At 42.2% G+C, this 57,671-nt stretch carries 56 protein-coding genes and 1 riboswitch (2 of these 57 cut by a window edge); of the genes, 28 read left to right on the forward strand and 28 right to left on the reverse strand.

The features are described 5' to 3' along the window. Window positions 1–763, forward strand: the 3' portion of a protein-coding gene (locus E0H89_RS16845; RefSeq protein ID WP_131216044.1) for a prepilin peptidase. It extends 98 nt beyond the left edge of the window; only the last 763 of its 861 coding nucleotides appear in the window; the start codon falls outside the window, past its left edge; its stop codon occupies window positions 761–763. 15 nt (window positions 764–778) lie between these two features. Beyond that, window positions 779–1,393, forward strand: a complete 615-nt coding sequence (gene coaE, locus E0H89_RS07600) for a dephospho-CoA kinase (RefSeq protein ID WP_131216045.1) — start codon at window positions 779–781, stop codon at window positions 1,391–1,393. Here the strand turns inward: coaE and E0H89_RS07605 are convergent. The 3 genes from E0H89_RS07605 to ppnP form a co-directional block, all read right to left on the reverse strand. Next, window positions 1,390–2,307, reverse strand: a complete 918-nt coding sequence (locus tag E0H89_RS07605) for a DMT family transporter (RefSeq protein WP_131216046.1) — start codon at window positions 2,305–2,307, stop codon at window positions 1,390–1,392. The two genes, coaE and E0H89_RS07605, sit on opposite strands and share 4 nt — an antisense overlap. A gap of 31 nt (window positions 2,308–2,338) precedes the next feature. Beyond that, window positions 2,339–3,088 carry a 23S rRNA (guanosine(2251)-2'-O)-methyltransferase RlmB gene (gene rlmB, locus E0H89_RS07610; protein ID WP_131216047.1) on the reverse strand — a complete coding sequence of 250 codons (750 nt, stop codon included), beginning with the start codon at window positions 3,086–3,088 and terminating at the stop codon, window positions 2,339–2,341. 130 nt (window positions 3,089–3,218) lie between these two features. After that, window positions 3,219–3,542 carry a pyrimidine/purine nucleoside phosphorylase gene (gene ppnP, locus E0H89_RS07615; protein ID WP_067866108.1) on the reverse strand — a complete coding sequence of 108 codons (324 nt, stop codon included), beginning with the start codon at window positions 3,540–3,542 and terminating at the stop codon, window positions 3,219–3,221. Window positions 3,543–4,290: 748 nt separating this feature from the next. On the opposite strand from ppnP, the gene recN reads away from it, so the two are divergent. From recN to ruvX, 3 genes are all read left to right on the forward strand, one after another. Beyond that, on the forward strand, window positions 4,291–5,952 hold the full coding sequence (gene recN / locus E0H89_RS07620) for a DNA repair protein RecN (protein WP_131216048.1): 1,662 nt from the start codon (window positions 4,291–4,293) through the stop codon (window positions 5,950–5,952). A 118-nt stretch (window positions 5,953–6,070) separates the two neighbouring features. Then, on the forward strand, window positions 6,071–6,625 hold the full coding sequence (locus tag E0H89_RS07625) for a YqgE/AlgH family protein (protein WP_131216049.1): 555 nt from the start codon (window positions 6,071–6,073) through the stop codon (window positions 6,623–6,625). After that, a complete protein-coding gene (ruvX, locus tag E0H89_RS07630) occupies window positions 6,618–7,061 on the forward strand; it encodes a Holliday junction resolvase RuvX (RefSeq protein ID WP_131216050.1) in 444 nt (147 codons plus the stop codon). Before E0H89_RS07625 ends, ruvX begins: the two co-directional genes overlap by 8 nt. A gap of 363 nt (window positions 7,062–7,424) precedes the next feature. Here the strand turns inward: ruvX and E0H89_RS07635 are convergent, their stop codons facing one another. From E0H89_RS07635 to E0H89_RS07645, 3 genes are read right to left on the reverse strand one after another with little or no spacing between them, the layout of a single operon-like run. After that, the gene (locus tag E0H89_RS07635; protein ID WP_131216051.1) at window positions 7,425–8,432 is read right to left on the reverse strand and encodes an HlyD family secretion protein; all 1,008 of its coding nucleotides are present in this window, start codon (window positions 8,430–8,432) and stop codon (window positions 7,425–7,427) included. A gap of 46 nt (window positions 8,433–8,478) precedes the next feature. After that, on the reverse strand, window positions 8,479–8,685 hold the full coding sequence (locus tag E0H89_RS07640) for a DUF1656 domain-containing protein (protein ID WP_131216052.1): 207 nt from the start codon (window positions 8,683–8,685) through the stop codon (window positions 8,479–8,481). A gap of 2 nt (window positions 8,686–8,687) precedes the next feature. Then, window positions 8,688–10,775 carry an FUSC family protein gene (locus tag E0H89_RS07645; protein WP_131216053.1) on the reverse strand — a complete coding sequence of 696 codons (2,088 nt, stop codon included), beginning with the start codon at window positions 10,773–10,775 and terminating at the stop codon, window positions 8,688–8,690. A 479-nt stretch (window positions 10,776–11,254) separates the two neighbouring features. On the opposite strand from E0H89_RS07645, the gene E0H89_RS07650 reads away from it, so the two are divergent. After that, the gene (locus E0H89_RS07650) at window positions 11,255–12,028 is read left to right on the forward strand and encodes an IclR family transcriptional regulator (RefSeq protein WP_131216054.1); all 774 of its coding nucleotides are present in this window, start codon (window positions 11,255–11,257) and stop codon (window positions 12,026–12,028) included. A gap of 215 nt (window positions 12,029–12,243) precedes the next feature. Here the strand turns inward: E0H89_RS07650 and E0H89_RS07655 are convergent, their stop codons facing one another. Further along, window positions 12,244–12,861: an alpha-ketoglutarate-dependent dioxygenase AlkB family protein gene (locus E0H89_RS07655; protein WP_131216055.1), complete on the reverse strand. Its 618-nt coding sequence runs from the start codon at window positions 12,859–12,861 to the stop codon at window positions 12,244–12,246. Between the two features lie 147 nt (window positions 12,862–13,008). On the opposite strand from E0H89_RS07655, the gene E0H89_RS07660 reads away from it, so the two are divergent. Then, entirely contained in the window at window positions 13,009–14,811 is a 1,803-nt protein-coding gene (locus tag E0H89_RS07660) for an ABC transporter ATP-binding protein (protein ID WP_131216056.1), read from the forward strand. A 106-nt stretch (window positions 14,812–14,917) separates the two neighbouring features. On the opposite strand, the gene phoU is transcribed toward E0H89_RS07660, so the two are convergent. Beyond that, entirely contained in the window at window positions 14,918–15,637 is a 720-nt protein-coding gene (phoU, locus tag E0H89_RS07665; protein WP_131216112.1) for a phosphate signaling complex protein PhoU, read from the reverse strand. A gap of 96 nt (window positions 15,638–15,733) precedes the next feature. After that, window positions 15,734–17,086 carry a multidrug efflux outer membrane protein AbuO gene (abuO, locus tag E0H89_RS07670; protein WP_131216057.1) on the reverse strand — a complete coding sequence of 451 codons (1,353 nt, stop codon included), beginning with the start codon at window positions 17,084–17,086 and terminating at the stop codon, window positions 15,734–15,736. A gap of 335 nt (window positions 17,087–17,421) precedes the next feature. On the opposite strand from abuO, the gene E0H89_RS07675 reads away from it, so the two are divergent. From E0H89_RS07675 to E0H89_RS07705, 7 genes are all read left to right on the forward strand, one after another. Beyond that, window positions 17,422–18,429, forward strand: coding sequence for a hypothetical protein (locus E0H89_RS07675; RefSeq protein WP_131216058.1), 1,008 nt, complete (start codon window positions 17,422–17,424; stop codon window positions 18,427–18,429). Window positions 18,430–18,519: 90 nt separating this feature from the next. Beyond that, a riboswitch (TPP riboswitch) is annotated at window positions 18,520–18,648 on the forward strand. A gap of 110 nt (window positions 18,649–18,758) precedes the next feature. Then, entirely contained in the window at window positions 18,759–20,654 is a 1,896-nt protein-coding gene (gene thiC / locus E0H89_RS07680) for a phosphomethylpyrimidine synthase ThiC (RefSeq protein WP_131216059.1), read from the forward strand. A gap of 77 nt (window positions 20,655–20,731) precedes the next feature. Further along, the gene (locus tag E0H89_RS07685; RefSeq protein WP_131216060.1) at window positions 20,732–21,352 is read left to right on the forward strand and encodes an NUDIX domain-containing protein; all 621 of its coding nucleotides are present in this window, start codon (window positions 20,732–20,734) and stop codon (window positions 21,350–21,352) included. Window positions 21,353–21,362: 10 nt separating this feature from the next. Then, window positions 21,363–22,172, forward strand: a complete 810-nt coding sequence (cpdA, locus tag E0H89_RS07690; protein ID WP_131216061.1) for a 3',5'-cyclic-AMP phosphodiesterase — start codon at window positions 21,363–21,365, stop codon at window positions 22,170–22,172. Between the two features lie 209 nt (window positions 22,173–22,381). Continuing rightward, window positions 22,382–22,909, forward strand: a complete 528-nt coding sequence (gene dksA, locus E0H89_RS07695) for an RNA polymerase-binding protein DksA (RefSeq protein ID WP_067722416.1) — start codon at window positions 22,382–22,384, stop codon at window positions 22,907–22,909. A 2-nt stretch (window positions 22,910–22,911) separates the two neighbouring features. Next, window positions 22,912–23,844, forward strand: coding sequence for a tRNA glutamyl-Q(34) synthetase GluQRS (gluQRS, locus tag E0H89_RS07700; RefSeq protein ID WP_131216062.1), 933 nt, complete (start codon window positions 22,912–22,914; stop codon window positions 23,842–23,844). 50 nt (window positions 23,845–23,894) lie between these two features. After that, window positions 23,895–24,128 (forward strand): zinc-ribbon domain-containing protein, encoded by a 234-nt coding sequence (locus E0H89_RS07705; RefSeq protein WP_131216063.1) that lies wholly within the window; start codon window positions 23,895–23,897, stop codon window positions 24,126–24,128. Between the two features lie 14 nt (window positions 24,129–24,142). Here the strand turns inward: E0H89_RS07705 and ftsW are convergent, their stop codons facing one another. The 5 genes from ftsW to E0H89_RS07730 all read right to left on the reverse strand — a co-directional run bounded on the left by ftsW (window position 24,143) and on the right by E0H89_RS07730 (window position 29,282). Continuing rightward, window positions 24,143–25,339: a putative lipid II flippase FtsW gene (gene ftsW, locus E0H89_RS07710; protein ID WP_131216064.1), complete on the reverse strand. Its 1,197-nt coding sequence runs from the start codon at window positions 25,337–25,339 to the stop codon at window positions 24,143–24,145. A gap of 21 nt (window positions 25,340–25,360) precedes the next feature. After that, complete coding sequence (gene murD / locus E0H89_RS07715) at window positions 25,361–26,707, reverse strand: UDP-N-acetylmuramoyl-L-alanine--D-glutamate ligase (RefSeq protein ID WP_131216065.1); 1,347 nt, start codon at window positions 26,705–26,707, stop codon at window positions 25,361–25,363. Between the two features lie 161 nt (window positions 26,708–26,868). Then, on the reverse strand, window positions 26,869–27,117 hold the full coding sequence (locus E0H89_RS07720) for a DUF6587 family protein (protein ID WP_131216066.1): 249 nt from the start codon (window positions 27,115–27,117) through the stop codon (window positions 26,869–26,871). 48 nt (window positions 27,118–27,165) lie between these two features. After that, window positions 27,166–29,022 (reverse strand): ferrous iron transporter B, encoded by a 1,857-nt coding sequence (gene feoB / locus E0H89_RS07725; RefSeq protein WP_131216067.1) that lies wholly within the window; start codon window positions 29,020–29,022, stop codon window positions 27,166–27,168. After that, the gene (locus tag E0H89_RS07730) at window positions 29,019–29,282 is read right to left on the reverse strand and encodes a FeoA family protein (RefSeq protein ID WP_131216113.1); all 264 of its coding nucleotides are present in this window, start codon (window positions 29,280–29,282) and stop codon (window positions 29,019–29,021) included. Before E0H89_RS07730 ends, feoB begins: the two co-directional genes overlap by 4 nt. A 171-nt stretch (window positions 29,283–29,453) precedes the next feature. Between E0H89_RS07730 and xerD the strand changes: the two genes are divergently transcribed. The 4 genes from xerD (at window position 29,454) to thrC (ending at window position 33,920) form a co-directional block, all read left to right on the forward strand. Further along, complete coding sequence (xerD, locus tag E0H89_RS07735) at window positions 29,454–30,371, forward strand: site-specific tyrosine recombinase XerD (protein WP_131216068.1); 918 nt, start codon at window positions 29,454–29,456, stop codon at window positions 30,369–30,371. A gap of 108 nt (window positions 30,372–30,479) precedes the next feature. Continuing rightward, complete coding sequence (locus E0H89_RS07740; RefSeq protein WP_131216069.1) at window positions 30,480–31,295, forward strand: DsbC family protein; 816 nt, start codon at window positions 30,480–30,482, stop codon at window positions 31,293–31,295. A gap of 123 nt (window positions 31,296–31,418) precedes the next feature. Next, entirely contained in the window at window positions 31,419–32,723 is a 1,305-nt protein-coding gene (locus E0H89_RS07745) for a homoserine dehydrogenase (RefSeq protein ID WP_131216070.1), read from the forward strand. 57 nt (window positions 32,724–32,780) lie between these two features. Beyond that, window positions 32,781–33,920 carry a threonine synthase gene (thrC, locus tag E0H89_RS07750; RefSeq protein WP_131216071.1) on the forward strand — a complete coding sequence of 380 codons (1,140 nt, stop codon included), beginning with the start codon at window positions 32,781–32,783 and terminating at the stop codon, window positions 33,918–33,920. 99 nt (window positions 33,921–34,019) lie between these two features. On the opposite strand, the gene pbpG is transcribed toward thrC, so the two are convergent. Then, entirely contained in the window at window positions 34,020–35,072 is a 1,053-nt protein-coding gene (pbpG, locus tag E0H89_RS07755; protein WP_131216072.1) for a D-alanyl-D-alanine endopeptidase PBP7/8, read from the reverse strand. Window positions 35,073–35,292: 220 nt separating this feature from the next. Between pbpG and gacA the strand changes: the two genes are divergently transcribed. From gacA to E0H89_RS07770, 3 genes are read left to right on the forward strand one after another with little or no spacing between them, the layout of a single operon-like run. After that, entirely contained in the window at window positions 35,293–35,928 is a 636-nt protein-coding gene (gene gacA / locus E0H89_RS07760) for a response regulator transcription factor GacA (RefSeq protein WP_067722434.1), read from the forward strand. A gap of 30 nt (window positions 35,929–35,958) precedes the next feature. Continuing rightward, entirely contained in the window at window positions 35,959–37,527 is a 1,569-nt protein-coding gene (locus E0H89_RS07765) for a sensor histidine kinase (protein ID WP_131216073.1), read from the forward strand. A 15-nt stretch (window positions 37,528–37,542) separates the two neighbouring features. Then, window positions 37,543–38,958 carry a sigma-54-dependent transcriptional regulator gene (locus E0H89_RS07770; RefSeq protein ID WP_171459145.1) on the forward strand — a complete coding sequence of 472 codons (1,416 nt, stop codon included), beginning with the start codon at window positions 37,543–37,545 and terminating at the stop codon, window positions 38,956–38,958. A gap of 4 nt (window positions 38,959–38,962) precedes the next feature. Here E0H89_RS07770 and E0H89_RS07775 read toward each other — a convergent pair whose 3' ends face one another. The 4 genes from E0H89_RS07775 to lptF form a co-directional block, all read right to left on the reverse strand. Beyond that, window positions 38,963–40,138 (reverse strand): S41 family peptidase, encoded by a 1,176-nt coding sequence (locus E0H89_RS07775; RefSeq protein WP_131216075.1) that lies wholly within the window; start codon window positions 40,136–40,138, stop codon window positions 38,963–38,965. A gap of 26 nt (window positions 40,139–40,164) precedes the next feature. Beyond that, window positions 40,165–41,712 carry a 2,3-bisphosphoglycerate-independent phosphoglycerate mutase gene (gene gpmI, locus E0H89_RS07780; RefSeq protein ID WP_131216076.1) on the reverse strand — a complete coding sequence of 516 codons (1,548 nt, stop codon included), beginning with the start codon at window positions 41,710–41,712 and terminating at the stop codon, window positions 40,165–40,167. 122 nt (window positions 41,713–41,834) lie between these two features. Then, window positions 41,835–42,905 (reverse strand): LPS export ABC transporter permease LptG, encoded by a 1,071-nt coding sequence (gene lptG / locus E0H89_RS07785; RefSeq protein ID WP_131216077.1) that lies wholly within the window; start codon window positions 42,903–42,905, stop codon window positions 41,835–41,837. 2 nt (window positions 42,906–42,907) lie between these two features. After that, window positions 42,908–44,008: an LPS export ABC transporter permease LptF gene (gene lptF, locus E0H89_RS07790; RefSeq protein ID WP_131216078.1), complete on the reverse strand. Its 1,101-nt coding sequence runs from the start codon at window positions 44,006–44,008 to the stop codon at window positions 42,908–42,910. A gap of 159 nt (window positions 44,009–44,167) precedes the next feature. On the opposite strand from lptF, the gene E0H89_RS07795 reads away from it, so the two are divergent. The 4 genes from E0H89_RS07795 (at window position 44,168) to E0H89_RS07810 (ending at window position 47,041) form a co-directional block, all read left to right on the forward strand. Continuing rightward, complete coding sequence (locus tag E0H89_RS07795) at window positions 44,168–45,616, forward strand: leucyl aminopeptidase (RefSeq protein WP_131216079.1); 1,449 nt, start codon at window positions 44,168–44,170, stop codon at window positions 45,614–45,616. Then, a complete protein-coding gene (locus tag E0H89_RS07800; protein ID WP_131216080.1) occupies window positions 45,609–46,016 on the forward strand; it encodes a DNA polymerase III subunit chi in 408 nt (135 codons plus the stop codon). Before E0H89_RS07795 ends, E0H89_RS07800 begins: the two co-directional genes overlap by 8 nt. A 28-nt stretch (window positions 46,017–46,044) precedes the next feature. Continuing rightward, complete coding sequence (blhA, locus tag E0H89_RS07805; RefSeq protein ID WP_131216081.1) at window positions 46,045–46,677, forward strand: cell division protein BlhA; 633 nt, start codon at window positions 46,045–46,047, stop codon at window positions 46,675–46,677. A gap of 145 nt (window positions 46,678–46,822) precedes the next feature. Next, complete coding sequence (locus tag E0H89_RS07810) at window positions 46,823–47,041, forward strand: hypothetical protein (RefSeq protein ID WP_131216082.1); 219 nt, start codon at window positions 46,823–46,825, stop codon at window positions 47,039–47,041. A gap of 110 nt (window positions 47,042–47,151) precedes the next feature. Here the strand turns inward: E0H89_RS07810 and E0H89_RS07815 are convergent, their stop codons facing one another. From E0H89_RS07815 to glnK, 7 genes are all read right to left on the reverse strand, one after another. Beyond that, complete coding sequence (locus E0H89_RS07815; protein ID WP_131216083.1) at window positions 47,152–47,697, reverse strand: VTT domain-containing protein; 546 nt, start codon at window positions 47,695–47,697, stop codon at window positions 47,152–47,154. A 110-nt stretch (window positions 47,698–47,807) separates the two neighbouring features. After that, window positions 47,808–48,467: a riboflavin synthase gene (locus tag E0H89_RS07820; protein WP_131216084.1), complete on the reverse strand. Its 660-nt coding sequence runs from the start codon at window positions 48,465–48,467 to the stop codon at window positions 47,808–47,810. Between the two features lie 27 nt (window positions 48,468–48,494). Then, a complete protein-coding gene (locus E0H89_RS07825) occupies window positions 48,495–49,787 on the reverse strand; it encodes a DNA adenine methylase (protein ID WP_131216085.1) in 1,293 nt (430 codons plus the stop codon). After that, window positions 49,784–50,887: a bifunctional diaminohydroxyphosphoribosylaminopyrimidine deaminase/5-amino-6-(5-phosphoribosylamino)uracil reductase RibD gene (gene ribD / locus E0H89_RS07830; RefSeq protein ID WP_131216086.1), complete on the reverse strand. Its 1,104-nt coding sequence runs from the start codon at window positions 50,885–50,887 to the stop codon at window positions 49,784–49,786. Before ribD ends, E0H89_RS07825 begins: the two co-directional genes overlap by 4 nt. A gap of 12 nt (window positions 50,888–50,899) precedes the next feature. After that, complete coding sequence (nrdR, locus tag E0H89_RS07835; RefSeq protein WP_067722460.1) at window positions 50,900–51,358, reverse strand: transcriptional regulator NrdR; 459 nt, start codon at window positions 51,356–51,358, stop codon at window positions 50,900–50,902. 138 nt (window positions 51,359–51,496) lie between these two features. Then, window positions 51,497–52,900 (reverse strand): ammonium transporter, encoded by a 1,404-nt coding sequence (locus E0H89_RS07840; protein WP_131216087.1) that lies wholly within the window; start codon window positions 52,898–52,900, stop codon window positions 51,497–51,499. Window positions 52,901–52,960: 60 nt separating this feature from the next. Continuing rightward, window positions 52,961–53,299 (reverse strand): P-II family nitrogen regulator, encoded by a 339-nt coding sequence (glnK, locus tag E0H89_RS07845; protein ID WP_005094485.1) that lies wholly within the window; start codon window positions 53,297–53,299, stop codon window positions 52,961–52,963. Window positions 53,300–53,586: 287 nt separating this feature from the next. On the opposite strand from glnK, the gene E0H89_RS07850 reads away from it, so the two are divergent. The 3 genes from E0H89_RS07850 to E0H89_RS16920 all read left to right on the forward strand — a co-directional run bounded on the left by E0H89_RS07850 (window position 53,587) and on the right by E0H89_RS16920 (window position 55,757). Then, window positions 53,587–53,814, forward strand: a complete 228-nt coding sequence (locus tag E0H89_RS07850) for an accessory factor UbiK family protein (protein WP_131216088.1) — start codon at window positions 53,587–53,589, stop codon at window positions 53,812–53,814. A gap of 67 nt (window positions 53,815–53,881) precedes the next feature. Continuing rightward, the gene (locus E0H89_RS07855; protein WP_131216089.1) at window positions 53,882–55,369 is read left to right on the forward strand and encodes a YifB family Mg chelatase-like AAA ATPase; all 1,488 of its coding nucleotides are present in this window, start codon (window positions 53,882–53,884) and stop codon (window positions 55,367–55,369) included. Between the two features lie 259 nt (window positions 55,370–55,628). Then, window positions 55,629–55,757 carry a GNAT family N-acetyltransferase gene (locus E0H89_RS16920; protein ID WP_350416988.1) on the forward strand — a complete coding sequence of 43 codons (129 nt, stop codon included), beginning with the start codon at window positions 55,629–55,631 and terminating at the stop codon, window positions 55,755–55,757. A 245-nt stretch (window positions 55,758–56,002) separates the two neighbouring features. On the opposite strand, the gene E0H89_RS07865 is transcribed toward E0H89_RS16920, so the two are convergent. Beyond that, entirely contained in the window at window positions 56,003–56,761 is a 759-nt protein-coding gene (locus tag E0H89_RS07865) for a TorF family putative porin (RefSeq protein ID WP_131216090.1), read from the reverse strand. A gap of 379 nt (window positions 56,762–57,140) precedes the next feature. Continuing rightward, on the reverse strand, window positions 57,141–57,671 hold the 3' portion of the coding sequence (locus E0H89_RS07870) for a TorF family putative porin (RefSeq protein WP_131216091.1). It continues 246 nt past the right edge of the window; only the last 531 of its 777 coding nucleotides appear in the window; its start codon lies off the right edge, out of view; the stop codon is at window positions 57,141–57,143.

The raw sequence follows: 57,671 nt of genomic DNA on the forward strand, positions 1-57,671 counted from the left end.
TATTTATAGAACACCCAAGATAATGGAGCAAGAATGGCGACAAGATTGTCAAATGCTACTTCATCCTGAACAACCGATTATTGATGAATCTAAACTTAGCCTGAGCAAACCTGCATCCACCTGTCCTAAGTGCCATACAGAAATTCGTTGGTATCAAAATATTCCTGTAATTAGTTGGCTAGTTTTAGGGGGCAAATGCGGTTCTTGCAAAAATCCAATCAGCATTCGTTACCCTTTAATTGAGCTACTCACTGCCCTATGTTCATTGGTGATAGTTGCGGTCTTCGGGCCAACCCTACAAATGCTCTTTGGGTTGCTTTTGACTTGGATACTCATCGCACTGACCTTTATTGATTTTGATACTCAGCTCCTACCGGATCGTTATACCTTAACTTTAGCAGCACTCGGTTTAGGCATTAATAGTTATGCTATTTATACCTCTCCTATGTCTGCAATCTGGGGCTATATTATTGGCTTCTTGTGCCTTTGGATTGTGTACTACCTGTTTAAAGTCATTACCGGTAAAGAAGGTATGGGCTATGGAGACTTTAAGTTACTGGCTGCTTTAGGTGCCTGGATGGGACCTTTAATGCTACCTTTAATTGTGCTGCTTTCATCCATGGTCGGAGCAATCATTGGCATTATTCTGCTGAAAATACGTAAAGAAAACCAGCCTTTTGCTTTCGGTCCTTATATTGCTATTGCAGGTTGGATTGCGTTTATTTGGGGTGAGCAGATTATGAAAGTTTATTTAGGACAATAATTTTTGGATGAATACATGACATTTATCTTGGGTTTAACAGGCGGTATTGGCAGCGGGAAATCGGCCGCAAGTACATGGTTTGAAGCCCAAGGAATCACCGTTGTGGATGCCGACATGGTGGCACGTCAGATTGTAGAAAAAGGACAACCCGCGTTACAACAAATTCACGCGGCTTTTGGGGATTGGGTTCTGTTAGACAATGGAGAACTGAATCGCCGGGCTTTACGTGAACATATTTTTAAGGATCCAAATGCACGTAAAGTGTTGGAAAGCATCACCCACCCTGCTATTCGTCAATCAATTATTCAACAACTGCATGCCGCAACCAGTCCCTATGCGATTCTGGTTTCTCCCCTGCTGTTTGAAACCAATCAACATGAATTAACCGATCATACGTTACTTATTGATGCGACTGAAGAATTACAAATTCAACGTGCTAGCCAACGTGATGGGCAATCCACTGAACAGATTCAGAAAATCATTCAGGCACAAATGCCACGTCAGCAGAAACTAAGCCTGGCAGATGATATCGTGCTGAATGACGGACATCTTGATCATTTATATAGCCATTTAAAACCGCTGCATAATACTTATTTGCAACGTAGCAAGCAAAAAAAAGCAGCCGATTAAGACTGCTTTTTTTGTTGATCCAGTTGCTGCTGTAAACTGTCTTTATGCATGATCCAGCGCCACGGCTGCAAAGCACCAATCGCTATGCCAATCAAGCCACACATAATCGCCAGACTTAAGGGTTCACCTAAAAGCGGCACAGCTAGAATTGCTGCCATAAACGGGGCCAAAGTCACGATACTGCCGGTCTTAAATGCACCCAGTCGTTTGATGGCTTCGACATAAGTCAGTGTCGCCACAATCACCACAAAAATGCCGTGAAAAATCACCTGCATCAGTAAATGGAGCGGCTCAGGTTCAGTTAAATTTTTCGGCAAGAACAACAGATAAATCGGCACATAAACGATCGCTGACCAGATGGCAACACCGGCCATAGAATGCCATGCAGAAAGTTTCCATTGCCGTAATAGCACGGTAAAAACACCCCACCAGATTGCACTCAACAAGAACAGCATGTCGCCAAAACCAAAAGCGATACCGGTTTCCTGATACATTAAAAAACTCATGGCAGCAATTGCAGTCAACATAATGCCCAGACTAATCCAGGTATGCTGATCAAAAGGCTGTTTAAACAGCAAAAATGCGGCCACTGCGGTACACAAAGGAATACAGCCATTCAGAAAAATCGCCGCATGGGCTGCAGGGACATAGTGAAATGCGCTGTATGAGGTCAGGCAATATCCTACCCCGCCAATCATCGCCAAAAGAAACGGTTCTTTTTTCCATAAAAAGGCGAGGTCTTTTTTATAGATCAGAATCGGCATTAAAATACAAAATGCCAGAGCAAAACGTAAAGCCGTGATATCCCAAGCGCTGATTCCCCACTGTGCATTTAAGCGGGACGTAATGGTAAATCCCCCCCAGATGCACATGGTAATGGCGACATAGAGATAACCTTGAGACCGGGGAGACATAGCAAACAACTATTAAATTGAGATGATAAAATTACACATTACGCTGGCGGCAAGCTTCATATAAAGCCATACCTGTTGCCACACTCACATTCAAACTTTGCAAGTTTCCTGCCATAGGAATATAAACCGTTTGATCGCACTGTGACTGGGTAATTGGACGCAAGCCGGTATCTTCCGCGCCCATCACCACACAGATACCTGTTCCGGTAAAATCAAACTGCTGCACTGGTAATGCTTTTTCATCTAGCATGGTACCGACAACACGTACATTGAATTCATCTTTGATATTACCCAAGGTACGTGCAAGATTGGTTACTTGAATAAACTTCACTTTCTCTGCACCACCTGCAGCAATTTTACGTGCTGTCGGGGTTAAGCTTGCAGAACGATCACGCGAGACAATCACCGCTTCAACACCCATAGCCGCTGCTGTACGAATACAAGCACCCAGATTATGTGGATCAGTGACTTGGTCTAAAGCCAACAACAGTGCTTGAGGATTTTGTTTCAGCAAATCATCCAAATCCTGTTCATTCAATGTTGGATGTGGACGAACTGCAGCAACCACCCCTTGATGAAAAGGCTGACCCGCCAATTTTTCCAGTTTGTCACGACTGGCCTGTTGTACACTGATTCCAAAAGGATCTGCCAAAGCCAAAACGTTTTTCAAACGCTGATCATCACGACCTTTTAGCGTAAATAAAGTAAGTACACGCTCTGGCTCAAGCTCAAGTAATGACTCCACTGAGTGAACGCCATAAAAATATTCGGTTTTTGCCATGAACGGCCTCTAAAATGTATTTATACAATGTAAAAAGAAAAATCCTGCAAAGCTGACTTTACAGGATTGATGCTTAAATCTAGTTTAACTGATTCAGGCTAAAATTTCTTTGCCTTAGTCCGACTTATGTTTAGCCTTCTAAATGGCAAACATAATCTAAAACTTCATCGGTCTCAATTTTAAAACGGCTATTACCTGGGACATAAAAAGACTGTCCTGCACGGAACAATTCACTCTCGATTTTATCCGCGATTTGTACACGGCACTCCCCTGAAATAATTTCCATACGTTCAGGTACATGAGTTTCGAAAGTCAGTGCTTGTTCAGTCGGTAAAATTACCCCTAGTGTCTTTTTTGTGCCATCTTCGAATTGCACGGTATGACTAATACATGAACCGCCGAAATAAACATTCGATTTTTTGATAACAGAAACATGATCAAACTGATTTGACATGCGTATTCTCCAGATAATGCGCATTTATAATTTTTGATTGATGTAGTTTAAAGGCCTGCATTCAACTAATCAATCGGTGTTTCATACGGCTAAATCAATATTTTACAAATTGTTGCAGTTATTTTCCTACATCAATAAGACTAAGATTTACCACGATTTTGTGAGAGTCTAAATCAACCTTAGCATAAGCACAAATAAGTTTTTGTACTTCATCGACTAAAGGTCTATCTGCTTTTCCATAGAGTAGATGTTGCAGCAAAACAATCACCATCTGTCAGGCAATTTGTTATAGGTCTGAAGCTTAGCGGGATGAGTCAATTTAGTATTTAAACTTCGACCCAAGATACTTATCAAGGAATACTGATCCATGATTTGTATGGATAGATATTTGCCTAGTGTGCGGAGCATTTTTTAACAGTATGAAGGTGAAACTCCTTAAAAAATCTATAAAATCAAATATCTATTTAGATAAAAATTCCCCAGATTATTGGAGCATGACTGATAGAGGTTTATCTGGGTTAGATTCTCTTCTCGCAGGCTTGGCTAGCTGCAAACCTATAGCGTAGTAATATTGAATTCAATGGAAGTAGATATTGTTTTTATAAGGTATCTTCAGTAAAAAGTATTTTCATTATAAATATCAGGTAAAATAATAATGTTTTACGTCATCTTAAAATAAGAGCTGGCTTGTGACCAAAACAAAATTTCACTATCTTAGATTAAAACTTTTCGCAGCTCGGATGCGTTTATGCTGACACACTTAACTCTGATCAATTTCGCTTTAGCCGATCATTTAGCCATTGATATTGAACCAGGTTTCAATGTCCTGACTGGGGAGACAGGTGCGGGTAAATCTTTACTGCTGGATGCCCTCTCTGCCTGTTTGGGTGAGCGCACCGATACCAATTACGTCCGTTTTGGTTCAGACAAAGCCGATGTTACCGCTGTTTTCAGTTATAAAGAACAAAGTCCCGAAGCTGAATGGCTTAAAGCACATGAGTTGGATGATGAATCTGGCGAGATTCATTTAAGACGGGTGATTTTTGCGACAGGTCGCAGCAAAGCATGGATTAATGGTCGCCCAAGCAGCTTGGCTGAACTGAAAGAAATTGGTCGTTTACTGGTGCAACTTTATAGTCAGCACAGTCAGCAACAATTGTTGGAACATCCTTATCCCAAGCATTGGTTAGATCGTTACAACAACTTTTATCAGCCTGCACAAGATGTCCGAGATGCCTATAGCACCTGGCAAAAAGATATTCGTCAGCATCAAGCGGCATTAGATGCACAAGTGACGCGTAAACAACGGATTGAAACTTTAGAATTACAGCTTGAAGAACTCGAAGAAATCACTCACATTGACTATAAAGAGATTGAGCAAGAGTTCGACCGTTTAAGTCATCATGAACATATCATGCTGGATTGTAGCTATAGCTTAAATGCGCTGGATGAAGCTGAACAAAATATCACCCAAGAGGTTTCTTCGATTATTCGTCGTTTGGAATCGCATGCCGGTCGCAGTGAGCTACTCGCAGAAATTTATAATTCATTAGTAAATGCACAAAGTGAACTTGCTGATGCGACGGCGAATTTACATCAATTTATTGACCGCCAAAGTTTTGATCCTGAACGCATGGAAGAGCTCAACTTGCAACTGGAAATCTTCCATCGTTTAGCGCGTAAATATCGTACTCAACCTGAAACGCTAAAAGAAGAATATGAGGCCTGGCAGGCGGAACTTGAACAGCTCCATCAACTGGAAGATCCTGAGACTTTAGCTGAACAAGTAGAATTGTCACATCAAGACTTTTTAGCCAAAGCTCAGCACCTAGATGATATTCGTCGTGAAGCCGCGAGTCCGTTAGCTAAAAAACTCACAGAACAAGTGAAACAACTGGCATTGCCTGAAGCCCATTTTGAATTCAAGTTTGAACCTTTGGAACAAGCATCATCAGAAGGCCTCAGCTTTATTCAATTGCTGTTTACCGCAAATAAAGGCATTCCTGCACAACCCTTGGCACGTGTAGCTTCTGGTGGTGAACTGTCACGTATTGCTCTGGTCATGCAAGTGATGAATGCTGAAAAAACCGAATCTGAAGTGTTGGTGTTCGATGAAATTGATGTCGGAATCAGTGGCGGTACGGCAGAAATGGTTGGACGCTTATTGGCAGATTTAGCCCAACATGTACAGATTTTATGTATTACCCATCAAGCTCAAGTGGCAGCACAATCCGATCAACATCTGTTGGTGAAGAAACGCCAAACGGATCCTGCAAGCAGCACCATTATCGACCTGAGCGAAGAACAACGTATTGATGAGTTGGCGCGTATGACCGGCGGTGTCGAAATTAATGACACAACCCTGCAACATGCCAAGCAATTACGTCAACTTAAGTTTCATCAGGTATAAGTTTGTAGGCTAAATCACAAAAAATGATTGGCGAAATTCAATTAGTTTAGTAAGTTGCTTATAAAAGCATTATTATTAATTTAATCAGATTTTTTGATTTTAAGGGGGGATAGCTTAGATGACTAAACAATATCTGACACATCGCTGTCTGATTGCACCTCCTGATTCAGCCGATGATTTTTTTGCCAATACGGTTATTTATTTGGCACGACATGATGAAGATGGTGCTCAAGGCATTATCATTAACCGCCCTTCCGGTCTTTCAATCAAAGAGTTATTGAATGACTTGGAAATTGAAGCGGATAATGTCAATCCCCATGATGTATTACAGGGTGGGCCGTTACGTCCGGAAGCAGGCTTTGTGCTGCATACTGGTCAGCCGACCTGGCATTCATCCATTGCGGTGGGTGAAAATGTCTGCATCACCACATCTAAAGATATTTTAGATGCCATTGCACATAACGAAGGTGTTGGACGTTATCAAATTGCCTTGGGTTATGCGAGTTGGGGCAAAAACCAGCTTGAAAAAGAACTGGCACGTGGCGACTGGCTCATCTGTGATTCAGATATGGATTTAATTTTTAACTTGCCTTACGACGATCGTTGGGATGCTGCCTATAAAAAAATGGGCGTAGACCGCAATTGGCTTTCCTCAGAGATTGGACATGCCTGATTTATCACCACCCCAGCTGATTATGGCATTCGATTTTGGTACACAGAAAATGGGCATGGCGGTCGGTCAATCCTTGATTGAAAGTGCCAATCCGCTTGGCCTGTTTCCAATGAAAGATGGGATTCCCAACTGGGATGAATTACTGAAAATTGTGAAACAGTATCAACCGACTTTATTTTTAGTGGGATTGCCGTTGAATATGGATGATAGCGAATCTGAACTTTCGGCACGCTCACGCAAGTTTGCACGCCGTTTACGCCATCAAACCAATATTGAAACCTTGATGGTAGATGAGCGTTTAACCACTCGTGAAGCGCGAGATGAACTGGGTCATTATCAAGCTCAAGGTCGCGCTAAAAAACTGTCTGCGGATAGTGTGGCTGCTGCACTTTTTATTGAAAGCTGGTATCGCAACCCTGAAGGGCTTACACCTTAATTTTCTAAATATCATTAATGTAAAAAAGCCATTCAAAACTGAATAGCTTTTTATTAAAATGAACAAACAAATACGATTACCTGGCTAATGCTGATCAATTAAGCGGTTGCACCATTCCCCTTATCTTATGAGTCACTCACCGCAGTCTTATTTTTAAATCCAATATGTACTGCTCGTTGGGTGCTTAAGATACAGTATCCCTGATGAAAAAAATTGGCAATACTGTATTTTTAACTTTAGTTTTATCTTGAACAGAAACAAAGTAATGCTTTGTTCCCGTTCAAGTTGTGAATAAGGTATTTTCTTATCAAACAACATGAGGAATTTAAAATATTCCTCGGTTGGTTAACTGATTGGCATTCATTATTTGACTGGTTTTTCGATATGAATGGTTGCGGTGCGTCCTGCAATAAAAGCCAATTCATTTTTCGGCATTTCATCCAGAATAATTTTTACCGGCACGCGCTGTGCCAAACGAACCCAGCTAAAGGTTGGATTCACATTGGCTAAAAGTCCGGAGGTCGAAGTACGTTCGCGGTCTTCAATACCCGATGCAATCCCTTGAACGTGACCTGTTAACTTTTCAGAATCACCCATCATTTGAATGGTTGCGGGTGCTCCGACATAAATTTTATTCAGTTTGGTTTCTTCAAAATAACCCACAATATATAAATGCTGGCGGTTTAACAGTGCTGCAACCGCTTGCCCCACTTTGACATAACTGCCTTGCTGCAGTTCAAAATTGGACAAGGTGCCATCGGCAGGTGCAACCACTTCAGAGCGATGCAAATTCAGTTCTCTCAGATGCAGATTACTGGTTGCCACTTCAATGAGCGCTTTTTGCTGCACGATGTTGGCTTTAGCCTGTGCAATGGCTGCAACCATTTGTTCATGTTCTGCATGGGACTGATCACGCATTGCAAACATCTGCTCTTGTTCTTGTTTTGAAATTGCACCATCCATCAAGTTGGAATAGCGATTGGCATTTTTATCTGCCCAGTTAATATTTGCTTGCGACTTCACCACATTGGCTTGAGCTTGGGCCAGCTCGGCCTGAGCTGCAGTTAAACCCGCGCTGGCCTTGGCCAAATCAGATTTGGCTTGTTCGACATCAATGGCCTGGCGGGCGACATCAATTTTAAACAACACCTGTCCTTTTTTAACGCTCTGGTTATCTTGTACCAAGACCTCAGTTACCAGCCCCGAAACATCAGAAGACACCTGAATCACATCACCACGTACACGCCCATCACGCGTCCACGGTTCGGAATTATAATAATTCCAGATATGGATGATGGCAAAAATCGCGATCAGCCCTACCACCAGCAAAATAATCGGACGAATTATTTTGCGTAGATCAAAAGATGTCATTTCAGGTTTACCTCATTCATTTCAATTTGGACAGCACGGATGTCCATTAGATGGCACACAGGATAAAGAGCCAGTGCACCAGAAAAAGCAGCACAATATACAGGCACAAATTGAATATACCGGGCCCTGCAATCCAGCCCTGATCAATCAGTCGATCTGTTGCCCTCCTGACGATTTTAAGCAGCACATACGCAAGAATGCTCTGAATTAGAAGGATCGGGACGTAGACCCCATAAAGATTAAGTTCACCCATGCTTAGCTCACTGCCAAAGTTTTCTGTTTAGCTCCATTGACCGTATTTTGATGACACAGACTGCTGCAGATATTATTGAGTGAAATTTTCAGACGCTGTGCAATATCGGAATTCTCGACCTCATCGGTTGCAGATTGAACCACGGCAAGGCTATGCAATAAATTCTGTAAAATGTCGGTATGGGGTCGCTGCATTTCTTTGGCACGAAAATAGTCATCTAGCGACTGTTGCAAATTTTCAATCGAAGAAACAATAGATGCTTGCTCGGGCAGTTTTTCGATCAGCTCCTGCAGTCGCGTCAGGTCAATTACTGCACTGGTTTCAATCAGTGCCAGATGAATTTCTTTGTTTAACCTTTGCGACTGAACAGCAGCTTTACCATTCAGCACTCCAATCCGATCCAGCATGCTACGCAAATGCTGTTTAAACTCGGTCCCATAAGGCAGATACAAGGCCTTTCTGACCGCTTTATAATGCATAGCCAAAATGCGTTGTACGGTTATATCCGGAGACATCGCTCGAACAATGTGAATTACGTAAACCGAAATTATCAGACCAATCAGTGAGCCAATCGAGGCATCAAAAAACGCAATCTGATCTAGCGAATAATTATTATGTAAATTTAACCCCATTATCGTTCCCATCAGTAGGGGTAGCCCCAATCCGGTTAAAGGGGGATGAGGAAATAACATTAGACAGCATATAATGAAGGGCGCCAGAACCAAGACCAGTTCCCAAAAGGTAGTGACATGCGGGAAAACCCCATAAGCATAAATAAAAACCATTACAGCCGCATAAATATTGGCACGGATAAAGATTTTTAACGCCGGTACCGGATTATCCATGGCAGTTAAAATACAGGCACTGATTGCCGCCATTTCCGCCAACATGAAACCTGCTTTCCAGCCACTTAGAATCCAGAATGCTGTGGAAATCATAATAATAATAAATGCCGAAATGCCCCCACGCACCGCTACCCCATGATCCCGATGCAAACTCGGATAGGTGGTAGTTAAAGGACTCATACTTTCAGGCAAGGAATCATCGCCTTGTTGAATGCGCTGCCAAATCAGTTTTACTGCACGGACATTCTGAATAAAATGCCGGATATCCATTTTCAAGCCGTTTAAAATAATCACTTGTTCAGGTCGTGCCGATGCCACTAAAGCATCAAAATCAGATTCAAACTGGTTAGGTAAAAGATTCAGTTCCTGTGGTTTGATCTCATGGCCATCTTTTAAAAATTCAGCAATATGAGTATGTATAGCTTTCAGACTGGTACGATAGGTCAAATCAATTTGGTCGAGCTGTTTCATGCGTTCAGACATCGCCACCAGATTTGCCACCAATACAGTTAATTGATGCAGCATTTCCTGTAACGGTTTGGTCATGCCCTGAAGGCTGGATTTCTCATACGATAAATGTACCGCCATCGTATGGATATCGGAGGTATCCCGGGTAATATTGCCGAGTAATTGGTTGTAATGATGCAGTTGCTTTTGATCCAGCAAGATCTGGTCAAATAATGCGTTGGTATCCTGAATGGTTTTTGAAACACGGGTTTCCACAGCCGGCCCGATGTGCAGCGGAAAAATGGTGGTGCTGACAATAGCACTGCAGACCACTCCCACTGTAATTTCCAAAAAACGGCCAATTGCCATATCAAAGATAGACACCGTATCGGCATAATAAATAATGTTGTAGCAAATAATGACTGCGGTATAACCCGCCAGCATAGAAACATAACTGCGCGGGGTTCGATCCAGCAGCGAAATATACAGGCAAAATCCCACCCAGGCCGCCAAGAAACAGGTAAATAACCATGGGGTATTCATCAAAAGCGGAGTGACTACAACCGAGGCAATGGCACCCAGCAAGGTTCCCAAAATCCGATAAATACTTTTTGAAGAGGTCATGCCCGAGTACGGATTGGCGATCACGAACACTGTACCAATGGCCCAAATCGGATAAGCCAGATTCAAAGAAAATGCGACATAAAGGGCCAGCATGCCTGCCACAAAAGTTTTAGTCGCAAAAATCCAATCCATTTTATTTGGACGAAATGCGAGTAATGGTTTGATGAGCAGCATGGATGGATCTCTAATTCAGGTTTAACGCTTTACTCCACTGGTTTTTGAACGACGACTTAAGTGCACGAGATATATTGAAGATACATCGGGTAAAAAATAGACATGAGTAAACATGCCATCAGAAATGATCGTCATTCAAAATGAATAGAGAAGTTTTCACATTACGTTTTTTATGCAACATAAAACAGAAGAAATATTTAACCGAATATGGTTAAATATTCATCATTAGATATTTATATCATACATCTTTTCAAAAAAACCAATATAAGTCAATTATAATATCTTATTATGATAATATGCATTAAATTAATAAATATATTTAAACAGTAATCATTAAATTTCTCATACAAAATATAAAATTTTTTTAAATACTGACAAATACAATATTGTCAGAACAAAAGCTCTGCTCTTGCTATTTTTTGTTATAAAGTACTACGTGTTATTTTTTCTTTTTATATGCTTTGACCAAGCAGGTATTTATGGCAATTTCTAGTTTTGGTAAGATTCTCACCGTTTTGGATCTGTTTTCGGTGTCTCGCCCTATCATTAATGTCGATATCATTAGTGAAGAATTAGGACTGTCTAAACCCACCAGTTACCGATATTTGAAAGAGCTCGTATCCTCAGAATTATTACAACGCTTAAGTGGTACTTCAGGTGACTACACGCTAGGTACTAAAATTGCAGTACTGGACTATATTTCCCGCACTACAGATCCTTTGGTGCAAATTAGCATTCCGTTTATGCAGCAAATTGTGGAACGTACTGAATTCGGCTGTCTGCTCACGCATTTGAATTACGATTCATGTATCGACATTCATCATGAACTGTATAAAGACCTGACTACACTGACTTATGGCCGTGGTTGCCCTCGCCCTATTTATAAAGGTTCGTCTGCCAAAGCCATTCTGGCGCATTTGTCCAAAAAGCACATTTTGGATTATTACCAGCGCTTTAAAACTGAATTTTCTGAAGTCAGATTTGCCCATAGCGAAGAAGAATTCCTGTTACAGATGAAACAGATTAAAAAGCAGGGCTATTATTTCTCAAATGGAGAAGTTGATCCAAATTTGGCCAGCCTTTCTATTCCAGTGAAATTTTCCAGCAAAGAACCTCCTTTAGCTTTGACCTTATTAGGCTCTAAAAATCGCTTTGAGTTTATTAATTTCCAGAAACTGATCGAAATTTTGCAGGAAAATGCTGCATTGATTGAGAAAAAATTTGCTGAATTATCTGGAGATGATGAGCTTTAAAATTATGTTAAAATTCAAACAAATATCAATTTACGCAAAATAAAGCATATTTTATAATTGAATTATTTAATTTATTCTCATAATATGATTATTGTTCTTCATGTAGCCAATTGTATTCCATGACAATTTGAGCAACATCCTCAGAGAAAAGCTTGTGCCTATGCATGAGCTTTTTTTTGCCTTATTGTTAGCCGGTCAAATGCATTCCTTTGCCTTTAGAAAAAATAACGGAAGGTCAGATTAATCCGTGGTTCAACTATTTTTGTCGATTTCATTAAAGCATGTTTCCAGTACTGCTGGGTTTGGCCTCGCATCACGATCAGTTGTCCGCTATGTAAAAGTATATCGACTTTTGCAGCTTTATTTTTATGCTTAAAACTGAATTTTCGTGTGGCACCCAAACTTAAAGAAGCAATTACAGTTTCTTGTTCGTTATCGGAGATTAAAGTCGCTTCATCATCACTATGCCAGCCTAGGCCCTGCGTACCCTCCTCATACAGATTAGCCAAACAGGAATTAAACGGATGTCCAACCAATTTCTCAATATGCTGCTTTAAACGAAATAACGCAGGATTCCACAGATGTGCCTGCTTAAAGGTGCCTGAATAGTGATATTGATAGTTTTCATCGCCATACCAAGCCACTTGGCGTTTGGTGATATGATGTTGGCCAAATAAAAATACCCGGTCATGTTGCCAGGCTAAATTGCTTAAAAAATACTGCAAATATTTTTCACTCTGCTCAGGGGTTAAAATCAGGCCATAATCTTCTACAATCCCGTCACAAGGCAAGAGATTGTCTTGAGCTTCAGGTGCAAACAATTCAAAGTTCATGGTCAAAATACACAGTCATAAATAAATGTAAAATTCACTTTTATTTTAGCGGATTATTCCTGCTCACAATTCAAAACATTGTATGCGCTTGTGACATCAGAAAATCAGGCTTAGACTGAAATCAAGCTGAACAATAAAAAACTGCATATGAATTTATGGCACTTATTTCAAAAACTTCAACCTTTTGTCCGCCCCTATCGCTTATTGGTCATTGCAACCCTCATTTTAACCCTGATTGGATCCTTCACCGCACAGGTCAATGCACTGACTTTAAGATACGCCGTTGATAGTATTAATCGCCTGATTGAAGCAGGTTCAGGACTTTCAGAAGGCTGGCATATTCTTATCACCATCTCTGCTATTTTACTGGGTAAAGAAGTCATCAATGCCTTCGTGCAATTTGGACAAAAATTTTATGGCGAAAAACTGCGAATTTTTGTTTCGCAGGATTTAGCCCAAGGTATCATTGAAAAATTTCTGACCTATCGGCTGGCTTTTTTTAATGAAGACAATAACCAGGCCGGTAAATTACAAACTCGTATCGACCGTGGTATTGGTTCGCTAACGCGCTTGGTGCAAATCTTCTTTATTGATATTTTACCGTTATTTACCAGTGCGATTGTGGCATTGGGGCTGATGTTCTATGCCAACTTCTATGTTGGATTGGTGGCTTTAAGTATTGTGCCGATTTATTTTTGGCTGACCTATAAACAGGCACAAAAACTGGGGGGATGGCGACGTAATCTACGCGATGGACGTGAAAAAAAGAGCCAAGGCATCTTAAGCATTATCAACTCGATTACGGTGATCAAATCTTTTAATCGCGAATCGATTGAATCTGACAAACAGCTCAAACTCCAAAAAGAACTGACCAACAATCAGATGCAGACCCGTCAAACCAGTTTTTTATTTGACGGTTTAAAAACCTTTATCGAACAGATTGGGATTGTGCTGATCATCATTTTAACCGCTTATTTTGTGCTGGATGGGCAAATGAGTATTGGTATGATTATGTACCATGTGCTGCTGTTCAATAATGTCTCCGCCCCGATTCGTTCCTTGCACCGTATTTATGATGAAGTGAATGACGCGATGATTTACTCAGAAAGCTTCTTTAAAATTTTAGAAGCGGATCATGAAATTGAACCAAGTGGTGCACAAAAACCTGTGATTACAGGGAAGTTTGAACTTAAAAATGTTGAATTTTATTATCCGAATGGCCTTCATGCATTAAAGAACATCAACCTGGTGATTCAACCGAATAAAATCACCGCTTTGGTCGGTTTATCCGGTGCGGGGAAATCGACCTTAATCAGCTTATTGGATAAGTTTTATCAGCCCGCGTCTGGGGAGATTCAACTCGATGGCATAAATCTGGAAGACATCGACACTCACTATTTACGTGATCATATTGGTTTGGTACTGCAAAAAAATCATATTTTTCAAGGGACTATTTTTGAGAATATTCGCTATGGTCAAACCGATGCCAGTATAGAAGATGTGATGACTGCAGCCAAAAAAGCCTCGATTCATGAGCAAATTTTACAGCTTCCGCATGCTTATGACGCCGATGCCCTGATGCTTTCAGGCGGACAACAACAACGGATTGCACTTGCCCGAATGTTCTTAAAGAACCCACCGATTATTTTTCTGGATGAGCCGACTGCCAGTTTAGACGCGATTGCCTCGGAGCAAATTAAAAAAAGTCTGGATCAAATTAAACAAGGACGAACCGTGATTATGATTTCGCATAGTTTGTCGCAAATAATTGATGCCGATTACACTTATGTGATGAAAGAAGGTTGCATTGTCGAACACGGCGAACATGATGCGCTCTATCATCAAGAAGGTGTATATAAAGAAATTTTTGATGCTATGGCCAAAAGTTTAAACATTGAAAAAATTGCTAAAACTTTCGAGGAGGATTCTGAGGAAGAAACCCATAGTTAGACACAACATCTGTTTGAATATCTGTTCTTTAATTTTTTTAATCAACATCATACTGATAAAAAAAGCCTCAATCTAAGTTGAGGCTTTTTGAGAATTGATTTAGAAATTAACGTTCTTGAACTTTTTCTTCAATTTCCGCAACACTGGTATGGCGTACGTCTAAACCTTTGACTATATAAATGACTTGTTCAGAAATATTGCGCGCATGATCACCAATTCGTTCTAAAGAGCGCAGTACCCACAACACATTAATCACCCGTGAAATATGACGCGGATCTTCAATCATATAGGTCATTAAGGTACGTGTTGCAGATTGATATTCACGGTCAATATCGGCATCGGCAAGTAATACACGCAAAGCTTGATCGATATCTAAACGCGCAAAAGCATCTAGGGCATCATGGATCATCACCCGCACCTGGTTACCAATATGACGGGTTTCCATGTAGCCGCGAGGTGAATTACCTTCTTCACACAAATTCTGCGCGATACGGGCAATTTTCGCCGCTTCATCACCAATACGCTCTAAATCGGTATTGGCTTTAGACATGGCTATTACCATACGCAGGTCAATTGCCGCAGGATGACGACGCGCCAAAATCAGGGTTAAGGCTTCATCAATTTCTGTTTCTAAACGATTGACGATATTGTCCTGAAATTGCACATCAATCGCCAAACTGGCATCGGTGTCTAATAAAGCACGGATACCGTTGGCAACTTGCTGTTCAACCAAGCCACCCATGGTCATAAATTTGGTATTTACATCCTGCAACTCTTCATTAAATTGCGAAGAAATATGGTGGTTCAACACCGGATTATTTGGCAAGGGGGCGTACTCCACAACAGCAATTTTAGGATTAAAAATTTTGGTCAATATTAAATCATATCTAATATGAAGCTTTGATGACAAACCTCTAAATGTTTAGCTGGCTGGCTGGACTGCTTTATCGATCAGCCAAGCATTCATTGCTTCAACATCCTGTTCTGTTAATTTGCCAACAGCAGCTTTCAAACGTAGCACATTAATCAAATAATCATATTGTGCATTTAAGTAATCCTGTTTGGCAGAAAACGCATTTCGTTGCGCCAAAAGCACATCCACCATAGTTTTCAAACCTTCCTGATACTGGGCTTTAGAGGCTTCAGAAACAATAGTGGCCGAATCCATGGCAGCTTTACGCGCTTGTAGTTTGGCCTGATCGGTTTCCACCTGCATATAGGATTTTTTTACATCGGTACTGGCTTTACGAATGGCAGCATCAAGCTGGGCTTCACTTTTTCTCACATTCACTGCAGCTTTTTGAATGGATTTTTGCGTGCGTCCGCCGTTATATACATTCCAGTTCATTTCCACACCTAGCTGATCAAACTGACCGTCACTGGATATGACATTTTGTGGGGACTGTTTGGCATATCCATAAGTGCCTACCGCTTCAATTTGCGGATATAAAGCGGCTTTTTCTATCCGTTTCTGATCCTCTGCATAACGCTGTTGAATCCGGGCTTGTTTAATAGAAAGGTTTTGACTCAGTGCCAAAGCTGTCCATGCTTCCAAGTCTGCCGGATAAGGTTTTTGAAACTGAAAGTCATCTCTGAGTACTGCCAAATTTTCACGATAAGGTCCAATGATTTGTGCCAGTTGCTCTTGTGCCAAAATCAATTGCACGTGAGTAGAAATACGATTCGCTCTTGCACTTTGATATTGCGCATTGGCTTCACTGACATCACTTTTTGCAACCAGACCTTCGCGCAATTTCGCATTCATGAGATTGAGCTGTTCCAACAAGGCCTTTTCTTCTTGTAAATTTGCAGTGGTTAAACTCTGTTGACGCAGCACATTAAAATAAGATTCAGAGACATTTAAAATATGTTCCTGGCGTTGTAATTGTAAATTGACTTCACTCAGACTAACCGAGGTTTTAACTTGCTTTAAACCTTCCCACGCATCCCAACGAAAGATCGGTTGCCGTGCAGTCATGGCAATTTGTTTAGTCGTTGAAGAAGATGTACTAAATGCGTCCTGAGGAAAACCAGGAATACTGGTCTGATTGGTATCTTGGCTTTTTCGTGTGACATTTCCAGAAACACTAATCGTTGGAAGCAAATTTCCTTTCGCAATTCCCAGATTTAATTGGTCCGCCTCATACTGTAAAAGATTGGCTTGCCAATTTGGATCAGTACTTTTTGCACGTTGATAAGCTTCCACCAGATCCAAAGCATAACTGCACGGACTTACAAGCAAAACACATGCACTGATGACTATATTTATATTCATTTTTTATGCTAAATCCCTGCCCCGTACCAGACCATCTGTAAACACGCATAGTTCAAAGAAAACTATGCAATATTAGAATGATATTTCTACTTTTCCGTATGATTTTTATTAATTTTTACAATCAGCCCATGTTATATCCATTTATCTGTAAAATGTTGGTCATTGATCACAGCAGGTAACTAAACTCCTGCACAATACTACACAGACAAAATTCTTTTCAGCTATAGAATACCTGTAATCCGTTAAAATCCTTGCCGCATTTATCCAGATATATAATGACTGTGTCTTTCAAAAAAAATTTCTCTGTAAAGAAATGCCTGCCTTTTGTCATTTTGATGCTTTTGCTCGGATGTCAAAAGCCTGAGCCACAGCCTATTCCAGAACAGGTACAAAAACAATCTGAGCAAGATGAAACGGTAGATTTATCTTCGCTATGTAAAAATATTGAAAATAATATGTCCACAATTAATGCAGAACGAACTACTTTTGCCTTAGAACAGATCAATCAAGATTTAAAATTATGCTTACCGCTGTCTACATTTGCCGAACAAAAGCATTTGCTAGTATTGTCCAATCAAATGTATAAAAACTTCTTAACAGTAGATAGAACACCGTCACAGCAAGTGGCTTTTGAAACCTATGCTTTTGATTTAGCCCAGCATCCTACAATTCAACAAAGCCATTTTGAACAACTGAATTTACGTGATCAATATTTATTGAAACACAAGGGGCAAGCCTACATCGAGCTGTTCGATGCAGGTAAAGGTTTAGTCAATTATCGTCGTAGTCCTGAATACTTAGCCAAAATATTTGCCCCGTATATGCCTCAAGCAGAACAAGTTTTTATCGAAAATTTGGCAACACAAAATATGATGCCAGTGTTTGTTGAAAATACCTTAATGATTGAGCCGCATGAGATTGCAAATCGTGCCTTATTTTGGGAAGAATATTTAAATCAATATCCTAAAAGTAGCTATCGCAAAGATGCAGAATACTTACTGCACATGTATACCCAGTTTTTATTTAAAGGTATGAACGACTCGCCTGTCTCTGAGACTTATACCGATCAATATTCAATTCAAAGTAGTTCGCTAGATGAAATTGAAAAATTAGCTCGGGTCAAAAATTCGTATTTAGCGCTTCAGGCTACAAAATTTCTGCAATTTCTACAATTATCTGAACAGCAGCGTTTAAAAGAAATTCCACTTCAATTAAGTTCAAAACAACAACAGTCGATGTCTGAAAATCAGCTTACGCTCAAACAATTAGACCAGTATTTAGGTTTACAAAATTTAAGCCTGTCTAAAACACGACACTGTTTTAGTGATTCAGTATGTCTTTAATTTTTGCTTTAAATTAAAAATTTATAGAACGACATAAAAGCGATATTTAATGTGAATGTTTTTTAGTGCTTGGGCATGCTAATATTTGTCCATCGCTTGACGGAGCGCGAGTAATTACTCGCTGAGATTGTGTCAGTCTTTTCTATAAAGAACTTAAGCACAAGTACCGTTGAACCTGATCAGGTTAGAACCTGCGTAGGAATCAAGCATCTAAAAACTGAAGCCTTCAATTTATCTGTTTGTTAATTTTCTAATGAATTAAACCAGATAAATCTGCCACGTTTTTGGTCGTGCTTGATTCGTTGATGTCATTCATAAGGATCATTGCAATGAACCAGTTAACGAATCTATCTGCAACAGATATTTCTGCTCAACATGAGCAAGATGCCAAAGATCTCACCCGAATTTTACCCGCTTCAAAAAAAGTCTATCTCCAAGGCTCTCGTGCGGATATTCAAGTCCCGATGCGTGCCATTGAACTGACCGACACCCCGACTGGCTTAGGCGGCGAACAGAATCCAGATATTCTGGTTTATGACACTTCAGGGGTGTATACCGATCCTGAAATTGCAATTGACCTGAATAAAGGTTTACCCAATGTGCGTGAAACCTGGATTGAAGAACGTCAAGACACTGAACGTTTAGAGATGCTAACCTCTGCCTTTGGACAAGAACGTCTAAAAGATATTCGCACGGCACAGATCCGCTTTGCCCATATTCAAAAGCCGCGTCGTGCAAAATCGGGGAAAAATGTCACCCAAATGCATTATGCACGTCAAGGTATTATTACTCCTGAAATGGAATATATTGCCATCCGTGAAAATCAACGCCAGCTTGAGGGTGTAGATGCGCGTCAACATGTTGGTCAAAACTTCGGGGCGAAAAACCTAACCGAAATTACGCCTGAATTTGTCCGTCAGGAAGTCGCGGAAGGTCGTGCAATTATTCCTGCCAATATTAACCATCCTGAAATTGAACCGATGATTATCGGACGTAATTTTCTGGTGAAAATCAATGCCAACATCGGCAACTCGGCACTGGGTTCAAGCATCGATGAAGAAGTGGCGAAAATGACCTGGGCGACCCGCTGGGGCGCAGACACCATTATGGATTTGTCGACAGGCAAAAATATCCATGAAACCCGTGAATGGATTATCCGTAACTCGCCTGTTCCGATTGGTACGGTTCCGATCTATCAAGCACTGGAAAAAGTCGATGGTGTGGCCGAAGATTTAACCTGGGAAATCTTTAAAGACACGTTGATTGAACAGGCGGAACAAGGTGTAGATTACTTTACCATTCATGCCGGGGTACTGCTTCGTTATGTTCCGCTCACGGCAAACCGCTTAACTGGAATTGTCTCGCGTGGTGGATCCATCATGGCGCAGTGGTGCCTTGCCCATCATCAAGAAAACTTCCTGTATACCCATTTCGATGAAATCTGCGAAATCATGAAAGCCTATGACGTATCGTTCAGTTTAGGCGATGGCTTACGTCCGGGCTGTATTCAGGATGCCAATGACGAAGCCCAGTTTAGTGAACTGCGTACCTTGGGCGAACTGACCCATCGCGCATGGCAACATGATGTGCAAGTCATGATTGAAGGCCCGGGACATGTGCCAATGCATATGATTAAGGAAAATATGGATCTGCAACTTGAAGTCTGCCAAGAAGCGCCTTTCTATACCCTTGGGCCTTTAACTACGGATATTGCTCCGGGTTATGACCATATTACTTCAGCGATTGGTGCCGCGATGATTGGCTGGTATGGCACAGCGATGCTGTGTTATGTCACACCAAAAGAACATTTAGGTTTACCAAATAAGAAAGATGTCAAAGATGGCATCATCACTTATAAAATTGCCGCGCATGCTGCCGACTTAGCCAAAGGTCATCCGGGTTCACAGGTGCGTGACAATGCCTTGTCCAAAGCACGTTTTGAATTCCGCTGGGAAGACCAGTTTAACTTAAGTCTTGACCCCGATACCGCACGCAGCATGCATGATGAAACCATGCCCAAGGAAGCCCATAAATCAGCGCACTTTTGTTCGATGTGCGGACCAAAGTTCTGCTCCATGAAAATCACCCAAAATGTGAGAGATTATGCGAAAAATCAAAGTAATGCAGAACATAGGCAAGAACAAAATGCGGAGATAGCAGCAGGATTTGAAACCATGAAAACCACTTATCAGAAACATGGTCAGAAATTGTACCACAAGCTGTAATTTGGTAAAAAAAGTCTTTTATTTTCATGAAATTCTCAGTTAGGATGAGTGCTTGCTTTTCATCCTGACTGAGCTATATGAATATTATTAGGCAAGCAACATATAACAGCGACGAAGTCAAAATTCAGTCACGTGAATATCTTTTCCGCGGCTTCATTCAGGTTGAAAAAGTCAGTCTCCGACATCGTTTATTTAATCAGACTGAATACACGCCCATCATTCAACGTGAACTCATTCACCGACCTGAAGCTGCTGGTGTGCTGATCTATGATGATACCCAGCAAAAATTTGCCTTAATTGAACAATTTCGTGTCGGCGCAATGGATGATTCTGATTCACCTTGGCAACTGGAAGTGATTGCCGGGGTATTGGATGGTGATGAATCGCCTGAAAGCTGTATCCGCCGTGAGAGTCTAGAAGAATCAGGCTGTGAAATTGATCAATTACAGCATCTATTCAGCTTTTATCCATCTGCCGGTGCCTGCTCAGAACTGTTCCATTTATACAGTGCACAAGCCGCTCTTCCTCAAGAAGGCGGAGTATTTGGGATGCCAGATGAAGGCGAAAATATTCAATTGCATTTGATTGACTACAGTGAAATTGCCAATCTCCTCACCAATGGTCGTTTAAGAAATGCACCGGTGATTATGGCATTGCAATGGTTGCAACAGCATATTCAAGCTACCAGGAATGTCTAAGGAGTCAGACATGACTGTATCCAATAGCCATGAACCCCAGCAAGACTGGACCATTATTCAAATTTCAGATACACATTTGATGAATCAGGAAGATTTAGAATTTGTGCATATGAATCCTGAACATAGTTTTCATGCCGTCATGAAACAAATTCAGCAGCAATATCCAAATGCAGATGCCATTATTCATACCGGTGATTTGGCCCAAGTGCCGGTGAAAGAAACCTATACTCGTTATTTGGAATTTATGCAGAGTTTAGGAATCCCGTTTTATCAAATCCCTGGGAATCATGACAATATTGACCTGTTCCCTTTCTACCATAATCAAAATCGGGTTCATGCGATTCATTTTGGCAGGTGGAGCATCGTGTTATTAAATAGCGCTGTGCGTGACAAAACTGATGGCTGGATTGAGGAAGCGCAACTGCACCAACTTGATCAAATTTTATCTCAATTCCAACAGCAATTTGTGCTTGTTGCATGTCATCATCATCCTTTCGATATGAAATCAAAATGGATTGATCAACATAAATTGAAAAATACTGAAAATTTAATCGATATTTTAGCCAGACATAGTAATGTGAAAGCGGTCGTGAGTGGTCATGTTCATCAAGACTCCTTGAATGAATGGAAAAATATTCAGTTTTTTTCGACACCTTCAACCTGTGTCCAGTTCAGACCTTTAAGTGAGGATTTTGCTCTAGATGAGGAGGCACCGGGGTTTCGTGTATTACATTTGAAAGCAAATGGCGAGTTACACACTGAGATTCATCGTACCGAAAAGGTGCAGCAAAAAATTAATGTTGAAATTTCAGGTTATTAACTTTTCATTTTGCTTTTTTTCTATTATTTTATGGCTTCAAAAGAAAGCGTGATAGATGGAATCCAGGCATCAAAGACTATCAAAAAGCATAAAAAGTCTATATGATGACGGCCCTCGAAGGAGAATCTCCTGAGAGTTGGATAAAAACACTTGCATATCACCATATTTTTTGCGTATAGATAATACGTATATGATGAGGAATGTCCTAAATGGCGAATGACAACCAAAATCAAGTCTTGGACGAACAAACTGATGTTGTAGACGAAAAATCTACAAAACGTGTGCGAAAAACCAAGCCAAAAGCGTCAGAAAGTGGTTCTACTGCTAGCTTATTTGGTATTGCACCTTATCAGCCGAAAAAAAATGAAGAATACATGTCCGAAGGACAGCTTGAACATTTCCGCCAAATTCTTTTGGCATGGAAAGAAGAGCTAATGTCTGAAGTAGATCGTACTTTAAACACGATGCAGGATGAAAATACTGCATTGCCTGACGTCAATGACCGTGCGACACAAGAAGAAGAGTTTGCAATTGAACTCCGTACACGTGACCGTGAGCGTAAATTAATTCGTAAAATTGAGCAATCAATTGAAGCGATTAAAAACGACGACTATGGTTTCTGTGAAACGTGTGGTATTGAAATTGGTCTGCGTCGTCTTGAAGCACGTCCAACTGCAACCCTTTGTATTGACTGCAAAACTCTAGCAGAAATCAAAGAGAAGCAAAATAACGGTTAATTGTGACTGTTGAGAATCCCTCAGCCGAGCACAACTCGGCTCTTGCGCAGCGGCGAAACGATGTTTCGCTGTCTCGCTACTCAGGTCGGTTTGCGCCATCGCCAACCGGCCCTTTGCATTTTGGCTCACTCATCACCGCTGTGGCCAGTTATTGCGATGCACGTGCGCATAAAGGCAAATGGCTGGTTCGGATTGAAGATACCGATATTCCGCGTATTTATCCTGGTAGTGAAGCGCATATCCTGCGTTCAATTGAAGCCTTTCAATTAGAAGCTGATGCAGAAATCATTTTCCAAAAAGACCGCCTAGACATCTACGATGCTGTGATTGATCAACTGCATCAAAAGCATCTGGTCTATGCCTGCCAATGTACCCGCAAAATGTTGGGTTCCAATCATATCTATGCCGGAACTTGCCGTGATTTAAAGCTACCTTTTGAGCAGCAAGCGATTCGTGTCAAAGTATCCGATCAAGAAATTTGCTTCAGTGATCGCCTGCAAGGTACACACTGTTCTAATCTGCAACACGAGCTCGGTGATTTTGTGCTCAAGCGTCGTGATGGCATTATTAACTATCAACTGGCTGTGGTGGTGGATGATTATCTGCAAGGCATGACTCATGTCGTGCGTGGTGCAGACCTGCTGGATAACACTGAACGGCAAATCTGGCTTGGTTCAGTATTGGATTATCCCAAACTTGAATATATGCACCTGCCCTTGGCGATGAACGATCAGGGACAAAAGCTCTCTAAACAGAACATGGCGCAAGCGCTCGATCTCAACCGTGCACCTGAATTACTCCAACAAGCGATTCGCGCCTTGCATCAAGCTGAAGTTGATTTGGACACCCCAGAACGTATGCTCAAGCAAGCCATTGCCCAGTGGGATATACAACAGATTCCCCACACAATGCAACTGCAAGGCACTTATTTATAACATCAAAAATGCGCTAAGCTAAAAGACAAAACTTAAAAAGAGTTCAGGCTATGTTTTTTATTTTTGGAATGGGTCCGAAAACTAAAGTCGTCGAGAAAAGTCAGTTTGTTTGTCCGGTCTGCAGAAGCAGAAGTGCCTATGAACTAAAACAACAGCGTAATTATTTTTCTTTATTTTTTATCCCACTGATTCCCCTTTCAAAGGCGAAAGGAGAATTCGTGAAATGTCTGAATTGTGGCACCGAGATGCCGAGTACAGTATTAACCCATACCCAGCAGAATTGATCATCAGATTCAAGCTAGAAGCTGGATTCTTCTTTACTCGGGTTGGCTTTTTGAGTAGTGGCATCAATTTTCAGCACTAAACTGATCATCACGGCACACATAATTAATGATGAACCGCCATAACTGATAAACGGCAGGGTCAAACCTTTGGTTGGCAGCATCCCCATATTCATGCCTGCATTGACCAGAATTTGCAGCAAGAAAATAATGCTAATACCGTAGGCCAAATAGCCTGCACGCAAATACTGATGCTGCAAAGCACGATGACCGATTTTGATACAACAGACCAGCATCGTAAAGGATAAGATCAATACGGTACTGATGCCAAGGAAACCGAACTCTTCACCTAAAATCGCCAGCATAAAGTCGGTATGCGCTTCTGGAAGATAGGACATTTTCTGAATACTGTGTCCCAGTCCAACCCCAGCCCATTCACCCCGGCCAAAGGCCATCAGGGCATTGGAAAGCTGATAACCAGTACCTAAGGGATCAGCCCAAGGATCGGTAAAAGACAAGGCCCGTTGTAAACGGTAGGGCTCAAAGATAATCGCAGCTCCTAAACCCAGGATAATTGCCAGCATAAAACCGATGAACTGAATCGGTGGTGCACCTGCTAAAAAGAACACCCCTAAAATCATCAAGACAATCACTGCAGTTGCGCCCAAGTCCGGTTCCGCCAGGATTAAACCGACGGTAATTACCATGACTCCACCTAAGCGGAACAGACCGGACAGATTATTACGAACTTCTTCTGCCCTGCGTACTACATAGTCTGCAGTAAAGATAGCCATCATGACCTTGGCGACTTCGGATGCCTGCAAGGTAAAGCCAGCAATACGAATCCATCGGGTTGAACCATTGACCTCGGTGCCGACAACCAACACCACAGCGAGCAATAGAATGGTCATAATCCATAATGGAAAGGTATTATTGAACCAGATATTGAGCGAGACTTTATAAGTCAGAAATGCTGCAATGCCTGCCACTAAAATTGAAATTCCGTGTCGGATCACAAAATGAAACGGATTTTCATGTAAACGGTCGGCATAGGGCATCGATGCTGATGCCACCATGATTGAGCCGATACAAAGTAAAGCAATCACACAAAAAATCAGTACATTACGTGACGTAACTTCAGCGGGGATTTTGGCTCCCCACTCATTATAGACCTGATTAATTTTACCTATGGTCGTCTGAGCTAACCCAGCCATACAACGTTCCTTATCATTCTTTTAAGCAAGTGTGTTCACACATTCAACAAACTGGTGTCCACGTTCACTATAACCTTTAAACATATCAAAACTTGCACATGCAGGTGACAATAGCACCACATCATTGGCTTGTGTATTTTGTTGGCATAATTCCACCGCTTCTTTTAACGACTCTGCATGAAGCAATGTCGTTGTTCCTGCAATCGCTTTTTCAATCACTACACGATCTTCACCAATCAGTACCGCAACTTTTGCATATTTAGTTAAGGCATCGCGTAAGGCTGTAAAATCCTGCCCTTTACCTTGACCGCCTAAAATAATCGCTACTTTGCCTTGGTTAGGTTCAATGGCAGCGCCCAGACCGTCAATTGCAGCTAAGGTCGCGCCAATATTGGTGCCTTTGGAGTCATTGTAATAACGTACCCCATTCAGCTCTTTGACAAATTCACAGCGGTGCTCCAGGCCTTTAAAGGTTTTTAAGGTGTTCAGCATCGACTCAAGCGGCAAACCCATCGCCTCGCCCAACGCCAAGCATGCCAGAGCATTGGCTACATTGTGAGTACCCTGAATGTACATATCGGAACTTTTTAGTAAACGCTCGCGACCACGTGCTAACCAGATTGTGCCGTCATCTTCTTTTAAGATGCCATATTGATTCATGTCTGGAGCATTTAAACCAAAGCTTTGCATCGGGGTTACATCTGGAACCAATGGACGCGTCAGTGAGTCATCGCGGTTATAGACTACTTTTTTCACTCCTTGAAAGATGCGATGTTTTGCGGTGTGATAGCCCATCATGTCACCATGACGGTCTAAGTGATCTTCACTCAAATTAAGGACGACTGCGACTTCTGCATCTAGATTAGATGTGGTTTCCAACTGAAAACTGGAAAGTTCCAAGATATACAGTTCAGGATTATCTTTGGTTAAATCCAGTGCCGGACGTCCCAGGTTGCCACCGACTGCCACTTTGATTCCCGCATCTTTCGCCATTAAACCTATCAGGGTAGTAACGGTACTTTTTGCGTTTGAACCGGTGATTGCCATAATTGGCTTATCTGTGGCACGGCGTAAAATCTGGATTTCACTCACCACAGGAATACCCTTGCTAACCGCTGCCTGAATTTCAGGGATTTTTGGATCAAGCCCCGGACTAATCACAATTTCTTCGGCTTGCAATAACAGCTCCTGATCGAGCTGACCAAAACTGGTTTGAACCTCGCCTGGAATTTGATCGTGTCCCGGAGGCGTCTTTCGAGAATCTGTTACTGCAACGCGGTAGCCATTTTCATGTAAGAAATTTACTGCTGCAACACCTGAAATTCCGAGCCCTGCAACGACTTTTAATCCACCACGTTGAATTAACATTTTTACCCCATATCTTGGTATGTTTTAAAACTGACAAAATGTTAGCACTTTGCTCTTTTGAATGCTTTTTCTGTTTTGACTTTATGCGTCTTTTTTTGTGTCCGCGCGTAAAAAAACCGTCATAAAAGACGGTTTTTTTGAATTGGGCGAAAATTAAAAAATTACTTCCATTTTACCGCTTGAACTTCCGGTCTTTTCTGAGTGTCTTCCGTTGCAGAACATCCACAGCCTCCGCTACAACCTAAAAGCATGGCAGGTTTTAACCACTTGGCCAGAGTGGACCACCCTTGCTTATCACAAAAACTGGACAACTTCATGAAGACTGAGTTTGCCGTCTGAGGAAACACTTTCTTGAAGACCACAATTGCACTCCAAATCACCAATGCCGCAACAATCACAACTTCAATCATCTCAATCTCCTGTACAGATTATTTTTAAGTCAACTTAGCCCGATTCACTTAACCCAAATAGTACGATGCAATTTGATAGGTCAGGAACGACATCAAATAAGCCAGACCAAATAAATAAGCGGTCATAAAGCTCACGGTTTTCCATGAACCTGTTTCACGTTTCACCGTTGCCAAGGTTGCCAGACAATGCGGTGCATAAATAAACCAGACCAAAAGCGATAAACCGGTTGCTAGCGACCAGCCAAGGCTGCCATCACTGCTAATAATAGATGCCAAACCTTGCGATATTGCATCATCATTGGCTGCAGACAAGGCATAAACCGTGCCCAATGCAGCCACCACCACTTCACGTGCCGCCATGGCAGGAATCAAGGCAATACAGATCTGCCAGTTAAAGCCCAGCGGGGCAAAAATCGGTTGCATCACGTGTCCGAGCATACCTGCGAGCGAATAATCAATTGCAGGTAAAGTCGCGCCTTCTGGAGGCTGCGGAAAAGTACACAGGAACCAAAGCAAAATAGACAACGCGAAGATGATGCCACCGACACGTTTCAAGAAAATTTTGCCGCGATCCAGCAAACCAATCCAAATACTTTTCACGTCGGGAAAACGGTAGCTTGGCAATTCCATCAGCAACATATGTTGTGATTTGTCTTTTTGGAAAAACTTTAAGATGAAAGAAACAATCAGTGCGCTGACAATTCCGGCCATGTATAAAGCAAACAGCACCAGACCCTGCAGGTTAAACACACCCCAAACCATATATTCCGGAATAAAGGCGGCAATGAGTAGCGCATATACCGGTAGACGTGCAGAACAGGTCATCAGCGGTGCAACAAAAATCGTGGTTAAACGATCTCGCGGGTCGCTAATACTGCGGGTTGCCATAATTCCAGGGACGGCACAGGCAAAACTGGATAGTAACGGGATAAAGGCACGACCTGAAAGACCGGCTTTAAACATCAGCTTATCCAGCAAGAACGCAGCGCGCGGCAAATAACCTGATTCTTCTAGGACTAGAATGAAGAAGAACAGAATCAAAATTTGTGGCAGGAACACCACCACCCCGCCCGCACCAGCAATGATGCCATCCACCACCAAACTGTTCAGTAGTGGATGTGAAATATGCTGTCCAACGAATTCACCGAACCAACCAAAGAAGGCTTCAATCCCGTCCATAAACGGTGCAGCCCAAGCAAATACCGCCTGGAACACCACAAACATCATCAGCGCAAGACTGACCAAACCGAAGACTGGATGTAAAAATATTTTATCGAGAAAGTCAGAACGCTTATCTTCCTGATCGACTGAATGCACCACATCATGCAAAATCGTGCTGATTTTCTGATGATTGTCGCCAGTTAAGCCACTGAGTTCAGTATGGGGAATCGAATATTTACCTTGATCGAGCGCATTCATCAGGTTTTCAATACCTGAATTACGCACCGCAACCGTTTCCACCACCGGAATACCTAAACGTTCCGCCAATTTTTGCGTATTGATTTGCATGCCACGGCGACGTGCTTCATCCATCATGTTCAGTACAAGCAGAATCGGACGACCCAACGCGATCATTTCCAAAACTAAACCTAAATGCAGTTTCAGATTGGTGGCATCAACCACACATAAGAATGCATCTTGCTGCCCTTCTTCAGCAATTTTTCCTTGTACCACATCGCGGGTAATTGCTTCATCCGGACTGGTCGCATCCAAGCTATAAGTTCCAGGTAAATCCAGAACACGAACCGGTTTACCAGATGGTAAGGTAAACTGCCCGACCTTACGTTCAACTGTGACACCGGCATAATTGGCAACCTTTTGCCGGGTACCGGTCAAATGGTTAAATAATGATGTTTTACCGCAGTTCGGGTTACCTACCAGGGCAATACGTAGCGCATCACTCATGCAGGTGCTCCCTCAAGATTAATTTCAATTTTTTCAGCTTCAACTTTACGCAGTGCGAATCGGGTAAATCCAACTTGAATCAAAATCGGATCACCACCAAAAATACCTTTGGTAATCACCTGGACTTTTGTGCCCGGAACAAAACCTAGAGTTTCTAAACGGCTTGCGACCAAATCGTTTTGAGAAATATTGCCATCTAAAGTTCTGTTGACTTTGCTGATGATGGCCGTTTGTTGCACTTTTAAATCAGATAAACGCACCGCATCTAATCCTAAAATATTTTGAACAGTATACAAACAAATGAGAATAATTACCAAGTAAGGTTTGATTCCAATTCTCATCTGTCTACTCAGATCGACATTCGCAAGGAATTGTTCTAAATTGACCGAAGCCAAGAAAAACTTGGATTTTTCATTCAATGTAGAAGTGTCATGCTTAATAAAAAACCTCGTATTCCTGCTCCGGTGAGCATTCCTGAACATTTAAGTTTTTTACAGGGTTTCCGAGATTATTTAATTGCACAAACCGTCAGTCCGCATACTCGCAATGCCTATCTGTCTGATTTAGTTCAATGTAGTGAATGCAATTCGAATTCAATGCCGGATTGGAACAGTGATGACATTTCTGATGTTCTACTGGCGTTAACCAAACAAGGCAAAAGTCCGCGCTCGATTGCCCGATCACTTTCTGCATTGCGTTCTTTTTATAAGTTTTTACGTGAACAAAAACTTCGCTCCGACAATCCTGTGGCAACCCATAAAACGCCTAAAATTGGCCGTTCACTCCCCAAAGATATCTCTGAAAAAGAAGTGGAAGCCTTAATTCATGCTCCGGATATTGAAACGGCTTTGGGTTTACGTGACCGTGCCATGCTTGAAGTGCTTTATGCTTGTGGGTTACGGGTAACTGAATTACTTAATTTGCGCCTTGAACTGATTAATTTAAAACAGGGCTATTTACGTATTGTCGGTAAAGGTAATAAAGAACGCTTGGTGCCTTTAGGACAAATGGCCTGTGAATGGATTGAGAAATATCTGAATGAAGCACGTCCCAGTTTATATAAATCTGCCACCGACTATGTTTTTTTAACCCAGCACGGCGGCATTATGAGCCGACAAAATTTTTGGTATGCAATCAAACGCTATGCGCTACAAGCAGGCGTACAAGCCGAACTTTCTCCGCATACTTTACGGCATGCCTTTGCCACCCATTTACTCAATCATGGCGCAGACTTACGTGTCGTTCAGATGTTATTGGGGCATAGTGATTTATCTACCACGCAAATTTACACTCATGTTGCCCAAGTTCGAATGCAGCAACTGCATGCTACCCATCACCCGCGTGCTTAGCCTGATCTTCATTGATCATCTAAGACCAAGAAGTGTTAACGAGCCTGGCTTTTTTTTTGTTATGCTAGGCCACCAATTTTTATTTAAAGCTAAAAGAAAGGGTTATTTATGTCATTTACCCGCTCAAAATTTTTTATTGCATCTACCTTGGCAAGCAGTCTGGCAATCACTGCTTGTTCCAACTCAAATAACGATGAAAAGAAGCAAGGTACTTTAACTGCGAGTGCACCTGCAACCGGACAGGCATCGAACATTTCCGAGCGAAATGCACAGCAGCGTTTGATTAACACCTTGCAACAGCACTTTAAAAAAGCCAATATCAATGCCAAAGTGCTGGATATTAAAGCCACTGAAGTACCGAATCTGTATTGGGTCAACCTTGAAGGCATGTCATCTGTTTATGCAACCGCAGATGGGAAATACATTATTCAGGGCGACGTGCTTCGTTTGGGCGACAGCAAAATTCACAATGTCAGTGAAAACCTGCAATCCGCAGCCAACAAAAAGCTTCTGGCTGGCTTAAAAACTGAAGATCTTCTAGTTTATAAGGCGCAAGGTAAAACTAAACATATTGTGTATGTGTTTACCGATGCCAGCTGCCCGTATTGCCATAAACTGCATGAACACATGAGCGAAATTAATGCCAAAGGCATTGAAGTACGTTATATCGCATGGCCACGTGGCGAACAGTTCATGCCAGCCATGGAAAGCGTGTGGTGCAGTGAAGATCGTCAGGCTGCCTTTAACCAGGCCATTGCCGGTGCGCCTCTTGCTCCTGCAACCTGTAAAAACCCAGTCCGGGCGCAATACCAATTGGGTCTGAATATGGGCGTAAATGGTACGCCGGCAATTTACAATGAAGATGGAGTTTATTTAGGCGGATATCTTTCTCCTAGCGAATTGGTAGAACGTTTAAATAACTAATTTTTATTCGTTAAATTACTGTTTTTTATAGTTGAAGATAAAATTATTTCTTTCCTAGAGTCTCATGCTTTTTTTAGCTATGATCTAGGTTCGCTTAAAATTGATTAGATATTGGAGTGTGACGTGAAACCAGTTCGTCTGGCAATCCTCGGTCTTGGTACTGTAGGTGGTGGTGCCCTTAAACTTTTAAAAGAAAACGCTGCTGAGATTAGACGTCGCACCGGGCGAGAAATTGAAATTACCCATGTCGGTACACGTCGTCCGCGTCCTGATTTGGATCTTCCAGAATCTGTAAAACACAGTGCTGATCTGCTCGATATCGTGCGTCAGCCTGATGTCGATGTCGTGGTTGAAGTCATGGGCGGTATCCACCCTGCCTATGAAGTCATTATGGAAGCCATGAAACATGGCAAGCATATTGTGACTGCTAACAAAGCCTTATTGGCTGAACATGGCAATGAACTATTTAAAGCGGCCGAAGACAATGCTGTGCAGATTGCCTATGAAGCAGCAGTTGCCGGCGGCATTCCAATTATCAAAGTGATTCGTGAAGGTCTGGCAGCCAATAAAATTGACTGGTTGGCAGGTATTATTAATGGTACAGGTAACTTCATTTTAAGTGAAATGCGTGAGAAAGGCCGTGCTTTTGAAGATGTGCTGAAAGAAGCGCAAGAACTGGGTTATGCCGAAGCAGATCCTACCTTTGACGTTGAAGGGATTGATGCTGCGCATAAACTGACCATTTTGGCTTCATGTGCATTTGGTATCCCCTTGCAGTTTGATAAAGTCTTTACTGAAGGGATTGGCAAAGTCACGGCACAAGATGTGAAATATGCAGAAGATTTGGGTTTCCGTATTAAACACCTAGGTATTGCACGCCGTACCGATGCAGGTATTGAGTTACGTGTACATCCGACTTTAATTCCAGATGACCAGCTGATTGCCAATGTTAACGGCGTGAAAAATGCTGTTCTGGTCCAAGCCAATGCAGTCGGTCCAACCCTTTATTATGGTGCTGGCGCAGGTGCAGGTCCAACCGCTTCTGCGGTCGTTGCTGATGTAGTCGATATTGTCCGTGATATCATTTATACCGAAGATGGTGCCGGAACCATTCCGCAATTGGCCTTTGAAGCTTTAACGGATTTACCAATTTTAACGCGTGAACAAATGACCACGGGTTACTACATTCGTATCAATGCCGAAGACCAAATGGGCGTCCTTGCAGATGTCACCACGATTTTAAGTCGTGCCGGAATCAGTATTGATGCCATCATGCAGCAGCCACGCTTAAAAGACCTGATTCCGATCGTGATTTTAACCGATCCTATCGTTGAATCAAAAATGGATGAAGCGTTGCAACGAATTCAAGCATTGCCTTTCATTCATGGCGAAATTGTACGAATTCGTTTAGAATCGCTTGATAATTAATCGGGTTGAGGGGAGTGTTACCCCTTGCCAAGCTCTACACACAATTGGAACATCATCATGTCGAATGCCAATCGTTATACTGGTTTAGTTGACCGTTATCGCGACCGTTTACCAGTATCTGCAACCACTCGTGCAATTTCTTTAGGTGAAGGTAATACCCCACTAATTAAGCTTGAGAATATTCCACGCATTATTGGTAAAGACGTTGAAATCTATGTGAAGTACGAAGGCTTAAACCCGACGGGTTCATTTAAAGACCGTGGTATGACCATGGCGGTGACCAAAGCGGTTGAAGAAGGCTCTAAAGCGATTATTTGTGCCTCTACCGGTAACACCTCAGCTGCCGCTGCCGCTTATGCTGCACGCGCAGGCATCAAAGCCTTCGTTTTAATCCCGGAAGGCAAAATTGCTATGGGTAAAATGGCACAGGCAATGATGTACGGTGCAATCACCATGCAAATTCGCGGAAACTTCGATGACGGTATGCGTCTGGTGAAAGAAGTCGCAGATCAAGCCCCAGTTACTATTGTGAACTCAATCAACCCTTACCGTTTGCAGGGTCAAAAAACCATTGCTTATGAAATTGTTGAAGCTTTAGGTCGTGCACCTGATTACCACTGCTTGCCAGTAGGTAACGCGGGTAACATTACTGCACACTGGATGGGTTATACCGAAGCGGTTGCGAATCAGCCTGCCGATCAGTTTGAGCAAGTCATTTACGACGCTGAAACAGATGCTTTCACCGGCCCTAAACCTGCTGGCCTTCCAATCATGGCCGGCTATCAAGCGGCTGGCGCTGCCCCGTTCTTACGTGGCGGTCCGGTGGTTAACCCTGAAACTGTAGCAACTGCGATTCGTATTGGTAACCCGCAAAGCTGGAATCATGCTAAAGCAGTGGTACGTGATTCAAATGGCTGGTTTGATGAACTGACTGATACTGAGATTCTTGAAGCACAGCGTCTACTTTCAATGTACGAAGGCGTGTTCGTAGAACCTGCTTCTGCAGCATCTATCGGTGGTGCCATCCGTGACATTAAAGCCGGAAAAATTAAAGAAGGTTCAGTGATTGTTTGTACTGTTACAGGGAATGGCTTAAAAGACCCGGATACTGCCATCAAACAATGTTCTGATGCCGTAATGTTATCGATTGATGCAACCATGAATGAAGTAAAAGATTCAATTCTTTCAAATATGTAATTCGTTCTTGTCATTAAAAAAAGCCCTGCAATTGCAGGGCTTTTTTAGTTTAGAAGCATTCAAACGTTGAGTAAAATTGAATACTTCCCAGAATCAATATTAAATCCGTTTTGGAAGCTGACTAACCCAGCTCATTAAGCGCGTCGCATCATTGGTTCGTGCAGCAGAAGTATCTGCGCCTAAGAGCACCACCACTGCTGGACGATTGTTTAAGGTGGTATGCATGACGACACAACGTCCTGCTTCATTGATATAACCGGTTTTTGAAATATTGATATTCCAGCCGCCGTTACGTACCAAAGCATTGGTATTGTTTGATTTCAACACTCGATAGCCCAAATTAAAATCATAACTTGGGGTGGTTGAGAATTGACGAATTAGACCGTATTGGGATGCTGTATTGACTAAAATCCCTAAATCACGCGCAGAAGCCACATTGCCTGGATGCAAACCGGTTGACTCTAAATAATGAGTTGAATTCATACCCAAGGCTTTGGCTTTCGCATTCATTGCAGAGATAAAGGTTGCACGACCACCCGGGAAAGTGCGTGCCAATGCAGAAGCGGCAGGATTCTCAGACTTCATCAACGCAAATAAAAGTGCTTCCGCACGATTCATAGTATCGCCAGCGCGTAAAGTTGAACTTGAACTCTTACAGCCTGAACATGAAAAGTCCGCTTGAGTTAAGGTGATTTTTTCCGACATATTTAAACGTGCATCGGCAATCACCACTGCTGTCATCAGCTTGGTAATCGATGCAATCGGAAAAGCAGTATTACTATTCTTACTATATAAAACCTCACCAGTCTGACCGTCCATGACTAAAGCAGCACGGGCATTGACTGAAGGTTGATTGCTATAACCTGAATTATCTAAAATTTGTACAGTTTTAGGCGCAGAATAACTGACTACACCATTAGAACTACGCACCGAAGTAGTAATTTTAGTTGAACCTTGTGGCGTTGGTTCCTCGCTCAATGCCGAACCATCGCCATTGAGTAATTGTTTGGCATCTTCAGAAGACCAATTTAAAGCAGCTTGACCTGTGCCTCCAGAAGCATTCATGACCAGTTCTGCAAAACTGGTTGAACTCATGCTCAGTAAGATAGACATACCTAGCACATGCATTAAAGACTTGTTCGAATTTTTCACGATGTTTTACTCAACTCATGGAGGCAAGATACATTTGTGTATTACCTCAAATATGCCTTACATTTAGACACAAAGGTGAACATTTTTTTAGCTCACGACATTGTGTATAACATTTCACTTAAAGATTAATAATAGGATTGCTAATTTTGTCATTTCATTGCAAGCTTATTTTGCTTTATGTAACAAAAAACATGCTTTTTTTATATGAGGGGAGAAATAGGTGATCACAGTTTTAGTAGTAGATGATCATGAATTGGTACGCACCGGGATTTGCCGAATGCTCGAAGACCATGCGGATGTGCAAGTAATTGGTCAGGCTGAATCTGGAGAAGAAGCGATTACCTTAGTTCGTCACCATCATCCTAATGTGGTTTTACTCGATGTCAATATGCCGGGCATTGGTGGGGTGGAAACTACTCGTCGTTTGTTGCAAACCGCACCTGAAACCAAAGTCGTTGCTGTTAGCGGCCTGGCTGAAGAGCCTTATCCATCCCTGTTGCTCAAAGCAGGCGCAAAAGGTTATATCACTAAGGGCGCACCTGTGACCGAAATGGTTCGTGCCATAAATAAAGTCATGCAAGGGGGCAAATATTTTAGTGCAGATATTGCCGAGCAACTGGCCAGTTCATACCTTTCAGATACCCAGCAATCGCCATTTGATGCGCTGTCTGAACGTGAAATGCAGGTCGCGATGATGGTGGTAAATTGTATTAGTGCCCAAGAAATTGCCGATAAACTTTTTGTCAGTGTCAAAACTGTGAATACCTATCGTTATCGTATTTTTGAAAAATTGAATTTGGATAGTGATGTAAAACTGACTCATTTGGCCATTCGTTATGGGTTGATTAAACCTTAATACTTTTAATATAGCTTCTAGAAGACATGCATGACGCAGAGCACCTCAAATTTTGAGTTTAACCAGTATCATCTAGGCATCTGGTATGGCGCTTATAGACTGATTATTGCGACTTGTCTTCTCCTGATTTTTTCACTCACCAATCAGTATTTAAATACAGAATACCGCTATCCACAGCTCTATCTATACGCTCTCATCTGTTTTGTGGCGATAGGCTGTATGCAACTGCTGAGCCTAAAAAAAATACGCGCCAGAATTCCCCAACAACTGACGCTGTTATTTGCGGTCGATGTCATTGTTTTAAGCTTACTTACTTTAGCAATGGACGGTCCTAATCTTCATTTAAGTCTGCTATTTGTGATTACCATCTTTGCAGCTTCTTTGTTACTCGATGCAAAAAAGGCCTTAATCACAACTCTTTTCGCCGTAATTAGTGTGATTTATCAAATATTTTTAGGCAGTATTTTTGATTTTTCTTCACTCAACAATATCAGTAATAGCGCTTTGTTGGCCTTTCTGTTTTTTGTGGTTTATGGCAGTGCTCAAATTGCGGTACGACGTTTCCAATTACTGGAAAATTTAAATTTTTCGCAATCCTTGGAGCTCAATCGACTGCAAAATTTGAACCGTTATATTCTGGAACAGATTGAACTCGGCTATCTGGTTTTAGATGAAAACTGTCATATCGTGCTGAGCAATCCTGCGGCTTGTCTGCTTTTGGGTATTCCTCCACTCTATGCTTATGACAAATATCCCTTATACAAAATACAACCTGATTTATTTGAACTCATTAAGTTTGACCAGCTGCAAGATGGTGAAAGATTTCAATTCGAGTCACAGCTGAGCCGCTATCATATGCATATTGAAGTGCAGAAATTAATGGTTCCCCATCAGACCCTTACCCTATTGATGCTGCAAGATGCGGGTAAAATTAATCAAAGGGTACAACAATTAAAACTGGCAGCTTTAGGACAATTGTCTGCCAGTATAGCCCATGAAATTCGCAACCCTTTAGCTGCTATTGTTCAAGCCAACGAATTGTTGCCAGATAGTGATCCAGACCAACAAAACCTATTAAGTCAGATGATTGCAAAACAAGCACAGCGTATTGACCGTATTGTGCAAGACACCTTGAACATGGTGCGAAATAGAGAAACGTATCCTGTACAGATTCAGCTGAATCAATTTATTCCCCAAATGATCCAGGAAGATTTATCTGATATCATCAACCAGATTCGATGCACCATACCAAATAAAATTTCGATTACTTTTGATGAAGCACAATTTCGCCAAGTACTGATTAACCTGATCCGTAATGCAATTCGGCACAATTCACCTGAGCATTCACATATTGAATTAAATATTTATTCACATGGAACCAATGTCCGAATTGAAGTTCGAGATTTTGGCTCAGGTGTGGCATCTCAAGATTTGACCTACCTATTTCAACCTTTTTTTAGTACCGAAATCACGGGAACTGGTTTAGGATTATACTTATCACATAGTTTTTGTGAGGCGAACCAAGCAAAACTGGACTATGTAGAACAAAAACAAGGGGCATGCTTTCGAATAGAATGCCTGGATGGTGCTTTAAATTAATAGTGTTGGGGTATGATTTTGGAACGACAACCAATTGTTTTATTAGTAGATGATGAGGAAGATTTGTGTACTTTAATGCAAATGTCTTTATCACGTATGGGCATCAAGACCCATATCGCATATCGTCTTGAACAGGCAAAAAAACTTTTATCTGACAATAGTTATGATGCCTGTCTAACCGATTTGAATTTACCGGATGGCAATGGGCTCCAATTGGTAGAATGGATTAGCCAGCATCTTCCAGCACTTCCTGTGGCTGTGCTCACTGCCTATGGCAATATGGAAATTGCAATTGCCGCATTAAAAGCCGGTGCTTTTGATTTTGTCAGCAAACCGATTAATCAGAAACACCTGGAACAACTCTTACAAAAAGCGTTGAACAAACCGGTCGAAAATTTTCAAAGTAAAGAAGATACGCTGGAACAAAAATTATTAATTGGCCAATCCCTGCCGATTCAGCAATTACGCGTTACCTTAAATAAAATTGCACGTTCTCAAGCGCCTGTATTTATTACCGGTGAATCTGGAACCGGAAAAGAAGTGATTGCCAATCTGGTGCATCGACTTAGTAATCGCAATGAAGGTCCTTTTATTGCAATTAACTGTGGTGCTATTCCAACGGAATTGATGGAAAGTGAGCTGTTTGGGCATAAGAAAGGCAGCTTTACCGGTGCAACTCAAGACAAACAAGGTCTGATCCAATCTGCACATGGGGGTAGTCTATTTTTAGATGAAATTGCTGAATTACCTTTAACCATGCAGGTCAAACTGCTGCGTGCGGTACAGGAAAAACGGATTCGTCCCGTCGGTTCAGATGCTGAAATTGATGTGGATTTCCGTGTCATTAGTGCCAGCCATCAGGATTTGGAAGCATTAGTACAACAAGGCAGATTTCGCCAAGATTTATTCTTCCGTATTCATGTGATGGATCTTGTGCTTCCACCACTACGTGAACGGGGTGATGATATTATTTTATTGGCGCATCATTTTATTCAAAAAATTAGCCAAGAATGGGGTATTCCTGCAAAACAACTGACTGAACGCGCGAAAAACTTTTTGCTGAACCAGTATTATCCGGGCAATGTCCGTGAGCTACGTAATATTATGGAACGCGCCATTACCCTTAGTGATGAGGATAAAATTGATTTACCTCATTTACAAAGTGCACCGCTACGTTATCCAACAGCCGCACCTTCAGATCATCAGCAAGAAGCCAGCCCTGCTTTTCGTAGTGAAATCTTAGTTTCTGCTAAAAAGTTACCCGATGAAGGTTTAGAACTTTATCTGGAAAATATTGAGAAAGATATTTTACTCAATGCGCTAAACTTAACCCATTGGAACAGAACACTGGCAGCCAAAAAACTGGGGATGTCTTTCCGCTCTTTACGTTACCGCTTAAAGAAATTTGGCTTGGATACCGATGATGAATAAATGCTTATTTACGGTTTAGAATGATTTCTGCAACATGTTCAAGATAGTTTTCTTCTTTCATCTCATGTTGCAGCAGGTATTGTTGATTCGGCTGAATCCCCACACCTTCAATCATCTGCCCTTTCGGAGTGTAATAATGCGATACCGTCATCTGTAAGGCGGCACCGTTGGAAAGCGGAAAAAGTTTTTGTACCACGCCTTTGCCATAGCTCTTCTCACCGACGACCCAGGCACGGCCATGGTCTTTCATTGCGGCAGTAAAGACTTCAGCGGCTGAGGCAGAACGGTTATTGATTAAAATGCCCAGCTTTAAATTTTGAAATTCCAAACTCGGTAAAGCTTGAAATTGCTGATCCCCTTCAGAACGGCTTTTGGTAGAAACAATCACCCCTTGATTCAAAAACAAGTCAGCAGATTCAACCGCAGCAGACAATAATCCGCCTGGATTATTTCTTAAATCAAGCAACACTGCCTTAAGACGCGAGGAAGAGTGCTCTTCAATCAAGCGTTTAATTTCATTGGCAGTATCTTGCTGGAAAACTTTAACTTTGATCACTAAAACCTGATTTTGCAGAATATTGGCTTGGATATCGGTTTCTATTTTCTTATTACGCACCAAACTCATTGGAGCGCTATTCGGTGCCAGTTGCAAGGTTAAGGTCGAACCAATCGAACCATTCAGCAGGCTATTGACCTGATCATGGTTGAGTTTTTTCAGTTCTTGATCATCAATCTTAAATACCGTTACGCCATTGCGTAAACCTTGCTTGGTAGAATCAGCATTGTTCTTTAAACCTTGAATGACCCATTGATGTAACTGCTGATCATAAATCAGTTCAAAATCGACAGAGGCAATATCGCCTTCGGTATATTGTAGTAGCTGCTTATAATCTTCAGGACTCAAGTAGCGGGAATAACGGTCCAGGCCACTAACCAGGCCTTTAATCGCCTGCTGAAATAATGCATCATCATTTTTAGCATCAACATAATTTTCTTTGACAATGCTATAAATCTGAACAAATTGCTGAATCGATTCCACTGGAATTTCAGCATAATTCTGTTCTACTTCCTCATCAAAATCCAGAACAGGCTGATCTTTCACTGCAGCAAGTGCAGAATGGCTCACACAGATGAACAACGTTGTTAAAGCGACAACCATCTTCCAGCGTTGTAAAACCATCCTTCCACCTGTTTATCGGGTTAATTTTATGATTTTAAAGTAATCAAATTACGACCTTTCATTTCTTCAGGTACAGGAATTTGCATGAGGCTCAACAAGGTTGGTGCAACATCTGCAAGCACACCACCTTCCGCAATAGTCGCTGAAGTGGGTCCCACATAAATGAAGGGAACCAGTTCAGTGGTATGTTGAGTATGTACCTGACCACTGTGATAGTCCTGCATTTGCTCGACATTACCATGGTCAGCGGTAATCAGCATATGGCCTTTTTGTGCCATTACTGCTTCATATACCCGACCTAAACAGGTATCCACTGCTTCAACCGCTTTCACGGCGGCATCAAAGACACCGGTATGGCCCACCATATCACCATTGGCAAAGTTCACCACCAACAAGTCATATTCACCCGAGTTAATTGCAGCAACCAGTTCATCGGTCACTTCATAAGCACTCATTTCAGGCTTAAGATCATAAGTTGCAATATTTGGTGATGGAATCAGGATACGTTTTTCACCCGGATATTCATCTTCACGGCCACCACTGAAGAAGAAAGTCACGTGCGCATATTTTTCAGTTTCCGCAATACGCAGTTGGGTTTTACCCAAATTCGACAAGTATTCGCCAATCGAGTTTTTCAACGCTTCCGGCATATAGGCCACAGGTGCATCAATGGTCGCTTGATAACGGGTGAGCATCACAAATTTAGACAGGTTTGGAACCACTTTACGTTCAAAACCGGTAAACTCTTTTTCGACAAAGGCTTTGGTAATTTCACGTGCACGATCGGCACGGAAATTCATAAATACAACGCTGTCGCCATCCTGGATTTTAGCCAGCTCGCCAATACGCGTAGCTTTCACAAATTCATCCGACTCATTTGCCGCATAGGCTTGTTCCAGACCTTCAACTGCTGTTGCTGCGGTACGTGCGGCTTCCCCTTCAGTCAATAGACGGTAGGCTTGTTCAACACGATCCCAACGATTGTCACGGTCCATGGCAAAGTAACGACCAATCATGCTCGCAATACGACCTTGACCCGGATACTGGGCAAAAACCGCATCTAATTTTTCTAAAGACGGTTGCGCGCTTTTCGGTGGCGTATCACGCCCATCCAGGAAAGCATGCAGATACACTTTCGCCCCACCTTTCAATGCCAATTCACACATGGCAACAATATGGTCTTCATGCGCATGCACGCCACCTTGTGACAGCAAGCCCAAGATATGTACTGCGCCATTTGCAGCTTTGGCTTTCTCTACCGCATCAATCAAAACGTCATGCTCAAAAAAAGCACCAGTACGAATGTCCTTGGTAATGCGGGTGAAATCCTGATACAGCACACGACCTGCACCCAGGTTCATATGACCCACTTCAGAGTTGCCCATTTGACCATCAGGCAGACCGACATCTTCGCCCGAACCAGAAATCAAACCATGGGGATGCTTTTGTTGCATAGCAGTTAAATTAGGTCGTTTTGCTGCCAGGAAAGCATTGTCTTCGACCGCTTCGCGATGACCCACACCATCCATAATTACCAATACGTGAGGGATTTTGCCAGCAGTTGCATCCGTCATAATGAACACTCTTTTGTTTACAATTTCATCAGTATATCTTACCGAATTTTCGGTCAAGACTCTATGTGCAGATCAGGACTAAAGCTGATCATGCACCTTGTTTATCATTCTCTATTCAACAGTTAACGTGCACGGCGCAGTAAATAGCCGCCTACCAGCATCATCAGCACAATTGGTACAAATACGAACCATGCCGGTGAAGGTGAATACACCAAACTTGCATAGCCCAAGAAGTCTTGCAGATAGAAGAATCCTAAGCCAATAAACAAGGCAATCACCAAACGGAAACCCATCGACTGTTGACGTAAGGGACCAAAAATAAAGGAACAGGCAATCAGTACCAAGGCAATTAAAGCAAATGGCGAACCGACTTTTTGCCAAAATGCCAGCTTATAGGTTTTCGGCACCTGGCTGTATTCATGCATGTAGCTCATAAAACTTATTAATTGGCTAGGTGATAAATCTTCGGGGTCAATAGTGACCATATGCACGTATTTTGGCTGTAGGGCTAAAGCCAGAGGAAGCTGATCAGTTTTGACCAAGGTTGAATTACCTTGCGGCAAAATATCCATTTGTGAAGCAGTCTTTAGATTCCAATCACCATCTTTAACGAACTGACCTTGTTCTGCATTTAGAACCCCTTTCAAGTGATAACTGTCATCAAAGTCTACGACTTGAACATGTTTCAGTTGCCCTTGTGCATTGGCATAATCAATATAAATAAAACGCTGACCTTCGCGGGTCCAATAACCGCTGACTTCACCCAGTGAACTTACACTCCGGTGATCTTTCACGCTTTTGGCTTGCTCATTGGTATAAGGAATTACCCATTCACTCAGGACAAAGGATAAAACCACCAGAATTAGAGCCGAACGAATCACCCAGCCTACAATACGCCATAGACTCACTCCCACCGAACGCATCACCACCAGTTCGCTATTAGACGCTAAAGCCCCTAAACCGAGAACAGCACCAATTAAGGCAGAAATAGGTAAAATTTCATATAAATAGCGGGGTGCACCCCATAACACATAGAGAAATGCCTGCCAGGCACCATAGTTTTCATTCAGTGAACCCAATTCACCCAAATAGGTAAACAGCACTTGTAAAACAGAAAGCACTGCTGTGGCCCCCAGCATGGCCAATGCCGTGGTTTTGGTCACATGTTTGGCAATTATTCGACGTGCTAACATTTTTAAGACCTCGCCTGCTGAATTCGTTTCTTGATTTTAGGGGCGAGCTTTTGTTTTCTGGAGAACAATGCTCCAGCAATGCCATACACGACCAAGACCAAAGGATATGCCCAGATTCCTAACTCATCTTTACTGACACGTGTTTTCAATGCCATGAGTGCCACAATCAAACTGGCGAAAATCAGCAAGGCGGGGAATAGTTTTAAATAACGTCCTTGACGGGGAGTCACTTCTGAAAGTGCGATCGCCAGGATCAAAGCCACAAGTACTGAAAATGGCACGAAGATCCGCCAGCCCAATTCACTCGCCACAACCGGATCGGTACGGTTGTTCCAGAGCTTGCCAATCGGCAATGCTTCCACTTCTGCACTTTCAAATTTGGCTTCAGCATCACTTTCTAAACGTAAACGATAGGACTGAAACTCTGCTTGGGTATATTTTGGTTTTCCCGGAAAAATTTCGTAACGGCGGCCTTCAGATAAATCGACAATACTGGCCGTTTCATTGGCCACTTCTACACGAGTGGCTTCTTTTGCCAGAATCATGACATCCGGTTTACCTGGTTTTTCCGCGCGTTGATAGAAAAACACATCTTTAAGATTACGCCGGTCTTCTGACAAATCTCCAGCATAAATGGTATAGGGACCGGAGGAAATAAACTCTTTGGGACGCACCAAATCGAAACCGGTTCTGACCGCCTGATTGGTGGTCAACTCTTCAAACTGACGCAGCCCCCAAGGAGACATCCAGACCATCAAGACAGTTTGAACAGCCAGAAATACCACGGTCAGCGGAATCAGTAACCTTCCCAACTGATGGCGACTGACGCCACTGCCGTTCATTACCGCCATTTCATGGTCGACATACAAACGGCCAAATACCAGCATCAAACCGATAAAAAAGCCCAGTGGAAGAATCAGGGTTAAAAATTCCGGTAGCCGATAACCAATAATACTGAACAAAATACTGACATCTAAACGACCTTGTGCCGCAATGCCAAAGTACTTGATCAGTCGACCACCCATCATGATCAAGGTAAGCAAGGCAATCACAACCAAGGATGTAGACACCACTTGCTTGACCAGATAACGCCGAATAATCAAATTAATTCTTCCAAAAAAGAGGCTAATAAAAACTAGCGCTAGTTTACCCGAATGTTGAAAATATAAAACCTATACTGTTGTTGCGCATTGAAACTCTATTCATAGAAATGTTTCAATGGTTTAATGGTTTGCAAACTTTTAAAGGCATGAATACAGAACATGAAACTGACAATTAATACGTCATTCCAAGAGAATGCATCTAGTCCATTTTTGTTGATATTAGTCGATTCTGAACAGCTTCAAAAGCCAGCGACTACTTATGAAATCAATGATTTAAATACATTAGTAGAAGCAGCCCAATTTAAAGCCAGCCTAACTGAATCGCTGCCCCTGATTGGGAAAGTGGCGGCATGTACCAACAGTGCCCTGATTGGTATTGATAAGGCAGCTGAAATTCAACCGGCCAAATTAGCAAAAATCGCACAAACTATTATCAAAGCGTCACAAAAAAAATTCAAACAGATCAGCATTGATATTTCTGCCTTGGCGCCAGAACAACATTATTTATTTGCCTTGGCTTTAACTCAAGCCAGTTATGCTTTTGATGAATATAAATCGAAGAAAAATGAATTCGTTCTAGAAGAGATTCATCTTATTTCAAGTAACAGTACTTTAAATGCACAACAACTCAGCCTGATTCACGCGGTGCAATCGGGCCAAAACCTGGCTCGTGATTTGGGTAATCGTCCGGGCAATATCTGTTTCCCTGAATATCTGGCAGAACAGGCGCAAGCCTTGGCGGCAGAATATCCGGATCTGTTAAAAGTAACCGTTCTTGATGAACAGCAAATGGCCGATCTCGGCATGGGCGCGTTCCTGGCAGTCAGCAAAGGTTCAGATCGTCCAGGACGCATCATTACCATGGAATACCAGACCAATGCCGAACAGGCACCAATCGTGCTGGTGGGTAAAGGGGTAACTTTTGATACCGGCGGTATTTCACTCAAACCAGGCGCTGGCATGGATGAAATGAAATTCGATATGTGTGGTGCTGCTTCTGTACTCGGTACGATGCGTGCGCTGTGTGAATCAAAACTTCCGATTCATGTTGTGGGTACAATTGCGGCTGCTGAAAACATGCCGTCGGGTCATGCGACACGCCCGGGTGATATCGTGACCACCATGAGCGGTCAAACCGTCGAAATTTTAAATACCGATGCGGAAGGCCGTTTGGTGTTATGCGATACGCTGACCTATATCAAACGTTTTAATCCTGCGCTGGTGATTGATATCGCAACCTTGACTGGTGCATGTGTGGTTGCTTTAGGTTCTGTTCTAACCGGTATGTTTACATCGGATGATGAACTTGCAGCTGAAATTACCGCTGCAGGTCAAACCTCATTTGACCGCGTATGGCGCATGCCGGTGATTGAAGATTATCAGGAACAACTGGATTCTCCATTTGCTGACATTGCCAACATTGGTGGGCCTAAAGCCGGTGCTGTAACTGCCGCATGTTTCTTGCAACGCTTCACCCGTGAATATCGCTGGGCACATTTAGATATTGCCGGAACAGCATGGAACTCAGGTACAGCCAAGGGTGCAACTGGCCGCCCTGTTCCATTACTGATTCAATTCTTGGCAAACCGTGCGCAGTCGAATGGCTAAAGTTAGCTTTTATCTATTTGAAAAAAGTAATGAGCGGCAAGTGGAAAGCACTTGCCGTTTGTGCCGCAAAATTCTGAAACAATCGGAACATATCTGGTTATATTGTTCCGACACAAAATTGCAGCAACAGCTTGATGAACAATTATGGAGTTTTGATCCTAGCAGCTTTATTCCGCATGGGATTGATCAGGAACATGCTCCTATTTGTATTTCATCTCGACTGCCGGAACAATCTGACTGGATTGTGTTTAATTTTAACAATCAAGCGCTTGAACAGATTGATAAATTTAGTCACATTATAGAAATCATCGAAAATAATGAATCGGCAAAACAACTGGGTCGCGAAAAATTTAAACAATACCGACGTCTAGGTATTGAGCCGCGAACTTTCAAGCTTTAGCCGGTCAATTGAAATAAGGAGATACGGGGTGGCATTAAATGTCGGTCAAGATTTTAAACAGCGCTGGTTAGATGTGCCTGAAGCTGTTCGTCAGGTATTTATTGATGACCTACACCGTGTCTGCAATGTGCTGAAACCTGAAACCAATATCCAAAAGTGGTTGGAAAAGGATAAAGAAGCACAACAACACTCTTTTGAGAGAATTGAGCGTGCATATGTAGAACGTAAGGCACAACTGATTGAAGAAGCACGCATTCGCAAGCAGCTTGCGCTAGAAAAATCTCTGGAAAATAAACGTGCTGAACAAGTTGCTTATGCTCAAGCCTTGCAGCTAGATGAAGCTCGACAGTTTGCCGAACAAACCCAAACCTTGGCCTTTATCCGGCAAACTTTAGAGCACGAAACCCATGTTTATACAGCACGTTATCATAAAAATCCTGAAGGCTCAGCACTGAATTTTTCTAAAGGCATGCGGTCGATTCCTGACACTGCAATGCTATCCGAACTGGAAAGCGTGCGTTTACGTCTCGAATTAGAAGCTGAAACCTTGATTGAACAGGCGGTTACGGTATTTCGTGCCAAGTTACATCAAGCCAGCCAAGACGAAATTGACTACATTTTGAAAAACTCTGATTTATCGACAGAGAAACCAAAGCACTAATTTCTCATCGCAATTTATCCAGACTATTTTTCCACTGTCATATAAATGACATGTTTATGTCACAAGATAGTCATATCTTTGAATCAATTCATTTAAAGATATTGCTATTTTGATACTTAAACATAATCTTATTCAGGAAGAAAAAATGGATATCTTGAAGCAAATTTCCACTCAAATTGCTGCACTGGATTCGGGTCAAAAATGGCGTGTATCTGCTCAAGATTTATGGATAAGCCATGCCGACTTCCATTCAGTTTCGATTTATATTGTCCGTGAAGCTGAAAAAGGCCAATTTTCTGTTTCTATACCTGCTGCATTAAGCTCTTCGGTAGGAAGTACTGCTGTCACAATTACCAAATACTGAAACAGACCAGTCAAAACAGTCTACTTTGGTGGGCTATTTTTATTTTAATATTTTGATTAGATTTTTTATTCAATTTAATCAAATCCAAACATGATCTAAATATTTAAAACCTAAAATAAATCTACGGCAATTCCCAGCATATTGCCTACGCCATAGCCGATCCCTAATAACAGACTAATCCAGATCAGTCCGCCTACCACGTTATAAAGCATAAAACTGAAAATACTCATATGCCCGGCTCCGGCAGCAAAGGGTGCAAATGAACGCACAAATGGCACAAAACGAGCCACCAGAATGGTTTTTCCACCATGCTTGGTAAAATAATGATTGGTTTTGACAATATATTCAGGCTTCAAAAACCGTGAATGTTCATGAAAAAATTTAAATCCCAGCACCTGACCGGTATAATAATTAACGGTATAACCCAATACCGAAGCGCTAAAAAGCAATAGCCCCATGTAGTTTAAATGGATCACATCTGTAGTTGAACAAAGTGCACCAATGCCAATCAGCAAACTGTCCCCAGGCAAGAAAAACATAAATACAGAGCCGGTTTCTGCAAAAATAATCAGAAATAAAATGGCGTAAATCCATAGACCATAGTTGTCCAGCAAAGTCGGCAACCATTGTTCAATATGCATTAAAAAATCAAGCATTCGCACAAATCCACTTTAGCCACATGATCTAACCCGCCCACTAAAAAACCTAAATAAAAATAGAAAACAGTCTGATTTTTCAATCAGACTGTTTTCTATTCTATGGGTTTTTATTTTAAGAAACCATTTTCTGCAAGAAATGCCATACTTAATTTTGATGGTTCTGTGGTTTCAGCCGCTTTATCACCCAGCATTAAACGCTCGATATAGCGTGCTAATACATCGACTTCCAGGTTGACTTTGGCACCAGTTTTCCATGTACCAATATTGGTTCGTTCAGCCGTATGCGGAATCAAATTCAAGCTAATCACATTGCCGCGTAAATGGTTGATGGTCAGACTGATCCCATCCACCGTCACCGAACCTTTTTCAGCTAAATATTTGGCAATTTCAGCAGGTGCTGTCACTTCATAATAAATGGAACGGGCATCTTCACGAACCACGGTAATTTCACCTACAGCATCCACATGACCACTGACAATATGGCCGCCAAAACGTGTGGTGGGCAACATCGCTTTTTCTACATTCACGCGCTGACCGACTTTCCAGGTGCCTAATGTCGTGCGGTTTAAACTTTCACGCGATACATCGGCGGCGTACCAGTTTTCGCCCCATTCAATTACGGTGAGGCAAATCCCGTTAGTGGCAATGGAATCGCCCAAATGCACATCTGACATATCGAGACTGGTACCAATACGCAAACGGACATCACCGCCTACGCTTTGTAAGCTTTCCACTTTGCCTAGACTTTCAATAATGCCTGTAAACATAACTTGTTCTCTAATTCTGTATTTGTTTTACCACAATGCCAGTTGTGTACTCACCCCTGTAGTATCGACTCCACCCAGTTCAGCGAAATGATACAACTGGCCCAAAAGCTGGCGCAGTGGTGGACCCGATTTGGCATGGGTATCGGTAATCACAATAAATTCTAATACACGTGCGCGCTCTGACTGACGTTGCTTACTGACGCGATAACGCGGAACATCTTGAGTAAGCAAGGTTACACGACCACGTTTCAGATTCGCCTGCAGCAAATCACCCGCTTCAATATTACCATCGGTCGAATAGCTGGTTAGAATATAACGCGCATTAATCGTTGCCAACAACTTCTCGTAAGCTTCTTTGGCATATTTGGAAGAATTGTACTGACTCGGCCGCTCTTTACGCCATGCCCGGTCAATCCCGCTCTTGTAGCCTTTGGTATCTGGAGTTGGTAAATCAGCCTGATCCCACAAGGTTAAAGCATTCAACACGTGATAATTACTGCTATAAGCATGCTGGTTATACGGTGGATCCAGATATGCCACATCGACTTCAAAACCGCTCATTTGATTGGCAAGATGCTGAGCATCGACACACCACATTTCTGCTGCCGGTTTTTTTGGTTCGCCAATGGCACAGAAACGACTCGGTGTCAGCCAGAGCAAAGATTCAATTCGTTCCAAAGCGGTTTGGGTTTTACCGCCCCAGCCATGATGGAAACTTTTAAATACACCTGAAGTATTGCTGACAAAACTGGCTGAATAAAGCAGAGGTGCCAATAAAGCACTCATCTCGACATCGTCAATCGCACCTTGAGCTTGCCAAGTGGCGATTTGCTGACGGATCGCATCGATACGCATGCCATTACGGCGTTTAAAGAATAAACGATCGCGTGCCGGATCATAAATTTCATCATTACGCGGACACAGGTTATGCGTTACCCAACCTTTGACTTCCGGCAAACGATTCAGGTAATCGATGGCTTTTTGATAATCACCCAATTCTTTAAATGCCGGTGCTTCTGTGCAGGACAAAATCGCACTATTTAAAGCATGGCTATACGGTTCCCAGTCATTGGCAATCACACGATAACCATTTTGACGAGCTAGACGTGAAACTACACCGGAGCCTGCAAAAAAGTCAGCGAAAATCGGGGCACGACCATTTTTGCTATTTAATGTTCCCGTGCTCTCAAGTGCTTCCAAAATCAGATGAAGTAAACGACGCTTATTGCCTAAATACGGAACAAGCTGATTGAAAAGATATTCGTCTGTGGTACGTGCTGAATGACGACGTTTATGATAAACCGAAGACTCTGAATTCATACTGTCTCTTGAGAAGGGATTAACCTTAAGCGCACATCATCCCCCAATTGGGTGACGTCCATGAGCTTAAATCGAAGTTGCTCTGCCATACGGCTAAATTCCGCACTAAACATTGCACGTGCTGCTTGACCTAAAAATGTCGGTGCAACATAGCTGATCATTTCATCGACTAACTGTTGTTGTAAAAAGGCAGTCGATAATGTTGCCCCCGCTTCCACCAGCACATCATAAATTTGATGTTGCGTAGAAAGGGTCTGTAGCAAGTCTTTTAAAGGTTGTACTGCAAATTGTAGCACGCCCAAATCAGCAAGTTCCTGACGGAATGGTCCCATGACCATGACCGTATCGGGTTGCTGGAGTATTTTCGCATGAAGCGGTAAACGTCCCTGACGATCGAGTACCAGACGTTTCGGCTGAACAATAGTCGTGATATCGTCAATACCATTGAGCTGACGCACATTCAGCAGACAATCATCTGCCAGTACCGTTTCAATCCCGGTAATGACCACACCAGAAATGGCGCGCCAATGCTGCACATCTTGACGAGCTTCAGGTCCGGTAATCCATTTCGATTCCCCGGATGCCATGGCTGTACGGCCATCCAGGCTTGAGGCAATTTTTAAACGCACGTAAGGCATACCGTTTGCCATGGCTTTAAGAAAACCAAAATTGAGTTTTTCTGCTTGTTGTTCACAAATGCCAACTTCAACTTCAATGCCGGCATCTTTTAGAATTTGTACACCCTTGCCTGCCACCAACGGGTTTGGATCGGGACAAGCGACAATGACTTTAGCAATCCCTGCTTCCACCAAACCTTTGGCACAAGGCGGCGTACGACCATAATGCGCACAAGGTTCCAAAGTCACATAAGCGGTTGCGCCTTGAGCAAGATCTGCGGCCTGACGCATGGCAAAGACTTCCGCGTGCGGTTGTCCAGCTTGAGGATGAAAGCCTTCGCCAACTAACTGACCATCTTTAACGATGACACAGCCGACATTGGGATTGGGTTTGGTGGAGTATTGTCCAAGTTGCGCTAATTCAATCGCACGTTGCATCCACAGCTGATCTTGGTGAATTGGATCTTGGCTTAACTTAGACATCTTCAAACTCTTTTAATGTTCACGGTGTTGCATTTGTTCAATTTGACGTCGAAAAGCTTCTACATCCTGAAAATCTTGATATACCGAGGCAAAACGCACATAAGCCACATGATCAAGGGCAAACAAGGATTGCATGACAATTTCACCAATCATGCGTGATTTCACATCACGCTCACCTAGGCGACGAATTTGTAATTGGATATCGCTGAGGACAGTTTCAATCTGCTCTTGTGTGACCGGTCTTTTTTGTAAAGCATGCATCAATGAACGGCGCATTTTCGCTTCATCAAAAGGTTCGCTCTTGCCGTCAGATTTAATCACCCGTGGCATCACCACTTCATAGGTTTCAAAGGTGGTAAATCGTTCTCCGCAGCTGATACATTCACGACGTCGACGAATTTGACAGCCTTCAGCAGCCAAACGCGAATCGATAACTTTACTATCTGCGGCGTTGCAAAATGGACAATGCATAGCGGTTTAATTGAACAAATCAAATCGGATTTAGAGTGTAGCAAAAATTCTGCGTTTTGTAGAGACTTACGCAAGATATGGAAAAAAAACAGCCCTTCCGGGCTGTTTTACACAATATATTGATTATCGACTTTTTTATTATTCTACACGTTCGCCATGTTGACTTAAGTCTAGACCCATACGTTCATCATCCGCTTCAACACGAATGCCAATCACCAGGTCAATCAGTTTAAGAATAATGAAAGTCACTACACCAGAGTAAGCGATGGTTGCAAGTACACCTTCAATTTGCACCCATAATTGATGCATCATATTTGCAGGAACTTTATCGCCCATGATGAATTCACTTGCGAACACTGCTGTTAAGATTGCACCGACAATACCACCCACACCATGCAGACCAAAAGCATCCAAAGAGTCATCAGCTTTCAGTGCACGTTTAAGCGCAGTAATACCCCAGAAGCACACGACACCGCCAATCAAGCCCATCGCCATTGCACCGCCTACAGTCACGAAACCAGCTGCAGGGGTAATCACTACCAGACCCGCAACCGCGCCAGATGCGCCGCCCAATACCGAGGCTTTACCACGAACCACTTTTTCAGTAATTAACCAGGCAATTGCTGCGGCCGCCGCTGCAACTTGAGTAACCACCAATGCATAACCTGCAGAACCGTTGGCACCGAGTGCAGAACCACCGTTGAAACCGAACCAGCCCACCCAGATCAGGCTGGCACCAATCACGGTTAAAGCCAGGTTATGTGGCGCCATTGATTCACGGCCCAAGCCCATACGTTTGCCAAGCATGTATGCAGCAACCAGACCTGCGACACCCGAGTTAATGTGAACGACCGTACCACCAGCAAAATCCAGTGCGCCGTCGTTACCTAACCAGCCGCCACCCCATACCCAGTGGGTAATTGGCGCGTAAACCACAATACTCCAAATGGTAATGAATGCAACGAAAGCGCTGAATTTCATACGTTCTGCAATCGAACCGGTAATAATGGCTACGGTAATGATGGCAAAAGTCATTTGAAAAATAACAAACAGAATTTCTGGAATTGTTCCGGTTAAGGCATCTGTGGTAATGCCGGATAACATGATCTTATCCAGACCACCAATGAATGCATTTCCTTCGCCAAAGGCTAAGCTATAACCAATCACGACCCAAGTAATACTCACAATTGCCGCTGCAACAAAGCTATGTGCCATTGTGCCGAGGACATTTTTCTTGCGAACCATACCACCGTAGAACAGTGCCAAACCTGGAATGGTCATTAGCAAAACCAGTGCTGTAGACACTAAAATCCATGCAGTATCACCTGTATCTAATTTTACTTCTTCTTCGACAGGTGCGGCTGTTGCTTCAGCTGGAGCAGGTGCTGCAGCCAATTCAGAATTTGTTAACGATGCATCAGCAGTTTCAACCACTGTGACATCTTCAGAAGCAGTGGATGCTGTTACAGCTTCTTCAGCCCATACAACAGAACCACCTAAGAGTGCGCCAGACAAACTCAGCGCAATGAGCATCTTTTTCATTCGTATCCCCCAACCTAGTATTTTTTGAGTTATTAGGTACTCAGCAAACTTCGTGCCAAATTAGACAGCATCTGCACCTGTTTCACCGGTACGAATACGGATGACTTGTTCCAAATTAGTCACGAAAATTTTACCGTCACCAATTTTTCCTGTACTTGCAACACGCGTAATCGATTCAATCACTGAATCAACCATATCATCGCTAATTGCAATTTCAATTTTCACTTTAGGTAAGAAATCAACGACATATTCAGCGCCACGATAAAGTTCAGTATGACCTTTTTGACGACCAAAGCCTTTGACTTCAGTTACGGTGATCCCTTGAACACCAATTTCAGAGAGTGCTTCACGCACGTCATCTAATTTAAAGGGTTTTACAATTGCAGTTACGAGCTTCATGTTTGTTTCCTTCGGCTTCTTTCACCAGTAAGGTTTTATGTTCAAATTTCGTGCCAAAATTTCTAAGGTTGGGGGAAAATAGAGAGTTTCGACACGAGTTTTCTTTATAACCTATTTTATACTTTTAAGCGTAGTCTGATCTTTAAAAAACAGATATTTTTATTATAAAATTTACGATTTTACTCATCGAACAAAACTATATCTGATCGATGGGGGCTATGGTCTAGGTTTGAGCAATGCTACACTGCTGCTACTTCTGCTACTTCTGCACTCTTAGGGAATCAACAATGATCGAAACATTATTACAAGCTATACTCGAACAAATAGATCAACCAAAAAAAGATATTGAACACAATTTGCGTGCCTTACTCAATGAAGCTGTTTCCAAGATGGATCTGGTTTCAAAAGATGAAATTGAACGTCAACGTACTGCGCTCAATAATGCCAACTTACGCTTAAATGAACTGCTTAAACAAGTTGAAGCATTAGAGATTAAAATCAATAACAAGAAATAAGCACTTTTTTGGTGCACTAAAAGACACAAAACGATTAAAAATAACGCACTATAACGGAACAATAATAATGTCTTTTGCTAAAATTTATACTCGAGGTCTGCTTGGACTTCATGCACCTTTAATTGAGGTCGAAGTTCATGTCAGTCAGGGTTTGCCTTCTTTAACCATTGTCGGGCTGCCTGAAGCGGCAGTTCGTGAAAGTAAAGATCGGGTACGCTCAGCCATTATTAATAGTGGTTTTCAATTTCCAACTAAGCGTTTAACCATCAATTTAGCTCCGGCAGACTTGCCCAAAGATGGCTCACGTCTCGATTTACCCATCGCTTTAGGCATCCTCATCGCATCCGGGCAAATCCCTGAAAATGTTACAGACAATTTGGAGTTTATTGGTGAACTGGCTTTGGATGGGCAACTTCGTCCCATTACCGGGATTTTGAGTATTGCGATTGCCTGCCAGCAGCTAGGACATCAACTGATCTTGCCAGAACAAAATGCCCAGCAAGCCTCTCAACTGCCTCATTTTGAAGTTTTTGCAGCCCAGCACCTAAAAGATGTCTGTGATCATCTTTCTAATCAGCAGCCTCTTCAGCAATATCAAGCCAGTCAGACGGCTGCGCCAGATCAGTACAGATTCGATTTAGCCGATGTCAAAGGTCAACTGCGTCCACGACGCGCTCTGGAAATTGCCGCAGCAGGTGGGCATTCTTTATTGTTCAAAGGTCCGCCGGGTACAGGTAAAACCCTGTTAGCATCACGGCTTGCCAGTATTTTACCGCCTTTAGATAGCCAGGAAAATCTGGAAGTTGCCAGCATCTATTCGGTTTCCAATACCTCGCACCCCTTTGGACAGCGCCCTTTTCGGGCACCGCATCATACTGCTTCAGCGATCGCTCTAGTCGGTGGCGGTTCACATCCCAAACCCGGTGAAATCACTTTGGCCCATTTAGGGGTCTTATTTCTAGATGAGCTGCCTGAATTTGACCGCAAAGTATTGGAAGTTTTAAGACAGCCGCTGGAATCTAAAGAAATTGTGATTTCTCGCGCTTCGAGACAAATCACTTTCCCAGCCAATTTTCAGCTGATTGCCGCAATGAATCCCTGCCCCTGTGGCTATGCTTTTAATCAGGATATTCGTTGCCAATGTTCAGCAGATGCAATTAAGCGTTATCAGAGCCGTATTTCAGGTCCACTCCTCGATCGTATTGATTTGCATCTGGATGTCCCACCATTACAAGCGCATGAGTTGCAAGATACAGCACCGGTCGAAAATTCACAGACTGTGCGTGAGCGTGTGATTCAAGCTTATAATTTGCAAATACAACGACAGCAATGTCTGAATCACGCTTTAAGCCCTAAACAGTTAGAGCAATTTGCTCCCTTGGATACGCAAGCACAAAAAATCATGGAAATGGCACAGCAACGCTTAAACCTGTCTGCGCGTGCTTATCATCGGGTATTACGTGTCGCCCGAAGTATTGCGGATTTATCCCAACATTCCGAGATTCAAAGCCAGCATTTAACTGAAGCGTTGTCTTATCGGGCACAACAAGGCTAGACCAAAATGCAAATTTTGATCCATAGTGAAAGCCTTGCTGATTAGGCTGCTATTTCAGATATCATCGAATAGGTTTTTTAAGATCAGCAATATTTAAGTCATACTGAACAATTCATTGTGGATGCCTTAAAACGGGCAAATGTGCTGATTTTTTCTTTAGTTGCCGTTCAAAACCGGAAAATTGTGGGACATATAGCCATCTCCTCTGCCGTGTCAGAATTTCTTCTGGTATTAAAGGCTGGGCTGGCTTGGGACACGTATTGCTGTTTTACCTGAATGGCAACGACAAGGTATAGCTTCAGCACTGATTCGATCAAGCGTGAATCAATTGAAAGTGATGGGTACAAAAGACTACGTAGTTTTAGACGATCCGAATTTCTATTCTTAATTTGGTTTTAAAGCAGTTCTGGAACCAATCCTGGATCCTATACCGACTCAATATTTTCAAGCTTTCTTTTAGGCGGGCGATATACATCAAAGTCATGTGAGCGATTATTCTGTATTTTCTGCCCTATAAGCAAAAATAAAGCCTTTCTTTATTTCTAGCGCAAAGAAAGGAAGTGTCAGTAGCCAATGAATCACCTGCATAAAAACCTCCAAAGCCAAACTTTGAAGGTTTTTAATTATTTGCAATTAGAATGTTTTGGTTAAGGTAAATACCGCCCCAGTTTCTACTCCACGGCTTGCCACATGTGGCATACCATCAGTATCAATATCTGTACCTATCGCAGCCAATTCAGCAGTTAGACCACTAACAGACGCAAATGAGTAAGTTACACCAGCTTTCCAATCAATATAGCTGTCATCACCCCCAAAATAATTTTCATCTGCCAGTGTATAACCCAGTGCAGCAACACCGCCAAAACCAGTTGCACCAAAAGGTACAGAATAAGTTGCATTTAGGTACCATGCATCAGTGTCTAAACCCAAGAAATCATTACTGTAGTTAACTGCTGTCAATAGACTTGCACCTTGTACAAAAACATCTTTAAATGTCAATTTACCGTATAATTCCAACCAGTTTAAGTCACTTTCACTTGGATAAGCGTAGTACCATAAACCTACATCTAATAACGGTTTATTTGCAAAGTTATCCAAAGTCGTTGCAAAACCGATGTAAGGGTCAAGTTCAATGTGGGCTGTACCACCAAAATCAACATTTGAACCCCATACACCCGCATATGCACCTGACTCATGTGACAATACAAAACCGGCTTGTACAGCGGGATCATTGAATGTTTGCGTCATACCACGGAAACGGTAATCTGAGGTTAATGCTGCAGTTCCACTTACGGATAAGCCTAATGGTGATGCAGATGTTTCATCCGCAAAAGTGAACGTAGATGCTGCGCCTAATACAGCCAGAGATAATGCATTTAAAGTTAATTTCATTGTTTGATTCCCCCACATCGTACTACGACGGTTTTTTTGGTTATTTCGATAAACTCAATGAGGTAATAGCAATTGCTATGCCAAAAACGAAATACGATCTTTAGAAGCCATCTAGAATAAAAAATAAATGCATATATAGTTTTGTTTATATTGAACTTTAATTAATTAAAATAAATTTAATTAAAATACAGCTTGTTCGATACTATAACCAATGTGTTCAGTATTGAAATTCACTTCAGCTTTAAAGCAAGAGTCATATTTACTTACATCCTGCCTCTTTTTGAAGCTATTTTTTAATCCCACAATTTTATTACGCCTAAAAAAAGTGCACAAATTTAAAACAATTTATGCACTTTTAAAAAACTTACAGTTTTTAGGCTTAAAAATTAAAATTCAAACCGAATACAACTTGATCATCAAAATCTGTATCGAAGCGATCCTTACCACCGACCACATAATCAAAAGATGCTGTCGCACCCGTATTGGCAATTTCTTTACTCATACCTATACGCGCTTCATTAAAAGCAACTTCATTTTTAGTTTCAATCATGCTGTCATCACGACTACTGTTATAAACAGATGCGCCAATTGATGTATTCAACATAAAGTTTTGCGGCAAAGCATAACTGTACGCTGCACTTAAATACACATCTCCTGCGTTAGCGAAAGAAGCATCTGTAAGCATTAGGGATGTACTCAAAGTTAAGTTTTTATAAGCCAATTCACCTAATATATCAAATGCTGTAGTTTTACGTTCATCGCCATCTTCAGCATAAACTGTACCGCCATCTTGGTAGTAATAAGCAGTTCCTTGAACTTTATAGCGCCAATCCGGGTTAATGTCTTGCGCATACGCCACATAAAAATCATGTTCAAAACCATGATCTTTATCTTTACTATTATCAGACGG

Origin of the sequence: Acinetobacter sp. ANC 3781 (assembly GCF_004331285.1) — a bacterium.
Classification (GTDB): domain Bacteria; phylum Pseudomonadota; class Gammaproteobacteria; order Pseudomonadales; family Moraxellaceae; genus Acinetobacter.

Excerpts from the sequence above, each read along its gene's own strand:
- lptG (WP_131216077.1), bottom strand. The coding sequence starts at position 42,905 with ATGTTAGCACGTCGAATAATTGCCAAACATGTGACCAAAACCACGGCA.
- xerD (WP_131216068.1), top strand. The coding sequence starts at position 29,454 with ATGCTTAATAAAAAACCTCGTATTCCTGCTCCGGTGAGCATTCCTGAA.
- thrC (WP_131216071.1), top strand. The coding sequence starts at position 32,781 with ATGTCGAATGCCAATCGTTATACTGGTTTAGTTGACCGTTATCGCGAC.
- E0H89_RS07660 (WP_131216056.1), top strand. The coding sequence starts at position 13,009 with ATGAATTTATGGCACTTATTTCAAAAACTTCAACCTTTTGTCCGCCCC.
- ftsW (WP_131216064.1), bottom strand. The coding sequence starts at position 25,339 with ATGGCTGGGTTAGCTCAGACGACCATAGGTAAAATTAATCAGGTCTAT.
- E0H89_RS07765 (WP_131216073.1), top strand. The coding sequence starts at position 35,959 with ATGACGCAGAGCACCTCAAATTTTGAGTTTAACCAGTATCATCTAGGC.
- E0H89_RS07635 (WP_131216051.1), bottom strand. The coding sequence starts at position 8,432 with ATGACATCTTTTGATCTACGCAAAATAATTCGTCCGATTATTTTGCTG.
- E0H89_RS07675 (WP_131216058.1), top strand. The coding sequence starts at position 17,422 with ATGCTTTTGCTCGGATGTCAAAAGCCTGAGCCACAGCCTATTCCAGAA.
- E0H89_RS07815 (WP_131216083.1), bottom strand. The coding sequence starts at position 47,697 with ATGCTTGATTTTTTAATGCATATTGAACAATGGTTGCCGACTTTGCTG.
- ruvX (WP_131216050.1), top strand. The coding sequence starts at position 6,618 with ATGCCTGATTTATCACCACCCCAGCTGATTATGGCATTCGATTTTGGT.
- E0H89_RS07850 (WP_131216088.1), top strand. The coding sequence starts at position 53,587 with ATGATCGAAACATTATTACAAGCTATACTCGAACAAATAGATCAACCA.
- E0H89_RS07795 (WP_131216079.1), top strand. The coding sequence starts at position 44,168 with ATGAAACTGACAATTAATACGTCATTCCAAGAGAATGCATCTAGTCCA.
- ppnP (WP_067866108.1), bottom strand. The coding sequence starts at position 3,542 with ATGTCAAATCAGTTTGATCATGTTTCTGTTATCAAAAAATCGAATGTT.
- feoB (WP_131216067.1), bottom strand. The coding sequence starts at position 29,022 with ATGAGTGATGCGCTACGTATTGCCCTGGTAGGTAACCCGAACTGCGGT.
- E0H89_RS07865 (WP_131216090.1), bottom strand. The coding sequence starts at position 56,761 with ATGAAATTAACTTTAAATGCATTATCTCTGGCTGTATTAGGCGCAGCA.
- nrdR (WP_067722460.1), bottom strand. The coding sequence starts at position 51,358 with ATGCATTGTCCATTTTGCAACGCCGCAGATAGTAAAGTTATCGATTCG.
- E0H89_RS07775 (WP_131216075.1), bottom strand. The coding sequence starts at position 40,138 with ATGGTTTTACAACGCTGGAAGATGGTTGTCGCTTTAACAACGTTGTTC.
- E0H89_RS07655 (WP_131216055.1), bottom strand. The coding sequence starts at position 12,861 with ATGAACTTTGAATTGTTTGCACCTGAAGCTCAAGACAATCTCTTGCCT.
- E0H89_RS07825 (WP_131216085.1), bottom strand. The coding sequence starts at position 49,787 with ATGAATTCAGAGTCTTCGGTTTATCATAAACGTCGTCATTCAGCACGT.
- murD (WP_131216065.1), bottom strand. The coding sequence starts at position 26,707 with ATGTTAATTCAACGTGGTGGATTAAAAGTCGTTGCAGGGCTCGGAATT.
- E0H89_RS07650 (WP_131216054.1), top strand. The coding sequence starts at position 11,255 with ATGGCAATTTCTAGTTTTGGTAAGATTCTCACCGTTTTGGATCTGTTT.
- coaE (WP_131216045.1), top strand. The coding sequence starts at position 779 with ATGACATTTATCTTGGGTTTAACAGGCGGTATTGGCAGCGGGAAATCG.
- E0H89_RS07800 (WP_131216080.1), top strand. The coding sequence starts at position 45,609 with ATGGCTAAAGTTAGCTTTTATCTATTTGAAAAAAGTAATGAGCGGCAA.
- E0H89_RS07685 (WP_131216060.1), top strand. The coding sequence starts at position 20,732 with ATGAATATTATTAGGCAAGCAACATATAACAGCGACGAAGTCAAAATT.
- E0H89_RS07705 (WP_131216063.1), top strand. The coding sequence starts at position 23,895 with ATGTTTTTTATTTTTGGAATGGGTCCGAAAACTAAAGTCGTCGAGAAA.
- glnK (WP_005094485.1), bottom strand. The coding sequence starts at position 53,299 with ATGAAGCTCGTAACTGCAATTGTAAAACCCTTTAAATTAGATGACGTG.
- E0H89_RS07645 (WP_131216053.1), bottom strand. The coding sequence starts at position 10,775 with ATGCTGCTCATCAAACCATTACTCGCATTTCGTCCAAATAAAATGGAT.
- gpmI (WP_131216076.1), bottom strand. The coding sequence starts at position 41,712 with ATGACGGATGCAACTGCTGGCAAAATCCCTCACGTATTGGTAATTATG.
- cpdA (WP_131216061.1), top strand. The coding sequence starts at position 21,363 with ATGACTGTATCCAATAGCCATGAACCCCAGCAAGACTGGACCATTATT.
- E0H89_RS07855 (WP_131216089.1), top strand. The coding sequence starts at position 53,882 with ATGTCTTTTGCTAAAATTTATACTCGAGGTCTGCTTGGACTTCATGCA.
- dksA (WP_067722416.1), top strand. The coding sequence starts at position 22,382 with ATGGCGAATGACAACCAAAATCAAGTCTTGGACGAACAAACTGATGTT.
- E0H89_RS07840 (WP_131216087.1), bottom strand. The coding sequence starts at position 52,900 with ATGAAAAAGATGCTCATTGCGCTGAGTTTGTCTGGCGCACTCTTAGGT.
- ribD (WP_131216086.1), bottom strand. The coding sequence starts at position 50,887 with ATGTCTAAGTTAAGCCAAGATCCAATTCACCAAGATCAGCTGTGGATG.
- E0H89_RS07720 (WP_131216066.1), bottom strand. The coding sequence starts at position 27,117 with ATGATTGAAGTTGTGATTGTTGCGGCATTGGTGATTTGGAGTGCAATT.
- E0H89_RS07625 (WP_131216049.1), top strand. The coding sequence starts at position 6,071 with ATGACTAAACAATATCTGACACATCGCTGTCTGATTGCACCTCCTGAT.
- E0H89_RS07740 (WP_131216069.1), top strand. The coding sequence starts at position 30,480 with ATGTCATTTACCCGCTCAAAATTTTTTATTGCATCTACCTTGGCAAGC.
- recN (WP_131216048.1), top strand. The coding sequence starts at position 4,291 with ATGCTGACACACTTAACTCTGATCAATTTCGCTTTAGCCGATCATTTA.
- thiC (WP_131216059.1), top strand. The coding sequence starts at position 18,759 with ATGAACCAGTTAACGAATCTATCTGCAACAGATATTTCTGCTCAACAT.
- abuO (WP_131216057.1), bottom strand. The coding sequence starts at position 17,086 with ATGAATATAAATATAGTCATCAGTGCATGTGTTTTGCTTGTAAGTCCG.
- E0H89_RS07640 (WP_131216052.1), bottom strand. The coding sequence starts at position 8,685 with ATGGGTGAACTTAATCTTTATGGGGTCTACGTCCCGATCCTTCTAATT.
- E0H89_RS07810 (WP_131216082.1), top strand. The coding sequence starts at position 46,823 with ATGGATATCTTGAAGCAAATTTCCACTCAAATTGCTGCACTGGATTCG.
- E0H89_RS07820 (WP_131216084.1), bottom strand. The coding sequence starts at position 48,467 with ATGTTTACAGGCATTATTGAAAGTCTAGGCAAAGTGGAAAGCTTACAA.
- rlmB (WP_131216047.1), bottom strand. The coding sequence starts at position 3,088 with ATGGCAAAAACCGAATATTTTTATGGCGTTCACTCAGTGGAGTCATTA.
- E0H89_RS07605 (WP_131216046.1), bottom strand. The coding sequence starts at position 2,307 with ATGTCTCCCCGGTCTCAAGGTTATCTCTATGTCGCCATTACCATGTGC.